At 69.1% G+C, this 54,458-nt stretch carries 50 protein-coding genes and 5 pseudogenes; 28 read left to right on the plus strand and 27 right to left on the minus strand.

What is annotated here, in order from left to right; translation table 11 throughout:
• A pseudogene (locus tag CW359_RS38615) lies at nucleotides 1-221 on the minus strand (ATP-binding protein); the annotation flags it as partial.
• A gap of 92 nt (nucleotides 222-313) precedes the next feature.
• Nucleotides 314-1,861: a hypothetical protein gene (locus CW359_RS38620; RefSeq protein ID WP_105974897.1), complete on the minus strand. Its 1,548-nt coding sequence runs from the start codon at nucleotides 1,859-1,861 to the stop codon at nucleotides 314-316.
• Between the two features lie 170 nt (nucleotides 1,862-2,031).
• Between CW359_RS38620 and CW359_RS38625 the strand changes: the two genes are divergently transcribed.
• The 5 genes and pseudogenes from CW359_RS38625 to ku all read left to right on the plus strand — a co-directional run bounded on the left by CW359_RS38625 (nucleotide 2,032) and on the right by ku (nucleotide 5,579).
• The gene (locus CW359_RS38625) at nucleotides 2,032-2,256 is read left to right on the plus strand and encodes a dTMP kinase (RefSeq protein WP_105974898.1); all 225 of its coding nucleotides are present in this window, start codon (nucleotides 2,032-2,034) and stop codon (nucleotides 2,254-2,256) included.
• 271 nt (nucleotides 2,257-2,527) lie between these two features.
• Nucleotides 2,528-2,806: a hypothetical protein gene (locus CW359_RS38630; protein ID WP_105974899.1), complete on the plus strand. Its 279-nt coding sequence runs from the start codon at nucleotides 2,528-2,530 to the stop codon at nucleotides 2,804-2,806.
• Nucleotides 2,807-2,986: 180 nt separating this feature from the next.
• Entirely contained in the window at nucleotides 2,987-3,238 is a 252-nt protein-coding gene (locus tag CW359_RS38635) for a DUF6207 family protein (protein ID WP_232838796.1), read from the plus strand.
• Nucleotides 3,239-3,800: 562 nt separating this feature from the next.
• On the plus strand, nucleotides 3,801-4,601 hold the full coding sequence (locus CW359_RS38645; RefSeq protein WP_157968718.1) for a nucleoside 2-deoxyribosyltransferase domain-containing protein: 801 nt from the start codon (nucleotides 3,801-3,803) through the stop codon (nucleotides 4,599-4,601).
• A gap of 98 nt (nucleotides 4,602-4,699) precedes the next feature.
• Nucleotides 4,700-5,579, plus strand: a pseudogene (ku, locus tag CW359_RS38650) (non-homologous end joining protein Ku).
• A 274-nt stretch (nucleotides 5,580-5,853) separates the two neighbouring features.
• Here the strand turns inward: ku and CW359_RS38660 are convergent.
• Nucleotides 5,854-6,276, minus strand: coding sequence for a DUF6233 domain-containing protein (locus tag CW359_RS38660; RefSeq protein ID WP_232838793.1), 423 nt, complete (start codon nucleotides 6,274-6,276; stop codon nucleotides 5,854-5,856).
• 86 nt (nucleotides 6,277-6,362) lie between these two features.
• Between CW359_RS38660 and CW359_RS38665 the strand changes: the two genes are divergently transcribed.
• From CW359_RS38665 to CW359_RS38685, 4 genes are all read left to right on the plus strand, one after another.
• Nucleotides 6,363-7,370 carry a DNA polymerase Y family protein gene (locus CW359_RS38665; protein WP_105974947.1) on the plus strand — a complete coding sequence of 336 codons (1,008 nt, stop codon included), beginning with the start codon at nucleotides 6,363-6,365 and terminating at the stop codon, nucleotides 7,368-7,370.
• A gap of 420 nt (nucleotides 7,371-7,790) precedes the next feature.
• Nucleotides 7,791-8,015, plus strand: a complete 225-nt coding sequence (locus CW359_RS38675) for a hypothetical protein (RefSeq protein ID WP_105974904.1) — start codon at nucleotides 7,791-7,793, stop codon at nucleotides 8,013-8,015.
• Nucleotides 8,012-8,917: a SigE family RNA polymerase sigma factor gene (locus CW359_RS38680; RefSeq protein ID WP_105974905.1), complete on the plus strand. Its 906-nt coding sequence runs from the start codon at nucleotides 8,012-8,014 to the stop codon at nucleotides 8,915-8,917. Before CW359_RS38675 ends, CW359_RS38680 begins: the two co-directional genes overlap by 4 nt.
• The gene (locus tag CW359_RS38685; RefSeq protein WP_105974906.1) at nucleotides 8,914-9,927 is read left to right on the plus strand and encodes a DUF6207 family protein; all 1,014 of its coding nucleotides are present in this window, start codon (nucleotides 8,914-8,916) and stop codon (nucleotides 9,925-9,927) included. Before CW359_RS38680 ends, CW359_RS38685 begins: the two co-directional genes overlap by 4 nt.
• A gap of 92 nt (nucleotides 9,928-10,019) precedes the next feature.
• On the opposite strand, the gene CW359_RS38690 is transcribed toward CW359_RS38685, so the two are convergent.
• The gene (locus CW359_RS38690; RefSeq protein ID WP_157968719.1) at nucleotides 10,020-10,280 is read right to left on the minus strand and encodes a hypothetical protein; all 261 of its coding nucleotides are present in this window, start codon (nucleotides 10,278-10,280) and stop codon (nucleotides 10,020-10,022) included.
• Between CW359_RS38690 and CW359_RS38695 the strand changes: the two genes are divergently transcribed.
• Nucleotides 10,267-10,623 carry a hypothetical protein gene (locus CW359_RS38695; RefSeq protein ID WP_157968720.1) on the plus strand — a complete coding sequence of 119 codons (357 nt, stop codon included), beginning with the start codon at nucleotides 10,267-10,269 and terminating at the stop codon, nucleotides 10,621-10,623. The two genes, CW359_RS38690 and CW359_RS38695, sit on opposite strands and share 14 nt — an antisense overlap.
• A gap of 9 nt (nucleotides 10,624-10,632) precedes the next feature.
• Here the strand turns inward: CW359_RS38695 and CW359_RS38700 are convergent.
• Nucleotides 10,633-11,379 (minus strand): annotated as a pseudogene (locus CW359_RS38700) (NF041680 family putative transposase); the annotation flags it as partial.
• 37 nt (nucleotides 11,380-11,416) lie between these two features.
• Between CW359_RS38700 and CW359_RS38705 the strand changes: the two are divergent.
• Nucleotides 11,417-11,623 (plus strand): annotated as a pseudogene (locus tag CW359_RS38705) (GNAT family N-acetyltransferase); the annotation flags it as partial.
• A 367-nt stretch (nucleotides 11,624-11,990) separates the two neighbouring features.
• Here CW359_RS38705 and CW359_RS38710 read toward each other — a convergent pair.
• Nucleotides 11,991-12,422, minus strand: coding sequence for a PIN domain-containing protein (locus tag CW359_RS38710; RefSeq protein WP_105974910.1), 432 nt, complete (start codon nucleotides 12,420-12,422; stop codon nucleotides 11,991-11,993).
• Entirely contained in the window at nucleotides 12,419-12,628 is a 210-nt protein-coding gene (locus CW359_RS38715; protein ID WP_105974911.1) for a hypothetical protein, read from the minus strand. Before CW359_RS38715 ends, CW359_RS38710 begins: the two co-directional genes overlap by 4 nt.
• A 225-nt stretch (nucleotides 12,629-12,853) precedes the next feature.
• On the opposite strand from CW359_RS38715, the pseudogene CW359_RS47710 reads away from it, so the two are divergent.
• A pseudogene (locus CW359_RS47710) lies at nucleotides 12,854-13,007 on the plus strand (beta-ketoacyl synthase N-terminal-like domain-containing protein); the annotation flags it as partial.
• Nucleotides 12,984-13,340: a Tn3 family transposase gene (locus CW359_RS47715; RefSeq protein ID WP_157968721.1), complete on the plus strand. Its 357-nt coding sequence runs from the start codon at nucleotides 12,984-12,986 to the stop codon at nucleotides 13,338-13,340. The pseudogene CW359_RS47710 and the gene CW359_RS47715, both read left to right, overlap by 24 nt.
• Here the strand turns inward: CW359_RS47715 and CW359_RS38725 are convergent.
• Genes CW359_RS38725 through CW359_RS38740 form a run of 4 tightly spaced genes read right to left on the minus strand, consistent with a single transcriptional unit; the run spans nucleotide 13,276 to nucleotide 17,536 of the window.
• The gene (locus tag CW359_RS38725; protein ID WP_105974912.1) at nucleotides 13,276-13,842 is read right to left on the minus strand and encodes a GNAT family N-acetyltransferase; all 567 of its coding nucleotides are present in this window, start codon (nucleotides 13,840-13,842) and stop codon (nucleotides 13,276-13,278) included. The genes CW359_RS47715 and CW359_RS38725 overlap by 65 nt on opposite strands.
• Complete coding sequence (locus CW359_RS38730) at nucleotides 13,839-14,855, minus strand: aspartyl/asparaginyl beta-hydroxylase domain-containing protein (protein WP_105974913.1); 1,017 nt, start codon at nucleotides 14,853-14,855, stop codon at nucleotides 13,839-13,841. Before CW359_RS38730 ends, CW359_RS38725 begins: the two co-directional genes overlap by 4 nt.
• Before the next feature lie 9 nt (nucleotides 14,856-14,864).
• Entirely contained in the window at nucleotides 14,865-16,172 is a 1,308-nt protein-coding gene (locus CW359_RS38735; RefSeq protein ID WP_105974914.1) for an MFS transporter, read from the minus strand.
• Complete coding sequence (locus CW359_RS38740) at nucleotides 16,145-17,536, minus strand: cytochrome P450 (protein ID WP_105974915.1); 1,392 nt, start codon at nucleotides 17,534-17,536, stop codon at nucleotides 16,145-16,147. Before CW359_RS38740 ends, CW359_RS38735 begins: the two co-directional genes overlap by 28 nt.
• 311 nt (nucleotides 17,537-17,847) lie before the next feature.
• On the opposite strand from CW359_RS38740, the gene CW359_RS38745 reads away from it, so the two are divergent.
• The gene (locus CW359_RS38745) at nucleotides 17,848-18,945 is read left to right on the plus strand and encodes a LuxR C-terminal-related transcriptional regulator (protein ID WP_157968722.1); all 1,098 of its coding nucleotides are present in this window, start codon (nucleotides 17,848-17,850) and stop codon (nucleotides 18,943-18,945) included.
• A 296-nt stretch (nucleotides 18,946-19,241) separates the two neighbouring features.
• Here the strand turns inward: CW359_RS38745 and CW359_RS38750 are convergent, their stop codons facing one another.
• From CW359_RS38750 to CW359_RS47230, 9 genes are all read right to left on the minus strand, one after another.
• Nucleotides 19,242-19,868, minus strand: coding sequence for a hypothetical protein (locus CW359_RS38750; protein WP_105974917.1), 627 nt, complete (start codon nucleotides 19,866-19,868; stop codon nucleotides 19,242-19,244).
• A 7-nt stretch (nucleotides 19,869-19,875) separates the two neighbouring features.
• Nucleotides 19,876-20,856: a TniB family NTP-binding protein gene (locus CW359_RS38755; RefSeq protein ID WP_105974949.1), complete on the minus strand. Its 981-nt coding sequence runs from the start codon at nucleotides 20,854-20,856 to the stop codon at nucleotides 19,876-19,878.
• A 95-nt stretch (nucleotides 20,857-20,951) separates the two neighbouring features.
• Nucleotides 20,952-23,084 (minus strand): Mu transposase C-terminal domain-containing protein, encoded by a 2,133-nt coding sequence (locus CW359_RS38760; RefSeq protein ID WP_105974918.1) that lies wholly within the window; start codon nucleotides 23,082-23,084, stop codon nucleotides 20,952-20,954.
• Nucleotides 23,081-23,920, minus strand: coding sequence for a TnsA-like heteromeric transposase endonuclease subunit (locus tag CW359_RS38765; RefSeq protein ID WP_105974919.1), 840 nt, complete (start codon nucleotides 23,918-23,920; stop codon nucleotides 23,081-23,083). The genes CW359_RS38760 and CW359_RS38765 overlap by 4 nt, the downstream gene beginning before the upstream one ends.
• Nucleotides 23,921-24,115: 195 nt before the next feature.
• On the minus strand, nucleotides 24,116-25,531 hold the full coding sequence (locus tag CW359_RS38770) for a TniQ family protein (protein WP_105974950.1): 1,416 nt from the start codon (nucleotides 25,529-25,531) through the stop codon (nucleotides 24,116-24,118).
• Between the two features lie 203 nt (nucleotides 25,532-25,734).
• On the minus strand, nucleotides 25,735-27,066 hold the full coding sequence (locus tag CW359_RS38775; protein ID WP_105974920.1) for a hypothetical protein: 1,332 nt from the start codon (nucleotides 27,064-27,066) through the stop codon (nucleotides 25,735-25,737).
• Nucleotides 27,063-27,674, minus strand: a complete 612-nt coding sequence (locus CW359_RS38780) for an RNA polymerase sigma factor (protein ID WP_157968723.1) — start codon at nucleotides 27,672-27,674, stop codon at nucleotides 27,063-27,065. The genes CW359_RS38775 and CW359_RS38780 overlap by 4 nt, the downstream gene beginning before the upstream one ends.
• Nucleotides 27,671-28,003, minus strand: a complete 333-nt coding sequence (locus CW359_RS38785; RefSeq protein ID WP_105974922.1) for a hypothetical protein — start codon at nucleotides 28,001-28,003, stop codon at nucleotides 27,671-27,673. Before CW359_RS38785 ends, CW359_RS38780 begins: the two co-directional genes overlap by 4 nt.
• Nucleotides 28,004-28,270: 267 nt before the next feature.
• Nucleotides 28,271-30,550 (minus strand): transposase, encoded by a 2,280-nt coding sequence (locus CW359_RS47230; protein WP_105974923.1) that lies wholly within the window; start codon nucleotides 30,548-30,550, stop codon nucleotides 28,271-28,273.
• Nucleotides 30,551-30,956: 406 nt separating this feature from the next.
• Here CW359_RS47230 and CW359_RS38795 point away from each other — a divergent pair, with 406 nt between their 5' ends.
• Nucleotides 30,957-32,102, plus strand: a complete 1,146-nt coding sequence (locus tag CW359_RS38795; protein ID WP_105974924.1) for a hypothetical protein — start codon at nucleotides 30,957-30,959, stop codon at nucleotides 32,100-32,102.
• Between the two features lie 18 nt (nucleotides 32,103-32,120).
• Complete coding sequence (locus tag CW359_RS38800; RefSeq protein WP_232838794.1) at nucleotides 32,121-32,993, plus strand: hypothetical protein; 873 nt, start codon at nucleotides 32,121-32,123, stop codon at nucleotides 32,991-32,993.
• A 203-nt stretch (nucleotides 32,994-33,196) separates the two neighbouring features.
• On the opposite strand, the gene CW359_RS38805 is transcribed toward CW359_RS38800, so the two are convergent.
• Complete coding sequence (locus CW359_RS38805; protein ID WP_105974926.1) at nucleotides 33,197-35,842, minus strand: DEAD/DEAH box helicase; 2,646 nt, start codon at nucleotides 35,840-35,842, stop codon at nucleotides 33,197-33,199.
• Complete coding sequence (locus CW359_RS38810; protein WP_232838795.1) at nucleotides 35,842-36,702, minus strand: hypothetical protein; 861 nt, start codon at nucleotides 36,700-36,702, stop codon at nucleotides 35,842-35,844. Before CW359_RS38810 ends, CW359_RS38805 begins: the two co-directional genes overlap by 1 nt.
• 166 nt (nucleotides 36,703-36,868) lie before the next feature.
• Between CW359_RS38810 and CW359_RS38815 the strand changes: the two genes are divergently transcribed.
• From CW359_RS38815 to CW359_RS38825, 3 genes are all read left to right on the plus strand, one after another.
• Nucleotides 36,869-37,348 carry a hypothetical protein gene (locus CW359_RS38815; protein ID WP_105974928.1) on the plus strand — a complete coding sequence of 160 codons (480 nt, stop codon included), beginning with the start codon at nucleotides 36,869-36,871 and terminating at the stop codon, nucleotides 37,346-37,348.
• A 448-nt stretch (nucleotides 37,349-37,796) separates the two neighbouring features.
• On the plus strand, nucleotides 37,797-38,774 hold the full coding sequence (locus CW359_RS38820) for a hypothetical protein (protein ID WP_157968724.1): 978 nt from the start codon (nucleotides 37,797-37,799) through the stop codon (nucleotides 38,772-38,774).
• A 20-nt stretch (nucleotides 38,775-38,794) separates the two neighbouring features.
• Complete coding sequence (locus tag CW359_RS38825) at nucleotides 38,795-38,971, plus strand: hypothetical protein (protein ID WP_157968725.1); 177 nt, start codon at nucleotides 38,795-38,797, stop codon at nucleotides 38,969-38,971.
• Nucleotides 38,972-39,052: 81 nt separating this feature from the next.
• Here CW359_RS38825 and CW359_RS38830 read toward each other — a convergent pair whose 3' ends face one another.
• The gene (locus CW359_RS38830; RefSeq protein WP_105974931.1) at nucleotides 39,053-39,964 is read right to left on the minus strand and encodes a hypothetical protein; all 912 of its coding nucleotides are present in this window, start codon (nucleotides 39,962-39,964) and stop codon (nucleotides 39,053-39,055) included.
• A 498-nt stretch (nucleotides 39,965-40,462) separates the two neighbouring features.
• A complete protein-coding gene (locus CW359_RS38835) occupies nucleotides 40,463-40,717 on the minus strand; it encodes a hypothetical protein (protein WP_105974932.1) in 255 nt (84 codons plus the stop codon).
• A gap of 310 nt (nucleotides 40,718-41,027) precedes the next feature.
• On the opposite strand from CW359_RS38835, the gene CW359_RS46105 reads away from it, so the two are divergent.
• A complete protein-coding gene (locus CW359_RS46105) occupies nucleotides 41,028-42,359 on the plus strand; it encodes a hypothetical protein (protein WP_198655547.1) in 1,332 nt (443 codons plus the stop codon).
• 711 nt (nucleotides 42,360-43,070) lie between these two features.
• Here CW359_RS46105 and CW359_RS38860 read toward each other — a convergent pair.
• Together CW359_RS38860 and CW359_RS38865 are read right to left on the minus strand one after the other, a co-directional pair.
• Complete coding sequence (locus CW359_RS38860) at nucleotides 43,071-43,271, minus strand: hypothetical protein (protein ID WP_105974937.1); 201 nt, start codon at nucleotides 43,269-43,271, stop codon at nucleotides 43,071-43,073.
• 424 nt (nucleotides 43,272-43,695) lie between these two features.
• Nucleotides 43,696-44,013, minus strand: a complete 318-nt coding sequence (locus tag CW359_RS38865) for a hypothetical protein (RefSeq protein WP_157968727.1) — start codon at nucleotides 44,011-44,013, stop codon at nucleotides 43,696-43,698.
• Nucleotides 44,014-45,051: 1,038 nt separating this feature from the next.
• Between CW359_RS38865 and CW359_RS38870 the strand changes: the two genes are divergently transcribed.
• The 7 genes from CW359_RS38870 to CW359_RS38900 all read left to right on the plus strand — a co-directional run bounded on the left by CW359_RS38870 (nucleotide 45,052) and on the right by CW359_RS38900 (nucleotide 51,221).
• Entirely contained in the window at nucleotides 45,052-45,402 is a 351-nt protein-coding gene (locus CW359_RS38870) for a hypothetical protein (RefSeq protein ID WP_105974939.1), read from the plus strand.
• Between the two features lie 7 nt (nucleotides 45,403-45,409).
• The gene (locus CW359_RS38875; RefSeq protein ID WP_105974940.1) at nucleotides 45,410-46,114 is read left to right on the plus strand and encodes a helix-turn-helix domain-containing protein; all 705 of its coding nucleotides are present in this window, start codon (nucleotides 45,410-45,412) and stop codon (nucleotides 46,112-46,114) included.
• A gap of 1,261 nt (nucleotides 46,115-47,375) precedes the next feature.
• The gene (locus tag CW359_RS38880) at nucleotides 47,376-47,558 is read left to right on the plus strand and encodes a hypothetical protein (protein WP_105974941.1); all 183 of its coding nucleotides are present in this window, start codon (nucleotides 47,376-47,378) and stop codon (nucleotides 47,556-47,558) included.
• 312 nt (nucleotides 47,559-47,870) lie between these two features.
• Nucleotides 47,871-49,226: a replication-relaxation family protein gene (locus tag CW359_RS38885; protein WP_105974942.1), complete on the plus strand. Its 1,356-nt coding sequence runs from the start codon at nucleotides 47,871-47,873 to the stop codon at nucleotides 49,224-49,226.
• A gap of 413 nt (nucleotides 49,227-49,639) precedes the next feature.
• Nucleotides 49,640-49,891, plus strand: coding sequence for a hypothetical protein (locus tag CW359_RS38890; RefSeq protein WP_198655548.1), 252 nt, complete (start codon nucleotides 49,640-49,642; stop codon nucleotides 49,889-49,891).
• 137 nt (nucleotides 49,892-50,028) lie between these two features.
• A complete protein-coding gene (locus CW359_RS38895; protein WP_157968728.1) occupies nucleotides 50,029-50,862 on the plus strand; it encodes a ParA family protein in 834 nt (277 codons plus the stop codon).
• A complete protein-coding gene (locus CW359_RS38900; protein ID WP_105974945.1) occupies nucleotides 50,859-51,221 on the plus strand; it encodes a hypothetical protein in 363 nt (120 codons plus the stop codon). The genes CW359_RS38895 and CW359_RS38900 overlap by 4 nt, the downstream gene beginning before the upstream one ends.
• 542 nt (nucleotides 51,222-51,763) lie before the next feature.
• Here the strand turns inward: CW359_RS38900 and CW359_RS38905 are convergent.
• Nucleotides 51,764-53,053, minus strand: a complete 1,290-nt coding sequence (locus CW359_RS38905; RefSeq protein ID WP_105974946.1) for a hypothetical protein — start codon at nucleotides 53,051-53,053, stop codon at nucleotides 51,764-51,766.
• Nucleotides 53,054-53,253: 200 nt separating this feature from the next.
• Here CW359_RS38905 and CW359_RS45590 point away from each other — a divergent pair, with 200 nt between their 5' ends.
• A complete protein-coding gene (locus tag CW359_RS45590) occupies nucleotides 53,254-53,493 on the plus strand; it encodes a hypothetical protein (protein ID WP_157968729.1) in 240 nt (79 codons plus the stop codon).
• Nucleotides 53,494-54,458: the final 965 nt, after the last annotated feature.

Below are 54,458 nucleotides of genomic sequence, written 5' to 3' on the forward strand. Positions count from 1 at the left end.
CGGGCGATCGTCTTGGTCAGCAGTCGCTCGTCGGCTGCCTCGACGAGCTCGTTCACCAGTTTCGTGGCGAGGGTGTAGCGGACGCGGTAGCCCTTCATCGCGGCCTCCGTGCCCAGTGCAATCAGCAGGTGGGACTTCCCGGTGCCCGAGTCGCCGATCAGGCAGAGGGGCTGTCCCTTCCTGACCCACTCGCAGGTCGCGAGGGTGTTGATCGGAACTGGTCCAGAGAACTCCGCCACCGCTGACTGCGTCGTACCCCGACGTGCCGCCCGCGTGCAGTCACTTGAGAACCACCGTTTCATCCGTGGCGTACTCAGGCCAGATCGGCTTGCGGACCGTCTGATCCAGCCGTCTCGACCGGTTGCCTCAGCACGATCGGAGGCATCGGCCTGGAACCGGGAATGTTGATGCGGACGCGGGTGGTAAGCGCGGTGAAGGTCCGCGGCGGGACATCGGCCGGAGGAGAGGGTGCAGATTCAGCGGACGCTTGCGCTTGGCTGATCCGCGGAGTGAACCACCATTCCTGTGGTGCGCTGCCGCTTTGCCAGACGTCGCAAGCCAACCTCAGGTACGTTGCCTCTTCTCGCATGGCCAGTTGGTCTAGGAGCTCTACGGTCGACTGCACCTGCTGGGCAGACTTGCTCCTTACGCCGTTCAGGATCAATACCGTGTCTGCCCACCCGTCGGCGAGCGATCCGAGGACGAGGGGCAGCATCGAGCTTTCCCGCATCGCTCCGGCCAGCAGCAGTAGCTGAGAGGCCCAGGTGTGATGATCTGCTTTCCGTAGGGACGTCACGCACTGCCGCAGCGGCCGCATCGGTCGTTTAGCCGCGATTTCGGTGATCACTGTGTGAATGTCGCCTGGCAGCATCAGGGGGAGGGCGGCGACTAGAGCAGCGGGATCCTGCAGGGCGGCCACGCTATGAGGATCGCGAGAGTTGTCCGCGGTGTTGCCGCTGAGTAGAAGGTTGTCTGGGGCCGGGACCTGGTAGAGGTCGTCGGTGATGCGTCGCAGTACCTGGTCGTCCTGGTCGTTGACTGCCACAGCCTGGGCGAGGGCCTGGTCGATGTCGTCACCGACGGGATCAGCCACCACGGCGGCCTGCGGGGGTTCGTCGACCGTGTCGTCAGGTTCGCCCTCTGTGATTTCCTCGGCTGTGCCAGTTCGTAGACGTTCGAGTTCGTCGTTGAGCTGGTCGACTTGCTCCTGAACCCGTGCGGCGAGTTCCTCGGCCTGACACTGTTTCTCCTTGGCCCGCTCGAGTTCCTGTTGAGCGCGCTGTTCCTGCTCCTGTGCACGGGCGAGCTGCCGTTGTGTCTGCAGGAGGGCTTCGGGGTCTGCCTGCGCGGCCCGGAGCTGGTCTCGTTCGCCGGCCAGGTCGACGATCCGCCGTTCCAGAGTGTTGACCATGGAGAGGAGGACCATCACGAGCCTCGCCGAATTCCCTGCGGCTTCTCGCAATTCGTTCTGTTGTTCCAGGGAGCGGGTGAGACGGCCGTAGACCTCAACCTGTTCCGCTCGGGTCTGGGCGAGTTCCAGAGCAGAAGCGGGCAGGGGCGGCGGAGTGGCAGGGGAGGGACGGAGTGCGGCCTTCAGCAGGGACCGGGCTTCAGCCAGCTGCCCCTGACGCAGCTTCTCCGGGACCGTCGCAGTAATCAGCGCGGCCACGAACTCATCCTTGGGCACATCCCCGGCCAGGTTTTGACCGATCAAGGTCCTGGAATGGTGGATCTCGGCGGCCAGCGTTCTCAAAGTTTTGCCGCTGTTGTCGACCCAGTTCCGCAGGAACTCGGCGAGCGCCCGCGCTTCGGTGCTCTCGGCCCGGATCGGCCCCCAGGGCCTGCCTCCCTGACGTGCCATGCATCCCCCACTGCTGGACCCGGGGCCTGGCTGTCCGCTCCTGTCCAGGGACAACACTGCCGTTGTCCGGACTTTACCTGCGTGAAGGTCCGGACAAGCCCGAACTGCCCACCCATGACAGCACAGTTACCTCACGGCCCTGAGCCCTGACTCTTCCAAGGAGGCTTTCCGTGCTGCTGCCCTGGCTCCCCTCACCACGCACTCTGGGTGCGCTCCAGCGTGTACTGCTAGTCACGCTCCTCACCCCCGCCGTACTCATCGCTCTCACCGCGGCGGTCCCGGCCTTGATCTTTCTGCCGTTCTTCCCCGGAGGAACCGACCGTGCCATCAAACTTCTCACCGCGCACAGCCGGTATCTGAGCACTCTGCTCACGAACAGCAAATCCGACCCGTAGAGGTGTGAGGCGCGGTTGGCCCAGAAGGTCACCCGCAACGGGGACGCTTTCTTCGACCGGTTCGACGACGAGACAACCGCTTCGAAGCTGTGCTCAAGCGGTTCGCCGCCTAGCCCCGCCGAACGGCACGAAACCCCGGGCGCCGACATGACCTCCCGGGGTCCTCCATTCGAACCTGACCAGGCAAGCCTTCCGTCGGAGGCGCGGGCAAGCCCTCGGCGTTTCTGGGCGAGCCGCGTTGATGTCAGTGGCGGCTGGAAGGCTGGAGCGTATGAACGGCGACGATGAGCAGTTGCTGCGCGGCCGGGTCTACGGCGCCGACCACGACGACCCCGACCCGGGACCCCGCCCGGGCCAGACGTACGTCGAACTGGTCGGCGGCCCGTTGGACGGACTGCTGCTGGACATCACGGGCTGGACGCAGGACGAAATCGACACCGGCGTCTCCCTCCAGACCGAGGTCGGCAGCTTCGGCCCCGGCGGGCGGGCGCTGTACGACCCGCGCCCCGGTGACCCGGCCCGCTGGGACTGGGGCGGCGACAGCCCCTGACCGCCGGGCACCTGACGGGTGCGGTGTTGTTCAGGGACCGAGGACGCAGCCCAGGCCCCGGTACGAGTAAAGGCCCGCCCGGCTCGGCTGACGTGCTGCTCCAAGCCCCAGGGCCACTCGGTCGTGTGAAGACACCGCACTGGCGGAACTCCCCGGGGGAGTCCGGGCGTAGTGACGTACATGGACCCGATCAACGAGACGCACGTCAGCCGGCCGGGCCTGGTCGTCGTCGACGTCGCGACCGCCGATGACGCCACCGCGCTCGCCTTCCAGCAGCTGCTTGCCGAACGCTGGGCAACGTCGATCACGGAGCGGACGACGCGGGACGCCGGCCAGCCCGGCGTCCGACTGCGCTGTTACCTGGATCTGCGGCAGCCCATCGGCCAGGCCCCGTCAGGTGAAAGGAGCGTCACCCCCGGTAGTTCCTGCTGAGAATCCGACGCCAATTCACGGCGCCGTCGCCGCAACTCCTGGGAGGCTGGGCAGATGAGCAAACGAGGAGCGCGTCCCGTGAGGGCGCGCTGCCGGGCAAGGGCGCGGCGCGTATTACGGCGTGCCGGCGCGGTCAGGAAGTGTGCGGTGCCGTGGCGCGGGTGCCCTGATCACGGGGCGATGCTGCGCAGACAGGAGGGACACGAGGAGTGCCGCGTGGCCCATTGCGACCGGTCCTGGCCGCTGGGCTGGATGACACAGTCCTGCCCGGAGCCCGCTACGCACGCCCTGCATTCTCCGGGGTGGGACAGGGTCGTGATGATCTGCGGGACGCACGCGTGGGTGGCCCGGGGGACACTGGTGGACAAGCCGACCATCTATCCCGTGCAGTAAGCGTGGCCTTGGCCATCGCCGAGGGGTTCCGAAACGAGCACCCACCCTGAGCACGATAGGACTGACCAGGGCTGCGCACAGGCGGAGTGCGGTGTACTCCCGAGAACCGGCCGACAGCCTGGAGCCCAGCCGTTGAGTCGTCGGCGGGCCCCTCCGTAGGCTGACCTTCGTGACGGATGAGCTGCAGCGTTTGGCCGATGACCTCACCATTGACTACCTCCACGGCCGCTGGAGGCCCGAGGCGACCGAGGAGCACCGGGCCCGCATTCTGTCCGCACAGGCAAGCGTCGACGGTGGCCTGGACGGACTGGCCGCGGGCGGCGTACTGTCCGCCGACTCGATCGGGCAGATGCTGCTTCCGCACCCTGAACTCCATTCCTGGCGGCTGGCGCCGGTGCTGCGCGCCTACCCGGACGGCAGCCCCGAGGCGCAGGCTTTGGTACGCGACCTGCTGGACGTGATCGCCGTCGACGGGTTCCCGCTCTTGCCGCCCCGATCCCTGCGCTACATCGAGGCCCCCGCCCCCTACAGCGGGGACGCCCCGTCGGTCTTCCTGGGCGGCGGGATCACCGGATGCCCCGACTGGCAGCGCAGAGCCGTCCTGCACCTGGACGCGATCGGCTCACCGGCCGTCGTCATCAACCCCAGACGCGCCGTGTTCCCGGTCGGCGAGGCCGAAGCCACCAGGGAACAGACCGCGTGGGAGTACGAGCACCTGCGTCTCGCCGACGTGATCCTCTTCTGGTTCTGCGCGGAGGCCGTCCAGCCCATCGCCCTGTATGAGCTGGGGGCGCATGCTGCCCGCGGCACTCGCCTGGCGGTCGGCACGCACCCGCACTACCCGCGCCTCCTGGACGTCGTCGAGCAGCTTCGGCTCGCCCGCCCGGACGTGACCGTCCACAACTCGCTCCGCGACACCGTCCGTGCTGCCGCGGCGCTGCTGCCGGCCACCCCTACCTCCCGCTCCTGACCTCCGGGGCCGGGCGCAGGCTCTGGCCCTCCCCGTGCCGGTCCGCGTTGCCGCTCGTACGCTGATGGTGTTCTCGGGGCTCGTCACGGAGGTGTGCTGTGCCCCGAACCGTATGGTCGTGCCATCTCTTTCGGGCTGGTCACGGTACCGGTCAACGTTCAGTCGGCCACCGAGGACCACAGCGTCCGGTTTCATCAGGTCCACCTCGACGACATGGCGCGGGTCCGCGTGCGCAAGTTCTGCGAGACCGAGGACCGCGAGGTCACGCAGGGCGAGATCGGCAAGGGCTACGAGATCTCCAAGGACCGGATCATCACGGTCACCGACGAAGAGCTGCGGGCGATGCCACTGCCGACGGCGAAGGCGATCGAGATCCAGGCGTTCGTCCCGGTGTCCTCGATCGACCCCTTGATGATCGCTGAGGGCTACTACCTCCAGGCGAGCGGCCAGGTCGCGGCCAAGCCGTACGTCCTGCTGCGGAAGGCGCTGGGGCGCAGTTCCCAGGTCGCGGTGGCGAAATATGCCTGGTCCGGCCGGGAACGCCTCGGCCTGTTGCGTGTGCGGGACGACGCGATCGTGCTGCACGCGATGCGCTGGCCTGACGAGATCCGCGATCCCTCCGGGCTGGCTCCAGGGGAAGTCGAGCTGGCTGAGGACGAAGTCGTCGGCGCCCGGGCCCTCATCGACTCCATGTCCCGCGACGGGATCGAGGACGCGGAGTTCGCCGTGGACCGGTACACCGAGGCCCTGGAGAAGGTGATCGAGGCCAAGCAGGAACACCGGGCGCCGCCCGTGGCCCCTGCGGGTGGGGAGCAGGAGGGACGGGTGCTCGATCTGATGGCGGCGCTGGAGGAGTCCGTGGCCAAGGCCAAGGCCTCGCGCGGTGAGAGCGGCGGCGCCGACGTTCACGAGCTGCCGAAGAAGAAGAGCGCGGCCGGGAAGACGGCGAAGAAGACGGTGAGAAAACGGGGCGCGTAGGCCATGGGCGCCGACGATATGAGCTGCTGGATGCAGAGGTGCCCGAAGGCCGTTGCTAGGCGCGAATACTGACGTAGCGCACGCCCGGTCCCCACCGTTCCATCGCCGGTGCCATGCACCACTCGCACAGCGGGCACCCGCCTGAGCCGTACCGGTGGGTTCTGCGTCGGCACCCGGCGCAGAGGCCGACCCGGTCGCCGGGGCAGGTCAGCGCGGACGGGTCCGGTTCTCTGACGGGTGGCGGGGGAGTCGTGGCCATCGGCAGGGTCCTGTTCTAAGTGGTCATCGCCGGTCGCCCGGTCGGCGGCGGGACGGTGCGGGCGTTCGGGGTTCCGCAGGGGCGGTCCGTCCGGGCGGCTAAGTCGATGATGTGCAGCTGGGTGTCGGGGTGGCAGAACGGGCACGCCTGCACCTCTCCCGTGGTGAGGAGGCGGCGGGCTTCGTCGCGGCTGATCGTGCGTTGCCGTCTGCCCGTCATGCCGCACGCGCCGTCGTGGACGTTGAGCGGCTCGCCCGTGCCTCTGTGGAGTTCGACGATCCAGTCCGGGGGCAGCGGCCGGGTACGGCGGCCGTGCTCCTCCTCGGCCTGCCGCTGCCGGACATGGGCGATCTTGCGGTCGATGCGCTCGAGCCACAGGGCATGCCACACCCTCAGTGCGTCCAGTCGCACCAGGTCAGGCGGCAGATCATCGAACATATTTACGATTCTAAGCCGAGGGCCGGCGCCTGGCCTCGCTTGTTCGAATACTAGTTCGATAATGTGAGGTGGAGGAGGTGGGCGACATGGCGGCTGGAGCTCAAGTGCGGGGGGTGTCGAGTGTGATGCATGTGCGCTGCCCCGACCGGCTGCCCGAGGACACGTTCCGGCAGGTCCTGGACCTGCTGGCGGAACTCTCCCCGGTTGTCCAGGCGCTGCCCCCGTCCGCGGCCCTGATGGAGGCGAAGGGCGCGCTGCGCTACCACGGCGTCGACGCCCGCGGGCTGGGGGAGATCGTGCGGCTGCGGACCGTGGCGCTGCTGGGTGTCGACGTGCGGGTCGGGATCGGGCCGACGATCACGGTCGCGGCCACCGCCTCCGCTCAGATCAGCCCTCCCGGCGGCATCCTCGCCGTCGACCCCGGCGAAGTCACCGGCTGGCTGGGACCGCTGCCCGTCGACGCCCTCCACGGCATCGGCCCCCGCCAGGCAGCCGTCCTTCGGGGATACGGAGTGGACTGCGTCGGCGTACTCGCCGAACTCCCGCCGGCCACCGTGCAGCGCGTCCTCGGAGGACGCGCCGGACGCCTGGCCGCTGACCGCGCCCGCGGCATCGACCCCCGCCCCGTCGCCCCGCGCACCCTGCCCACCTCCACGAGCGTCAGCCGCACGTTTCCCCGGCACACCCTCGACGGAGCCGAGGTCCGCGCGGTCCTCCTCGGCCTGGTTGTCCAGCTCGGACTGCTGCTGCGCCGACGCGGACAGGTCGCTCGCGGCCTGGGCCTGACGCTGAAGTTCGCCGGCGGCCCGTCATGGGAGAAGACGCGCCGTCTGCCGGAGGCGTCCGGGCACGACGACGACCTGCGCACCATGGCCTACCGGCTCATCGATGCCGCCGGACTCCAACGAGGCCGCCTCACCGGACTCGTGCTCAGAGGCGAGGACTTGGTAGGCGCCGACCAGGTTGCCCAGCAGATCAGCCTCGACACGGTGCGCGAGGACCGGCTGGTTGCCGAAGAGGTCAGCGACCGTATCCGCGCCAAGTTCGGGCCGGACGCGATCGGCCCGGCCGCCACGCTCCTGCGCGTTTCCTGATCACCCAGAACCTGAACTGGCCGTCGCAACTCCCGCCCAGCGCGGGGGCCGGGCGGGAGCGGTGCGGTCCCCTCCGGTGGTTCTTCAGCACGAGGGGACTGCGCGGCCTTCCAGACGGGAAGGTCCGACGCCCGGGGGAGGCGTCCCTTCCATGGTGCGCCCTGCCCCGGGTGTCGCAAGGAGATGTACGTTTTCGCCGCCAAAAGCGTTCGTTGGGCCCCGTTTTGATCTCGCGGGGAAATGTCATGGCGTTTTGGCGCGGGGTACGGCTGAGACCCATGGCGGCATTGTTCCGTGACCGCAAGATCACATTGAGTGGTGGGGGGTCGGTCCAGCATGCTGGCGTCCAGCCTCCCGCGGCGCTTCAGCACCGCCGCCGGGAGGTCCCTTTCAGACACCCAAGTACAGGGGAATGGTGCGATGTCCAGGAAGCAGGTGTGGATCGTGGCCGTACTGGTGGCGGTCCTCGCGTGGAGCACGGTGATGACCGTGCTGGGTCAGCTCGCGGCGGTGGCCGCGCTGCTGCCCTCGCTCGGACTGCTCGTCCAGCAGATCGTCGCCGCGTTCACCGGAATGGAGACGCGGCGCACCGGCACCGCGGGTTCCGGCCCGGACGCGCCCGGGCCGCAGGAGCCGCTGCGATGAAGCCACCGTCCGTACCAGAACAGCCAGGGTCAGACGAGCCCAGCAGGCGAGGCCGCAAACCGGGGGACATCTCCGAGGAGGCGGGCGCCTGCCACCGGGCGTGGCTGAAGCCGGTCCGCAGCCGCCTGTCCGTCTCCCGCCTCACTCTCGACGACCTCGTCAGCCTCACCGGCTACTCCAAGACCCGCATCTCCACCCTCCTGCGCGGCATGGAGTACTACCCCGGCTGGGAGATCACCTACAGCGTGGTGCGCGCCCTGGACCTCCCCGTCTGGCCACTGCGCCGGCTGTGGACCGCGGCGGCCCGCGAGGCGCACAAGGACCAGGAGTGGATCGAGGAACGCATACACGAAGTCCAGTCGCTCAAGCCGGAACGGCCGCCCGTGGCCCACCAGGCATTCACCGACGCCATGCGCGAGCCCTACACCGCCTACGCCCGCGCCTTACTCCACAGCGACCCCCGCGCCCACTGGGTCGTCGCGGAAACCTTCGACATCCTCTGGCTCGGCTGGGACGAAGCCGTCGCCAGCTCCGACGTACGACGCCACGCCTGGCGCCTGCTGCGCTCCCGCGTCATGCTCCGCGCCCACCACCACGGCGGCCACCCCGACCTGCGCCCGGCGGCGTTCTCCACCGTCACCCAGAGCCGCATCGGCGACCTCACGGCCCGCTTCGCCGAAGTCAGTGAACTGGCCGCCTTCTTCGACGCCGTCGGCCAACTGCCCCCCGACCAGCTCGACATCATCGTCCTGCGCCACCTGTGCGGCATCGACGACGCCACCGTCCCCACGGTCACCGGCCTGTCCCCGGCCAGGGTCCACGCCTACGACCACCTCGCCCGAGGGGCCCTGGAGACCATCCACCTTCGCCACGACGCGCCTGGAGTGATCACCCCGAAATGAAAGCCATCGACGACCTCCTCGCCCGCTCACTGCTCCTGAAGAACCCTCAGATCCCACAGGACACCGTCGCCTACGACGACATCGCCTACCCCCTCCTCATGATCGATGGCCCCTTCCCCGGAGGAGACCTCGGACACGACCTGGCGGACGAGACCGCCGCCGCGTACCTGCGCTCGCTGTGCGAAGTGGCCGTCAGCCACTCGGCTTCCGGACAACTCGCCGAACAGCTCACCGACTTCATCACCGAACAGCTGCCCGCCCCCCGGGGCGCCTGGCTCCTGGGCTGCCTCCTGCAGCTCACCGACGCCGACGAGGGAGCCCGCTTCTGGTGGCAGTACGCCGCCGGAGCCGGAGACACCGCCGCCTCCTACTGCCTCTACCTCCACCACCGCGCCCTCGGGGACCGCCACGCCGCCGCGTTCTGGCACGACCAGAGCGACATCGCCGACACCGACGACGACCTCGTCTGCAGAAACGGCATCGACGACAGCGTCCCCACCTTCCTGCGCATCCTCCACCGCCTCACTCCCACCACCGGCCGCGCGCACACCGACACCACCCTCGCCGTCATGGACTACGTCGCCGCCGCCGTCACCGCCGGCTACGACCTCCACCCCGAATACGAGATCCCTCTCCCGGGGCCGTACTTCGCCGAGCACATCGAGATCCTCCTCGCCGCCACCTCACCGGATCCGCACCGCGGACGGCGGCCGACCCGCGCCCTTCCCAACCGCCCCACCGACACCAACACCGACGACCGGCCGGACGAAGAGCATGCGGAAGAACCGGAGCAGGTCCTCGTGGAGGTCGCAGCCGCCGACGACGAATCCGCATCCGCGTTCCGCGACGCCGTCGCCGCCTGCTGGGAGAGAGCCACCCTCCGCACGGCCCGCGCGCGGGAGAGCGACCGTTCCGGTGTGCGCCGTCTGTCCTACTACCTCGACCGGCGCCCCCTCACCGAGGCGCTCCGGACACCCCGTGCCCGCACCGCACAAGACCGGATCGGATGAGCACGTCCGTGGACACGACGTAGAGGCGTGCCGAGCACCCCGGGGCGCGATCCCACCGTTTCCGGCCTGTGGACAACCCGCGTCCGGGCCGCTCAACGGCCTCGGAGCGCGGCGCGGATGGCGGCGACGTGGGGCCGGATGAAGGCCCGCGCCCGCTGTTCGGCCTGAGCGCGCTCTTCGTCGGTCAGGACCCGCCGTACGCACAGTTCGGTGATCTCGACCTCGTACGAGCGGTAGTCGTTGGCGGGCCGGGGCAGCGGGACGGAGTACAGGTGCCAGCCGTGCGCGGTCGCCCGCCACAGCTGCCGGTCGCCTTCGGTGAGGGTGCCGTAGTGGTCGATGAACATCGCCACGACGTCCGCGGTGAAGTACGTCGACCGCCGGTCGCCCGCCGCGCACCTCGGGCAGCCGGCCGGCCTTGCCCGTGCACACCGCGAGGCACCGGTCGTAGCGCGGCGGCCAGAAGCGGGGATGGGCACGCTGCTGGGTGTAGGTGCGGCCGACGCGCAGGCGGTGGACCTCGACGTGGCCGCCAGCCTCCAGGCTGCGCACGGGCCGCCGTACGGCGGCCCGCTGGGTGTCGCTCGGCTGCTCGACTCTGTAGACGATCCGAGCGAGGCCGGTGACCGACGCGGCCAGCGGGTGCCGTCGACGTCGCGTAGCACTGGCGGATGCTCCATGGTCCGTTCCCTGTGAGCTGGTCGTTTAACGATCGACGTTGACTCTCCGTGGTTTCGTGCCGATTTTGTGATGGGCGGGGCGGCTGTATGCCTCGCCAGTCGCAAGGACGCGGCCCACGTCGTGACGGGGGGCCGGACGGCGGTTCTTCGAACCAAGTGGCCTTCCTGGTCCAGGTGTTGAAGGTTTCGGTGCACTGGCCGGAGAGCCGGTCTTCGTGCACAGGTTCCTGAACCCCCGTCGGACGTGGGCAGGGGTGAGTCTGTTCGGCTCGGCCGGCTTCTCCCAGGGCCTGCGGAGGTCGGTGGCCAGTGGCCGGGCGAGCCGGAGCTGGGCGTAGGCGGCGATCACCAGCCAGGTCCACCGGTCGGCCGCATCCGAACTGCGAAGCCGGGGCTTGGTCCAGCCGAGTGTCTGCTTGAGCAGGCGGAACGTGTGCTCCAGGTCGAAACGCCGGAGGAAGGACTGCCAGCAGCGGTCGACGTCCGCCGCGCTGGCTCCGGTGCCTGACCACCACAGCCAGACCGGCTTGTTCACCCCGCCAGACGGCAGTTTCTCCACGGCGAGGCGGATGACGGTGCCTTCGATGAGCGGCAGTGGTCCGTCGTGCTCGATCCAGGCTGCCCGCCGGGTGAGCCTTGGGTGCAGTCGGTCCCATGCCCGCGCGGTCGCTTTGCCGTAGAGGCGGGTGTCGGCGACCGTCACGGCCTGCTCGATGCCCCAGGTGGAGGGATCGCCGAAGACGAACTCGCCACCGTGCTTGGGTGGTCGGCCGCCCAGGGGGTTGGCCAGGGCGAACTCGTTGCGGGATGGTTACGCCGCCGAGGCGTGCGCGGCGGCACTCGACTGGTTCGACCGCGTCTTTCCCGGTGAGCCGGTGGTGCTCGCCACCCAGACCGCAAACGTCGCCTCGATGCGCCTTGTGGCAAAGCTGGGGTTCACAGAGGTAGAGCGGTTCCATGCCTGGGGCGCTGAGCAGTGGCTCGGCGTGCGGTCCTCGGTCACACCGTCCGATTGATGAAGGCACGGGTTCAGGCTTGTGCGGCAATCTCGCCAAACGAGGGCATTCCTAGGTAGATCGGCTGTCTGGCTCTTGCCGTTTGTACGTCCACCGACCAAGTTCAAGCCGCGTTCGACGCCGGACCTTAAATGACAAGCTGAGTGGCTGGCGCCCATCACAGTCGGCCATGGAGTGCTTGGTGATCTGCCGGATAGCCGTCCGGCGTCGTGTCGATATCGGACTCGTGCCGCTCGGTTACCGAAGAGCTTTGCCGAGACCTCACGCAACCGTTCGGGCGCGCTTTGAATCATGATTCATGATTCGCGAATCATAAAACAGATGTCAACTACCCTGTGAATTCCGTGCACCTTGGGAAGCGCTGGGATCACATCCACTGGTGAAGTCCGCCCCGACCCGGGCGGACCGCTCCGGGAGAGAGGCCGAGCACCCGGACGTCGGCCCCGTCCCAGGCCTTGGGCTGGGCGGTGGCGACGCGTGCCCCATCCAGGCGCTCGGCGCCGGGCATGGCCACATGGTGGGTGTGGCACCAGCCCAGAGACCGCTCGTGGCCCGAGGCAGCCAAGACGGCGGCGAGATCGAGCGGATGAAAAACCACCTGGTCGAGCATGCCGAGGTGGCCGGCGAGTCCGGTGCGTACCCGGTCCGCTTCCGCGAGTGCGGCCAGCGCGACATGGACGCGCCAGGCCCCGGTCTCGGCGGCCTGGTAAAGAAGGCGGGAGGCCAGGACGTTACCCGAGCCCAGAGCGAGCAGCGCGCTGTCGTCGAGGACTACATCGACAGGAGCGACAGGGTTCACGCGGCGCTGCCGAGCCGGCGCGTGAGCTCATCGTCCGCTGCGCGGTCCTGCTCGGGATCCGGGGCGTAGCCGGAGAGCGCGTGCAGGACTTCGAGGGTCTTCGCGACCTGCTCGTCCCGCTTGCTCTGCGTGAGGGTGTGGGTCGGTGAGGTTCGCTGCACACGTGCTCCCTGTTCGGGGAGAGCCGTGGTGTCTGTGAGGGACATGCGCTGTTCTCCAGGGGCCTCGGCGTGCCGGAATCCGGCCCGACATGACTGCTGCTGGCCACGTAAACGCTGACCCCCGGTCGCGAACGTGTGTTGCTCGGCCATCGTGACCCAGTCGGCCCGCGTGCGCATGCTGACCGCAATCGATGACGGCGTACGGCTCGCGGGCGCGCAACACTGACCGTGTCGGCGACGGGCCACGGTTGCATGGCTGCTCACCGTCAGGATCTGGAGGGGTTGTTTGACGCGGATCCGGATTGTTCGGGGGCGTCGTATGTGCGTGAGGGCGGGTTTTTGGGGTGCGGATCGGTTTGACGCGGGGTTCTTCGGGATTTCGCCGCGTGAGGCGTTGTCGATGGATCCTCCGCATACGACCCTCGACCTCGTGGAGGTCATACGCGAGCTCTGGGCGGAGGGCTGGCAGATCACCGGTGAGGACCTGGCCGCGATCAGCCCGTACCTGACCGACCACATCATGAGGTTCGGTTCGTACGCCACCACTGAGCTGACCGCGTGCCCGGACGCCTTGGACCCGCACCTGGACGTCGACTTCGACGCGGAGGAAGAGCCGGCCGCATCCCGACCGAGCGGGTGCACACCCCCGACGGCATCGCGGCGGCCCGCTGGTTCCAGGCCAGTGACGTCGGTCAGAGGGGAGGACCGGAGTGGAGGATCCGCTGGAAGAACCGGTGGTCTCGCCATGCACCGTTGATGTGCAGGTACTTCGGTGCGGTTCCGTATTGGTGGAAGCCGGCCTTCTTCAGGACCCGCTGCGATGCCAGGTTGTGTAGCTGCGTGCCCGCCTCCAGACGGTGCAGGGCGAAGTCCCAGCGAGCGCAGAAGCAGGCGGCTTCGACAGCTGCTGTAGCAAGACCGCGGCCGGCCCACTCGCTGTCGGTCCAGTAGCCGACGCTTGCACTGCGCAGGGGCCCCAGAACGATCTTGGAGAGAGAGATCCCGCCGACGATCCTGCCGGTCTTCACCTCGACGAGCACCCAGGGCATGAACGTGCCTGCCCGGCGCTGTGCGAGCTGCTCCTTGATGAGGGACCGCTGCCCGACTTCGGTGTAGTACTCCTCCGGCCGGTCCGGCTCCCACGGCTGCAGGTAGCTGCGGTTTCGCAGCAGCGCCTGAGACAGGGAGCCGGCGTCTTCGAGAGTGGTCGGTCTCATTTCCACGCCGAGTTCCAGCAGTGTGGGAGTCGGCGCAGTCATGGGGTGGAACAGGCGTGTGCCACTGGCTTTGCCGGCCGCAGGTATTCGTCGAGGCGCCGCCCGCAGCGCACGCGGAATCGTGCGACGGGTTGTGCGCGGTCGAGGTCGAGGACGATGGTCCGCTCCTCGGTCCAGCCCTGGAGCCGGAACTCGGCGTTCCCGATGTGCACGAGTCCGAAGCGGGGTTCACCCGCGATGCAGAGCGTGAGCCGTCCGTCCTGTACCTCGACGGAGCCCGGCAGGCTGTCGTCGGGGTCGGCTCCGGAGTCGTCCGACCAGTCGGGGAAGTTCGCGGGGATGTCGACCTGACAGCGCAGTGCCAGTTGTTCGAAGGGCTGCAGGGGGATGGGCTCCCTGGCCATGAGGACATCGCTCCAGGGCAGCTCGTCGAGGAAACCGACCGGAAAGAGCGCCATGAGCTCCGGAGTCGGGACGGTATCCACCACGAGGTGGATCCGTCGTTCTGCGCCCCGGTTCTTGGCTATGTGGAGCCGGTCGAAGTCTGCGTACCAGAGGCGGCCCGCCTCCCAATGGTACGTCTGGCCGTCCACGGTGAGCTCGGCGCCGGGCTGGGTCACGATGGGGATGTGCAGGCGCAGGAACCCCCAGGGGAAGTTGGTGTGCCCGTCGCTGTGCTCGTGGGTCTCCGCGCCGGCTCCGAGCGCCATGAGACGCGCGCTGTGCAGCGGGGCGGGAACGGCGGCCAAGACCTCGGCGTGGTAAGGGCACCGGTCGAGCACAGGGGTGTCGAGGTGGTCCTCGAGTCCGGCGCCGCCGGGGTCGGTGCGCCGGACGTTTCCTGTGGGGCCTCGAAGAGGAATGATCTTCCAGTCGAAGGTGTCCTCCTCGCCCAGTCCGTTCTGGTGGACCGGGCGGTTCGGGCGCCACGTGAGGTCGGCGAGGCCCTTCACCTCGACTGCGAGCCGTGCAGCGTCGAAACTGAGGCCGAGGGGGGCGGCGGGGGGCAGGTGATGCCATGTGGCGCCGGACGGACGTTCCAACGGAGAGGACACGGGGGAGCCCTACCCTTCGGTAGATCGAGCTGACTGGTGGGAGGCCGGAGTGTCGGCGGCCTCAGCTGCCTCTGGACCTGCCTTGGACGGGGCGATGCGCCAGGGTCGGTGCCGGCCGATGAGTGCAGCCGCCGTCAACGCGGCGATGCCGGCGCTCGTGAACACCCAGGGCATGGGCATCCAGTCGGCCAAAAGCCCTCCGACTGCCAGGCCGACTCCCTGGGTGGCGATCGAGCCGGCTCCCGTGAGCGTCATCGCACGGCCTCTCAGCCCTGCGGGCACACGTTCCACGTACAGCTGGTCAAGGGGAAGCGCGAAGGCTGTTCCGGCACCGCTGACGAGCAGCAGGCCCAGTGCCAGGGGCAGTGAGGGGGAGAAGGCGAAGAGGAGCAGGGGGGCGCCTGCGAGGAGGAGGAGCGCGGGTACCCACCGGCTTCGCTCCTGAGGTCCCAGGAATCGGGCGACGGCCGCTTCGCCGATGAGGGTGCCGACCGCGGGGAAGGCCAGGAGGAACCCGACGCTCTCGGGTCCGCCACCGAGCTCGGCGGCATACGGCGCTGCGAGCCCCTCCGGCAGGACGATGAGGGCGGTTGGTATCCACTGGAGAAGCAGGAGCCGTCGCAGGACCGGATCGTCGAGGATGGAGCGGTTGCCGCGGAATGTCTCGCGGATGATGCCCGATTCGCGGTGAGTGCCGCTGGCGGTTGCCGGCCTTGGCCGGACGAACATCAGCACCATCGTGAGGGAGAAGGCAAACGTCGCCGCGTCGACGAACAGCGTCGCCCTAGGCGTCAGGATGATCAGTAGGGCTCCACCCAGACCGAAGCCGATTATCTGCCCGACTTGGATGGTTCCCGAGAACATGGACCTGGCGAGCGGGTACCCGTTCATACCAATGATATCGGGGAGCATCACCTGCCTGGCGGCCCGGAACAAGGGGGACAGCGCCCCCGAGGCGGTCACCAGGATAAGAAGAACAGCGATGGGCATTCCGGGTACGGTCATGGCCAGGACACAGGCCATTCGGCTCGCGTCGCCGATCAGCATGAGCCGCCGAGCCGGAACCAGGTCCACGATGGCAGAAGCCAGGGCCGCCGTGAGGATCTGGGGCATGAAACCCAGCGCGAACGTAATGGCGGCCATCAAAGCGGAGTTGGTGCGGTCGAAAACAAGGACAGAAAGGGCTACCTTCGTCAGCACGTCGCCGAGAATCGACACGGTATGTGCTGCAAAAAGGCCACTGAATTCGCGATTGCGCAGAAGCTGGCCGTATGTGACGGTTCCGTCCATCATTCCGACCTGCCGGTCATAGGGCATCCCGCCACTTTTCGACCGGCCGTGGGGAGATCGGCCGTGATCCCGCTGTCCGACCTGATTGCGAGCCGCGCCCGCAATCCGCTGGGTGAAAGACCGCGTGAGGGATCGGGCACAACCTTCGCGGCCGAGGAAAGCGCGAGATGGAAAGCGCGCGTAAGGAGAGCGGTCGCGAGCGTCATCTCGATCAGGCTCCACGACATTCCCATACAGATCAGAGGGCCCGCGCCGAACGGCATGTATGCGAACTGCGGGGCGACGCTGCCGGAGCCATCGGGCAACCAGCGGTCCGGGTCGAATGCCAGCGGGTCGGGGAACCATCGCGCGTCCCGCTGCATCACGTACGCGGGGACCATCACCTTGGTACCGGACTCCAGCGTGTAGCCACCCAGCACCGTCTCGTGCATGGCGTGGCGGGCGAACATCCAATTGGGCGGCCAGAGGCGGAGAGCCTCTCGGACCACCCTGGCGGTAAGGCTCAGCCGCTCGTAGTGATCATGCGTGATGGGCCCGGATGTCGGAAGCACCGCTGCCGCCTCGGCCGCGACCATTCTCTGGATCTCCGGATGCCGCGTCAGCTCGTGGACGATCCATCCGAACCCGGCTGCCGAGGTGTTCTCCGACGCGAGCAGGGTGGCGGCCAGAGTCTCGCGGATGACCGCATCGGGCAGTACGCCGTGCCGGGCAGTGGGCTGCATCAGCACATCCACGAGGTCACCGGTCGCGCGCTGGCCCACGGTCCGTCGAAGGCCCATCGCCTCGCTGATTGCCTGCTCGAGCGCGCGGTTGGCTCGTACGACCCGGCGGTGACGCGGGAGTGGGAACCCGAGCGGCAGGGAAACGGAGCTGCTGACGACCGGGGTCAGCGCATCGAAGAGGTCTCGCCCCAGGCCGGCTACCAGATGCGCGTTCTCACCGAGGCAGAGTACGGCTCCGACCCTGGCCGTGAGCGCGCGCATGCGATCGACCACATCGATCTCGCCACTTCCCCAAGAGGAAATCCCGCCGTCCAGCTCTGCGGCGATCCCGGGGATCTTTGCCTGCATGGAGGAGGGGCGCATGTACCTCATGCGGGCAGCTCGTGATGAGGTCCACTGCTGCTTGGTCTCCGCATCATCCTTTTGTTTGCGGTGGAGGAAGTCGACCTCGGCACCGAAATCAGTGTTCGTGCGTGTGAGCACCTCCCCGGCCAGTGCCGGGTCGGCCACGACGACTATGTGGCGGTCAAACGACCAGATCGCGCCAAACTTGTCTGACATCTGCACCATGAACCCGAGGCGGTCCTGGTCGTAAACGGGACCGTTGCCGGTAAGGCGCCCGCCGAGCGGACCTGGCGGTCGGTTCATCGGCTCCTCCATGATGTGCATTGCAAGGTCCTCGGGCCGGGGCGAGATAGCGCCTCGCCCCGGCCCGAGGGATTACACGGATCGACCTCGGTGAGATCAGTACTTGTAGAAGCCGGCCACGGCCGTCATCTTCGTGCGGCGGGCGATCGCATACGAGACGGTCTTGAGCATGGCCATCGTTAGTACCTCTTTCATGAAGGTGGGTTCGCACGGCGGACATTGTCGGCATTTGCCGCGTCCCGGAGAGAATTCCTCCGGTAACTCCTTGTGCACTCTCAGACTCGCCCCGGCTGGTCTCCCCCGTCCAGAGAGATCACGCTGCACTAAGCTGCGTGCAGGATCTTCCCTGGGGGGAAACGGTGGAAAATCGCACGCTTGAGGACTTTGCCCGGCTGGGCAAAACGGAAATCGAAGTCTTTCGCTGGGCAGCGCAAAATGGACATCTCGATATTGGTGAAGCTGCCCACGACCTCGCCTTGGATGTCGAGGAAGTGCAGCAGGCCGCGGCCTCACTAGGGGCCCGGCACCTGCTCCGGCACCTGCCCGGAGACGCCGCAAATGAGCCGCTGGTGCCTGTCGCACCGGAGAGTGCGGCAGCGATCATGTTCACCACCGCCGAGGCCGAGCTGCGCGGCCGGCTGGCCCGCATCGACGAACTGAAGGGTGACTTCGACGTCCTGGGTTCGCTCTACGCCGAGACACAGCGCAGTCGGCGCAGGCATACGCCGATCCAAGAGGTGCACGGACTCGAATCCGCCACAGAGCTGCTCGAGAACGCGGTTTCAGCCTGCCAGGTGGAAGTGCTGACCTGCGAACGCGGCAGGGATCTGTCGCCAGGGCGCATGGAGCAGGCCAACGAGCGCGATCTGGCCCTCGCCCGGCGTGGCATCCAGATCCGCACCCTCTACCAGCACTCCGCCCGCCACGAGACAGTCACCCAGGACTACGTCAGCCATCTCGCCTCGTCGGGTGGCGAGGTTCGCACCTTGCCCGAGTTGTTCGGCAGACTGGTTGTTGTCGACCGGAAGGTCGCGTTCATTCCCCGTGCTGACGAGCATGAGGGCGTGGTCGTCGTCCAGGACCTCTCCACCGTCAGCTACCTGTGCGCAGTCTTCGAACACTCGTGGGTGCAGGCCACACCCCTCAACCCCGGGCACTTCGGAACGCCCGTCATCCGGACGGAGGCCGCGCAGGCGATCGTGCGACTGCTCACGGAGGGCATGAAGGACGAGATGATCGCCAGACGACTCGGCATGTCCTTGCGAACCTGCCGCAAGCACATCGCGGACGTCATGGAGAGTTTCCGGGCTGAGAGCCGATTCCAGCTCGGATACCTGATCCGGGCACGGCTGGGCGACCCAAAACGCGCCAAGAGCGGAACGATCGACGCCGTTGTTGCTGCGGCCCTGTCCTCGGACAACCCAGAGTAGTGATCACGGACCGCAACTGAACTGGCTGCACGCGGGCGACGTGTCGATCTGGGGGTGGGTAGTTGGTGTGGTGGGTGGGGTGTGAGCTGTGGGGTTGGGTGTTGGTTGAGAACGGGGCCTGGTGGCGGTGGGGGGTTCCGACCTGGGGTTGTGCGGGTTTTAGTGGGAATGGCCGGGGTGTTGTGGGTAGTTTCTGCGTCTAATGGTCTGGGGTGTTTTTTGGCTGGTGAGGCGGGTTTTGCCTGGTCATGGGCCTGGCGTTGTGTGTGGTGTGGGGGCTGTTTTGGGGGCCTGGTTCAGTGGTCGTGGGTGGGTGTTTTGGCGGTCCAGTACAGGGCGGTGTCGATGTGGCGTGCGGTCCAGCCGTCGGCGGGCGGGGGGCTGTGTCGGAGGAGGTCGTCGAGGAGTTGCAGGTAGCGGCCGTAGTGTCCCGGTGTGTGGGTGAGGGTGAGTCCGAGGGTGTTAAGGGCGTGTTGGACTCGGCGGTCGTAGACGGCCATCCGTGTGGGTGCTGCTGCTGTCAGGGCGGCTGAGGCGAGGGCGTCGCCGGTACGGAAGCCGGGCAGTTCCCACATGATGCCGCGTCCTGTGCGGGCGGCCTCACTGCGCGGTACCGCGGTGTCGCGGGCTGCGGTGACGGCCCGCTGGGTGACTGCGCGCACGTGTGCGTCGGGCAGGGACATGAGCGCCGATACCCACGGAGTCTGTGCGGAGAGCCGTTTCCAGACGACCAGGGCCGCGATGTCCGTCTTTCCGAGACTGCCGGCGTGCTCGGTTCGTTGGACGACGTCGTGGAACACCTCGTCGTAGTGCGGTGAGACGCTTGCCAGGTAGTCGGCACGGGCGGGGATCAGGACGTCCCACACCTGGCCGCAGACGGCAGCGAACTCATCGTCGGTCGGCGTGTCCCTGGTCTTCTTCACGTCCGCATCATGCCGGTGCGGACGGTCGGCGGGTGCGGGGGCGCTTGTGTTGTTCGGCGAGGTGGTCGAGCTGGATGGCTTCCAGCGTTCTCTTGGTGATGCGTTCGGTGCCGTCGTTGATGGCGGTGATGGCTGCTTGGCGGATGAGCCGGGTGAGGCTGCCGATGCGGCCGGCGGTTCGCTGGTGGAGGTAGGTCGCGTGGCGGGGGAGGGTGCCGGGGCGGTGGTGGTGGAGGTCGAGGGCGTTTTCGAGGTCGGTGATGACGTCGGTGAAGGGGTGCCGGTTGCCGTGGCGGGCGGGGAGGGGGCCGCAGTCGATGAGGGTGGCGCGGCCGGCGAGTTGGGCGCCGCGTACGCCGCTGAACAGGGGGGTGGCGGTGACGTCGAGGCCGGCATAGACGAAGGTGGCGCTGATGCGTTCGGTGAGGTCTTTGAGGAGGTCGGCTGCCTGGGCGCCGGTGGTGGTGCGGGGGTTGAGGCGGTGGATCTCGTCGATGAGGACGAGTTGGATGCCAGCGGTGTTGTAGGTGTGGCAGACGGCTTCGGTGATCTGGGCCTGGGTCATGCGGGTGGTGACGGGGATGCCGAGGTAGCGGGCGAATTCGGTGGTGAGGGTCTTGGCGGTGGCGCCGGGCGGGACGAGGACGTAGGCGACCGGCACCTGGGGGTGGTGGCCGGGCGGGGTGGGGGCGCGGTGGGTGTGGGCGAGGTGGCAGGTGCGTCCGACGTGGAGCAGGGCGGTGGTTTTGCCTGCGGCTGCGGGGCCGGTGACGATCAGTGAGGGCCGTGCGGTGGTGGTCTGGTGGCGGCCGAGGATCATCAGGGTGCGGGTCTGGGTGGCGAGTTGGCTGATGGCGGGGGTGCGGACGGTGACGAACGCGGAGTGGTAGGCGAGGCGTTCTTCCGGGCTGCGGGGTGCTTCGCCGGGCTGTGGCGGGGCGGGTGGCGCGGTGGTGGCGAAGTGGTGCCAGCCCTGCCAGGTGGTCACCGGCCATGACGCGGTCGTCGGGTCCGTCGTGGGCTGCCCCGCTCGGCCGGCGCCGGGTGTGGTGGTGCTGCCGGCTGTGGCGGGTGGGCGGGTGTTCACCATTTCAGGGCCTCCGCGCGGGCGTCGTAGAGCCCGAGTCCGGTGTAGGGGACGCCGGGCGGGCCCTCGGCGTCGTCTTCTTCCGCGTCCAGGTCCTGTTCCTCGTCGAGGTCGTCGAGGCTGTCGGTGTCCGTCCCGGGACCGGTCCGGCCGGCGCCGGAGTCTGGTTCGCCCGGGTGGTCGGGTGCGGGGCGCGGTGGGGGCAGGGGTGTCCGGGCGGGCTGGGTGCGGGCCAGGAGGCGTTGTTCGCCTGCGGTGGCGTTACCGGTGCGGGTGCGGCGCATGAGCTGGTCGAGGGCGTCGGCGAGGTCGGCCTCCAGGCTGTCGGGGTCGGTGTGGCGGGTGATGGTGGTGCGGATGTGCTGCCAGGTCTGTTCGTTGAACGGACGGTGGACGTGGGCGCGGTGGATCCAGGGGATCTCGGCGAACGTGCCGTCGGGCAGGCGCAGCCAGATCTGGCGGGCGTCGTGGGGGTTGGTGTGGACTTCCCATTTCCCGCCGCGGGCCGTGACGGGGGAGGGCTGCCCGCGGTAGGGGGCCAGGAGGTCGCAGTCGTAGGTGCGGTGGTGCAGGCGGATGCCGCGTTCGGTGATGGCCTGCCAGCGCACCGGCAGCAGTTCGAGGTAGTCGTCCCTGGTGAGGGGCACAGGGACGTACCCGGCGACCGAGACGAGGGCGGCCCACATCTGGTTCGGTGTCAGTGCGGCCTTGGGCAGCACGGGATGACGCAGCCCTTGGTGCGGGCGGTGGTGGTAGTGCACGAGCCATTCGTCGAGGAGGTCCTGCAACTGCGCGACGGTGAAGCACGCCTCGCGTTCGGCGTCGCGCCCGCGGCGGGTGACGTCGGATCCGGTGTAGCCGGGCAGGTGCTGGCAGAACAGCGAATTGATCGAGCCGAAGGTCCGCTCGACGATGCCCTTGGCGGTGGGCGCGTAGGGCGGGGCGGGCTGCACGCTGACGCCGAGGGTCTCACAGGCAGCCGTAAATGCCCTGGAAAGGAATATTTTGCCCCGGTCTACGACGATCGTTTCGGGGATCACGACCGGGCGGGCGGCCGCGCCCTGAAGCCGCTCGTCCAGCGTCAGCAGCCGCGCCCGGGGGAGCAGTGGGGTGTGGGTGAAGCGCAGGGCGTCGGGCCAGGTGGGCTTGGCCGGGTGGGGGACGGCCATCTCCGCCAGCAGCAGGGCCGCGTCCACGGCCTGGGTGCCTCCCGGACAGAGCACGGCCGCGAGGATCGCCCTGGTGGCGACGTCTACCGCGATGGTCATCTCGGGCCGGCCGAGGGTGCCGTCGTCGAACAGGGCCAGGACGTCGAGCCGGGTGGTGTCGATCTGCACCTGCTCTCCGGGCCGCAGGGCGACGGTGGGCGTGTGGCCGCGTCCGTCCTCGGTGATGGGCGGGGTGCGCACCGGCTGCGCGGGATGGTCGGCGGGGCCGGAGAGCTGATGGACGAGCCGGTAGAACGTGGCCTGCGCCGGCATCGCGACCGTGCCGCCGTGCCGGTCCTTGAGGATGTGCGCGACCATCGGCATCAGCCCTTTGATGGTGCCTTTGGAGCGGCCGCGCTGGCGGCGCAGCGCTTCCTTGACCGCGGCGACGACCCGCTCGTCGGCTCGGCCGGTGGGGCTGGGACCGCGGGTGGCGCGGTGGTCGATGAGCCCCCACAGGCCCTGTTTGCGGTAGGCCAGGCGCATGCGCTGCACCGTCGTGCGCGACACCCGGCCGAAGCCGAGCGCGGTCAACTCTGCCGCCTTGGCTCCTTCCCGTTCGGCCAGCGTGTGCTGCTTGGGGTCGTACTGCTCCCGCACCGGCCCACTGCTGCCCGGCCCGCCGGGCAACCCGCACTCGACTTCCCGGATGTGGCGCTGCCAGGCCAGCGCCTTCTCCCGTGCCGCGGCCGGGGCGGTTTCGAACAGCCCCCACCGCGGCGCCGCCTGAGGCTGCTGCACCTGTGCTCCCAGGAGGGCGAAGCCAGGATCGGCGAAGAGGTGCCCGGCGAGTACCGCTTCATCACTGCCGTCCTCGCCGGCCAGGCGGACACACTGCCCGGCCAGGGCGACGACCTGCCACCGCGATCCGCGGAAGCGGACGTGCGCCCCGACCGCCACCACCGGCCGGCCGCTGCTCACACCGCCTCCCCGCGCCCGGCGCCAGCCGCGCCGCGCCCCGCGCCTGACGCCGGGTAATCGGCCGCGGGGACGCAGCCCTGGCTCTCCTCGCCACTGCCCTGACGGGGGGAGCCCGGACTGACGATGACCCGTTCGTGCAGCGGCGTCTCCAGTGCTGTCGTCAGCTGTCCGTGCCACAGGGCGTGGAAGACGGCGGGAAGGACCTCGATCGGGTCGCCGGCCGTTTCGGCGCCTTCGATCAGCGGTCGCGGCCGCGCGAAGGCATCGAGGACCGCCGTCATCAGGCCGGGCCTGCCCTGGTTGCGGGGGTGGCGGTAGCCGGCCAGCCATTTCAGGTTCGCCGCCGGCACCTCGTCCAGCGGTGCCAGGCGCCGGTAGCTCCAGCCGATGTCCGCGCACGCTGCGGCCACCGCCTGCGCGGCCTTCAGAGCGCGTTCACCGCCGGCGTCGGGGTGGCCGGGGCAGTCGGCCAGCAGGGCGGGGCCGTCGGCGTAGCGGGCGAACAGTTGTGGCACCCAGGAACGCACCTGGCTCCGACGGTCGCGCCACAGCAGCCGCACCGGCCGACCGGCCATGCCGGTGACCTGCGGGTCGCGGTCCATGACCATCAGCTGCGTACGCATGGCGTTCGATCCGGCGGCCACGTGCCGCCCGGTGGTGGCCGACCACCACAGCCCCGGCCCCCACCGCCGTCCCGGCACCACCGGGAAAGCCGACACCGGATCGAGGTCTTCGAACGCGACCGCGAGGGCGGCGTCCGCCCACCGCTGCTGCACCGCCTGCCCGACCGGGTCGAGGAAGACCGCCTCGAACCCGGCCCCGATGTTCACGTCCACCCGGCCCGGCCTGCTGCCAGGCCCGGCCGCCGTCCCCTTGCCGCTCACTCGCCCAGCCAAATGGGCCCGGCTGCCGACCGGAGCTGTTTCGGCGTTCCGATCACATGGCGCCACGTGATGCGGTAAACACCGGGCCACCACGCCAGCGCCCCAGGAGACCGGTCACGGGCCGCCTGATTCCCGGCGAGGCGGCGCTTACCCGTCGCCCGCGTCCTGGTAGGCATTGAGCGCGTCCGCCAACGGGCCGGGAGGCAGCTTCGCCCACTGGGCTACATCCCGCGGCGGCACCCCGGCGTTCACGGCCGCCACGACAGTGTGCTGCAGGGCCTTGTCGAGCAGGCCGGCGCTGTAACTGAGGATGCGCAGCAGATGCTGGGCCACGTCCGCACTCGAACCGGTCTGCGCGCCGCGCAGTTGGATGAGCTGTTCTTCAGCGCTGTTGACGAGGCTGGTGATCTGGGCACGTTGCTCGGCGGACACGGTCGAGCGCCACATCGTCCCCGAGCCGGGCGCCTTCTTCTCCTTGCCCAGCACCCGCAGCTGCCCGGCCATGGTGGCGGGCTGGTGTTCCTGGCGCAGCCACCAGGGGTCGTTGTCGTATCCGGGCGGTCCTCCGGCGCCGCGGCGGATGCGGATGACGGCGCCCATCCAGGAGGTCAGCGGGCCGCCGTAGTCGGTCGCCGCCAGCGGCCCCAGCCACTCGCGCCCGACCCGCTCACCGAGCCGGCGGCAGAACGCCCCGTCGGCGGGCAGCGCCCGCGGCCGCCCGGCACCACTGTCCATCCACACCAACTGCGCCATGGCCGGGTCCAGCAGCGCGTCGGCGACGGCCACCACCTCGGGGAAGACGACCGCGTCCCGCCCCACGATCCGCCACCGCTCCAGATCACCACCGGCGTTGCCGCCCGCGACCTGGTGCAGCCGCCCCGGCCATACCGTTTCCCGCTCCCAGTGCAGAGCCTGCTCCCACCACCGGGCCACCACCGCATGCGCCAGCGCGAACACCCTCGCCGGCTCCGCACCAGCGCGTACCGCCCGCCGCGCCACACCCGTCCACCGCCGCTGCGCCGCGGCCACTTCCGGTACACCCCGCACGTGCAGATACTCCAAGGGCTGGTCGGCGTCCGCGTCCATCAGCCACCGCCCGTGCCGGACACACACCCGCTGCCAGCGCGGCGTGTACCGCACCACCCGCACGCCTGCACCGGTGCGCCGGGCCGTGCACGGGCGGCAGCCGAAGGCGACCGGCCCGGCGACCGCGCCGCCGGTCCGCCATGCCGCTGCCGGCACCCCGTCCTTTCCGGCTGGCAGCTTGGCGTCCTCCTGTCCCCAGGACGGCAACGCCCGCGCCAGGACGTCTTCGGTGACGCCGCACAGGTCTGCCAGGAGCTGCCGTCCGGGCGTGTTCAGCAGCACCTCGGCGTCGGCCCGCGCGCTCCCGCCGTCGTACGCGGGCGGGTAGTTGCGCCACTGCCAGCACGACCGCAACGCCTTCGCTTCCATCCCGTAACGGCCTGCGATGCGGCCCATCAGCGACGACGTCGTCTCCCTGCTGAAGGGAGCGATGCGGAATGCCCCGACGGGATGCGGATCGCCATCGGTTCCGGGCACGTCGACCACTTCGACCTCAGCCTTCTCACGACGATGCGACCTTGCACGACAGCGGCGTCGGACACCGCCGCCCGATTCCCACCGGGGGAGCGCGCCTCGACTGCCTGCCGGGGCAGCCCACGATGAGCCGATCGCGCCTCTGCTTGTGCGTTCTTCGGGCACAACGCTGCGCTCAGCAGCACGGTGCGCAGCCGTGGTGAGCGTCACCGAGGCGTGGCATGCGCGGTTTCTTCAATACTCAAAACGACAGGCGTGGAGTCACCCTCGTCCTCCACCTCGCAGTCGGTGATGGTCCAGACGGTCAGATGGGGCCCACTGTCCTGCTGCTCGACGGTGGGGGTTGTCAAAGCAACCTCATTTCTGGCGCTGAGCCACCACGTGACGCTCTGAGAGCCAGCAGGCGGTGGTGTTTCGGCGGTGGTCCCACGACCAGGCCATTGAGTGATCGCGAAGTCATGATCATCCAGAGAGTGCTGATCTTCTCGGAAGGGGGCCACCACGATGGCGCAGCACGAGGTCTGCCTGAGAGGCATCAGGCCAGTACGCGTCGTCGGCACAGAGCATCGCCACAGCCACGTGACTCCGCGCGGCTCGACGACGGAATCCTCCGGTAGGGAAGCCTGCGCAAAACTCCACCCTGCGAGGAGGGCAGCCAGCGCAGCGTGCCGGGTTTCTGCTGAAGTCTCTTCGAGGGTTTCCTGCGAGGCGCATTCCGCTGTTGCCTCCATCAGAACGGCATGCGGCCATTGACCACCGCGAAGATCGTCGATCCTGCTGTCATCGTCGATCACGATCGTGGTCATCCGAGGCCACTGTGGAGCCCCGCCGATAGGTACGAGCGTGGCCTTCTCGCCGGTGTGTACCTCATTTGCCCGGTGCACCTTCTGCAAGAGCAGCATGGCCTCTTGCTGCAGCCGTTCTGCTTCACGCAGGAGCTCAGCGCTCGCCCGGTACTGCGCGGCGATCCTTCGCTCCGCCTCTACCTGCGCGTCTTCCATCGTCTGGAGCTCCTGGCGCGCCCTGGCAAGGAGTTCATCAGCTGCGCGGCGGGCCTGCGCGGTGATCTCCTGTGCTTCTGCCTGGGCAGCGGACGTCATCAAGCCCGCCTCGGTCCAGTTGTGCAGAACCGAGGCCCACTTCTCGACGTCGTGGCTCACAGGACACGACATGGCAGCCGTGCACGGGTCCGAATCCGCCGTCGTGACCTCGACCGTCACTGGGCTCGTTGCGGCGGCCGTCGGGCATACCTCGATCTCGTCAAGAGCCTGCTCGGCGCCGGGGACACTGTGATCGGCTGCCACGCGCAGCCACCGCTTCGCAGCGACGTAGTTGCCACGCCGGAGATTCTCGTGGCCCAGCGCGTACGCCTCATGGCCCAGAATCGCGCCATCGACCTGTGACCGCAGCTGAGCACGCTCCTGCTCGCTGCGCCCCTTCAGACGCTTCATGATTGCGGCGAACCTGTCCGCCTTCTCGGTCGGGTTCGGGGAGAGGGCCTCGTGCCGCTCACCGTCCTGGTGCTGGATGGGGTTCACCGGTGCGCCTCCTTCGCCGTTTTGACGATCTGGTAGCCCTCCATGCGGGGTGACTGTCGCAGTTTTTCCAACGCCGTCTTCAGGATCTTCTTCATGTTGTCGATGCCGACTTCCAAGACTTCGGCGCAGTCCTTCACCGGAAGGTCGGCCACGTACCGCAGTCCCAGAGCCTGCCGCTCACGCTCGGTCAGCTCACGCAGGGCGATACCGAGATCGATACGCCGGACGATGTCGGCGAGCTCGTCGTGATGCGCTACACCGGCCGCGGCTTCGCCGAGGTCGTCGGCCTCAAGGGTCTCGACCCGCCCAAGGCGGCGAAGGTGGTCATTGAGGCGACAGCGCGCGATGCGGTACAGCGTTGCCACCGGCTTGGGGTGCGCGGGATGCTCCGGCCACCATGCAAAGAATTCCTCGAAGGCCTGGCTGAGGATCTCCCCACCGTCGTCCGGACCGGACTTACGGGCCAGGAACCTGAAGACCCCGTCCTCGTGCGTTTCATAGAAGGCGGCGAGCATCGCCTCATCGACTCCTGGGGCGCTGGAGAACCCCCCGCCGACAGCGACCTGATCGAGACTCAGGATCATGTCTGATTGATTCTGCACGGTCACCGGCGCCGCCTTGCCAGGGCAATGCGACCATGAGTACGACTGACGGCCGCCGCGTCCGTCAACCCGCTCCCGGCAGTGTCTTGCCGCTCACGGACGAACCCGGTGCCGGTCAGTGACCACGTCCCGGCGATACCACCGTGATACACCTGCACCTCCCTGCTGCCGTCGGCGACCTCGGCCACCATTTCCGCCAGCAGCTCCTGCTCCCGCACACGGCGCTTCTCACGGGCCGTCTGCACCCGCCTCCACTCCCGTGCCCCGACGGCGATCACCGCAGCCAGGAGCGCGAACACCCCCTCGGGCACCAGCATCTCCTGCACCTTCCCCACCGCCCTGTTCCTTGGCCTCGCTTGCCCTGCACCCCGTTCATCGCGCGAACACCCCTCGACGGGTACCGGTGAATCCAAGATCTTTTCCGTGCGGCATCTCACGCCATCAGCAGCGCAGGAAGACACCGTGGCGGCGCGTGCTTGCCGGTGGCTGTCGTGCGCCGGTGAGGGTCGGTACACCGACGCCTTCGGCGGGTGCGTGGGCGGCGCTGGGCTTCTTGTGCCGGAGCGGCGGTACCGCCTCGGTGTGCGTTCGGGGGCGGTGCTTCATCCGCTGCCGTCCGGTGGGCGGGCGGCAGCGGCCAGGCGTGTCTGCCAGTACCGGTCGGTTTCGGGCAGGACGGTGTGGCAGATGCGTACCAGCGTGCCGTCCTCACGCCAGCGAAGGAAGCGGCGCCGGCAGGCCAGGAAGGGTCCCAGGGCCTGGGGAAGGTCCGGCCACGCCTGCCGGGTGCAGGCGATGTGGACGATGGCTTCCAGGATCTGACGCTCGCTGCGGGGGCGACCGCCCGTATGCCGGGGGGCGGGCAGCACCGGCGCCAGCGTCTGCCAGGCATCGTCACTGATGCGCGGCTGCCACTGCGGTTCCTCGCCGGCGTGTTCCATCAGCGCCTCGACGAGCCTGCGCTGTCCCGCCGCCAGCCCCCGCGCATGCTGGCAGCGCAGCCACGCCAGGGCCTGTTCGGCGTCCGCGGCGTCCGGCCACCACTGCACGCCGGGTGGCAGCCCGCGCAGATGGTGGCGGGCAGTCCACCACATGCGCTGCCAGCCGACCGGCCAGGGCGGGTTCCACCGCGCGTCGAGGACGGCCAGGCGCCGTCCCAGGCGGGTGGGCCGGCCCGCGCGGCGCTGGCGCAGCCGGACACTGGTCAGCCAGGCGCCCAGCGCGAACCCGTCGACGGCGGTGGGCTGGGACACCGCGAGGTGTCCGTGCCGGGCGGCGTAGGCGCCCGCGACGGCCAGGGCATCGCCGAGGGGACGGCGCCGGCCCGGCCAGGCGTGGAAACGTTCGACCTCGCCCGTGGTGAGGCCGAGTTCGGCCAGCAGGCGCCGCTGGTCCTCGTGCAGCTGCTGGTAGTGGGCGATCTGGTGGCGCAGCCATCCCTCCAGCCAGTCGGGCAGCCCGTCCAGGTTGTCCCCGCCGTGCACCGGCCCGTGCTCGCGCACCACGTCCCGGGCGCGGTACCACGCGCGCTGCCAGTCGACGGGCCACGGCGGATTCCACCACGCGTCCAGTCGTGCAAGCCGCGCCGCCTGTCCCGCGCTCAGCAACGCGGCGACGCTGCGCCGGTAGGCCAGCCACCGCCCCAGATCGAACCCGTCCCTGATGCCGGTGTCGGTGTGCGCGAGGGCCAGATGACCGGACCGCTCCACCTGCCGGCGGGCATGCTCAAGGCCTTCGTCGAACAACTGCGCACGCCATCGCTCCAGCCCCTTACCGTGCCCGGCCCGCTGCGGCACCGCGCGCGCCGCCGCCGGCCCTGCGCCGCTCGGCGATGCCCCGCCCGCCGGCCGCAGGACCGCTGCGGCCTCCACCGGCTGGTGCGGACCGTGCACCCACCACATTCCCCGTCCCCGCAGCGGCGGCGCCCCGCGCCGCTCGCGGACCATCGCCGACACCCACAGGGCCAACGCCCCTCCCGGGCCGGCCTCGTCCACCTCCGCCAGCCAGGGCCGCCCCAGACGCGCGCCCAGCACGGCCGTGAACTGTTCAGCGCCCGCCCGGTCGCGCAACAGACCCCCCGTGTCCTGCCCGGCCCGTTCCTGCAGCCGCGGATCGAGCAGGGCCTTCGCCACCGCGACGACCTCCGGGAAGACCACCGCATCGCGCACCAGCAGCCGCCACTGCTCAAGGCCCCGATCCGCGGTATCCCCACCCCGCCGGACGGCAAGGGCCACCAACTGCTCCCGACGCGGCCCCCATACCGCTTCCCGGACCCAGAATTCCTCCCGCTCCCACCAGCCGCACACCACCGCCCGCGCCAGCGCGAACACCTCCCGCGGTACCGCGCCGGCCGCCTGCGCGGCCCGCGCCACGCGACGCCACCGGCGCTGCGCCCGCTCCAGCTCCCCGCTCAGACCGGTGACCTCGACAAACCCCAGCGAATGACCGGCACCCGCCTCCAGCAGCCACCGGTCATGCCGCGCACACAGCCGGCACCACGGCGGCTGGTACACCCACGCCGGCCCCTCACCGCTGCGCCGGGCCGCACACAGGCCGCATCCGAACACCACCGGCCCCCACGTCAGGGCCCCCATCCTCCACTGCACCCGTCCTCGCCCGTCCCTGCCGGGCAGCGTCTCAGGGCCCGCCGCCCACGACGGCAGCGCCCGCGCCAGATGCCCTGCCGGTACACGGCACCACCCCGCCAACTGCTGCTGCGCCACCCCATCGAGCAGCACCTCGCTGTCCGCACGCCCGCGGTCTTTGCGCTGCACCCGGTTCGCCTGCACCCACCCGTCCAGCAGATCAGCGGCCTCCAGCCCGTAGGCGGCCGCCACCCGGCGCATGAATGACCACGTCGTCTCACCCGCCACGGGCACCACACGCAGGACTCCTCCCACCCCGGCTGCCTCCCGTCCGCGCCCCCGGCCAAGGACGCCGGCCGCACCCCGCCCCCTCTCCAGCCGCGAGAGCCGACGCCAGCCGACCGTCTGCGCTCCCAGGTCTCTCACACCAAGCCGCGGCCTGCGGCCAGTTCCGGCATAGCCACGACGCCACTGCGCACCCTCGGCTACAGGACCTGCCACACCCCAGGCCCGGGGACACCCGTCCGAGAACCCACCGTGGAGCCCCCTGGTGTTCCTGGGCGTAAAACTTGCTTTATCTGCAAGCTTGCTAACCAAGGAAACTCACTGAGTAGAGTTAACTTGCCTCAAATAGCAGCTTGCCTAGTTAAGGAAAGTTAGCAATCTGAGCAAGTTGTCACGTTGGGTAGTGGCTGGAGTGAATATGGATCCAAAGAGTGACGGGGGGGAGTCGCCGGCGCGGCTCTTCGATGCGGGTTTGGAGCAGCTGCGCGGTCTCTTCGGCGAGGGCTGGGCGGTCGAGGCGGCTCCCGGCTTCCAGCAGGATCCTTCTGACTGGTACGCGGACCGCATGATCGAGATCCGCTCCACCGACATGGGCCACACCACTAGGTACGTGGTGGACCTGAAGTCCTCGCTCACGCCCCGTACCGTCGATACCGAACTTCTGAGTAAGCTGCGCCTGGTCCGTCAGGTGAACTCGTTCACCTCGCTGCTGGTCATGGCTCCCTGGATCTCTCCCAAGACCCAGGCTCTTCTGCGTACCCACGGCATCAGCTACCTGGACCTGACCCGCAACGTGTGGATCCGGGCGGACCGGCCGGCCATCTTCATCTACACCGAGGGCCAGACCCGCTCCCCACGCAGCGCCTCGCAGTCCTCGCCAGCAGTGACCTTGTCGGGCTCGAAGGCAGAACGCCTGGTGCGCATCCTGGCCGACGTGAGGCCGCCCTACCGGGCCGGCGACCTTGCAGAGGCGACCGGACTCAGCCTGGCCTACATCTCCCGGCTTCTGGGCGCCCTCGAGGACCAGCTTCTGATCCAGCGTCAGGGCCGCACCATCCACGCGGTCAACTGGGAGGACCTGCTGCGTGCCCGGGCAGAGCACTCCAACTTGCTCAACCTGAACCCCTACAGCGGCTTCATGGCTCCCAACGGCATCGACTACCTGCTCGACCAATTGAAAGACGCCTTTATCTCCCGCCACCTCCTCGCCATCACCGGCTCCTACGCCGCGCGCGAGGTGGCCCCGCTATCCATCGGCGGGCAGCTCATGATCTACATCCGCCCCGACCACTTCTCCGACGAACTCGTGGACCATCTCGGGCTCCTTGAGGTGAAGCAGCAGGCCGACGTGCTCTTCCTCGACGCCCACGACCCGGTGGTCTTCTGGCAATCTCGCATCGTCGGCGGTCTGCGGCACGTGGCGCTCAGCCAGCTCGCCCTCGACTGTCTCAGCGGTCCCGGACGCCTGCCGGCCGAAGGCGAAGCCGTCCTGGAGAGCATGGCCGCCCACGAGCAGTGGAGGAACTTGGACATTCACACGATCAAGGACTGGAAGTCCGCCTAAGCTCAGCTGTCCTATGCGGTGAGCAAGGGTGGGGAGACAATGGCCGTAGTTCCTGAAGGTGTGGATGCTCAGCAGCTCCACGTGGTTGCGCGCCGCGTCCTCCTGGACGGCCTGACCGCCCTCAGCGACCAGCTCGACGCCCTGACAGTCGTCGGCGCGCAGGCCGTCTACCTGCGCACACCCCAGGCGGCCCTGCGGACCTCTCCTTTCACCTCGGACGGCGACATCAGCATCGACCCCGACCGCCTGCAGGACGCTCCGCTCCTCGACCAAGCGCTCCAGGAGGCAGGCTTCGAGCTGTTGCGTGACAACCAGCCCGGTTTGTGGGCGCGGACTCAGCGGATCGGCGACCGAGAGGTTCCGATCGAGTTCGACCTGCTCATGGCCAAGGGACTGGCGCCCAAGATCGGCAGTCGCAGTGTCAAGATCCCCCCGCACGGTGTGATGTCAGCTCGGTGGGTCCCGGGCCTGGAGGTCGCCGCCGTCGACCGCTCACCCATGAACATCACTGGCATCGAGCCGTCTGACACCCGAACGATCACCGTCAACGTCGCCGGCCCCGCCGCTCTCCTGGTGGCCAAGGCCTTCAAAATCAACGACCGTCTGAAGCAAGCAGACACTCGCCCCGCACGCCTCACCGACAAGGACGCCGGCGACGTCCTGCGCATCATCCGGGCCATCCCCGTAGCTCAGGTCGCAGCCTCCTTCACGAGCTTGTGCGAGGATCCCAGAGTCGGCGAGACCACCCGAGAAGGCTTGCAGCTCCTCAAAGACCTCTTCGGCGGACCCGCCACACCTGGCGTCGACATGGCAGTGCAGGCCCTGAGCGGTGACCTGCCCGAAGCCACGATCCGAGCCCTCGCACCGGCCTACATCTCCCGCCTGATGTGACGCACAGGTTCGCTTGGCGCGCTGGAGCGAGACGCAGCGCCACGGCCCGATGCCGGTGTGCGCACCTGCTGACTACGACGGACACGCAGCCCAGCTGTCCGTCAGCTCGGCCGCCGCACAGGCTCGGCACCAGCCGAGGCGCGGGTAGCGGCGCGCGACGCTGTCTGGTTCGGGGCCGGTGCCGGTTGTGGTGGTGACGTCCTTCACGCCCAGTCGACTCCGAGTTCGGTGAGTGCGGTGCGCTGGTCGTGGGTGAGTTTGTCGCGGCGGGTCTTGGTGTTGGAGATCCATACACCCAGCTTGTGCTGGTGTTCCTGGCCGTCGATGACGACGGCTTCGACGTGCCCCCTCGGCACTGCCTTGTGGGCGCCCTCGCGCTGGACCCACTGGGCGAGGGCCGCCAGACCGCGCTGGAAGGCTGATGCCTTCCCGGATGCCTTCGCGCCGTCTGTGGTGGTTGGTGCGGGTTGTTCGGCGGGTTTCACTCCCAGGCTTGAGAGTCTGCGCTGCTGTTCCTCGGTGAGTTGGAACCAGTCGTGGGTCTGTCGTTGGAGCCATCGTCCGAGGTCGTCGCCTTCGAAGAGCACTCCGGGTTCGATGGCGGGGAGGATGCCGTTGGGTTCGTCGGTGGCGAGGTCGGCGAGGACGCGGTGGTGGCGTTGCCAGTCGAGGGGCCAGGGGCAGTTCCAGTCGGTGTCGATGGCGGTCAGTTGCGCGGCCCGCATGGTGGCGCGTTCGGGGTTTTTGCCGAGGCCTTCCCTACGGCGGAGGTTGGCCATGTGTTCCCCGACCGGGGTCAGTTCGCTGTCGGTGGTGCCCCAGAGGGCGTCGCGTCGGGGGGCGAGGTGGCCGTGGGCGCGGTGGTAGGAGCGCAGGACGGCGAGTTTGGTTTCCCAGGCTTCCTCGCCGGGTTCCCACACGATCCCGGCCTCGTCGAGGAGTTCGTGGCGGTGGTCGTCGAGTTCACCGGCGCGGTAGGTGCGCCGCTGCTGGTGGACCCAGCGCCCCAGCGGAAACGCCTTCGTGACGCCCACGGTGGTCTCGGTGTCGTAGGGGACGGCGTACAGGCCCGTGATCCCGTTCTCCTTCCGCCACCGGAGCAGGGCTTGGTAGCCCTCGAGCCACACCAGGGATTCGGGCCGGTAGACCCGCGTGCGCAGGAACGCGGCGATCGTCGCCGCGTCGCGGGGGCTGGAGAAGTTCAGCAGTACGGACTCCACCGCCCCCTGCGCCCCGTCCCGCTCCTCGGCACCTTCGCCTTCGCTGCCGGCCCCGACGATCCGCCCGTCGTTGTCGCGGACGAGGTGGTGCGGCTTGGTCCGCGGCTGCCTGGTCAGGGCGTGGGAGGCGAGCTGTTCGACGAGGCGTTCCGAGTGTGAGCGCAGGCCCTGGAGAACGGCTGTGAGCGGGCGGAACGAGGCGGAGGCGACCATGTCGTCGGGGTCCTCGCCGGGCTGGAGGAAGACGGGCACGATGATCCGCGCGACCTTGGCCGTGCCGTCGGGGTTCGGCCGAAGGGCCCGGCCGATGTTCTGGACGATCTCGACCTGGGAGCCGCGGGTGTCGGCGAAGCAGATCGCCTCGACACCGCGCTCGCCGGTGATGTCGACGCCCTCGCCCAGGACCCGCACGCTGGCGAGGAAGGCCCGGTGTACGCGTTTGTTGTCGGCGTCGAGGCCGTCTGCGAACTGGCGCAGGACTTCGCGGCGTTCGGCGACGAGGTGGTCGCCGCACAGCCACGCCGACCACACCCTCTCCGGGGGCACATGGCGGCCGGCCTCCAGCTCGTAGAACTCCGCATCGATCGACGACGCCGGCAGGGCCTCCGCGCCGGCCAGTGCCTCGTCGGAGACCTCGGCCGCGTAGAGCCGGGCTGCCGTCTGCGGAATCTTCTGCGCGAACGCTGCGGCTTCCTCGACCCGCTGGTGGAATGTCATGACGGTGCGGAGGTTGCGCGCGGCGGCGTGCTCCAGGAGGGCGGTCTGCAGCAGGGCCAGGCGCCGGCCGCGCAGCGCCTCCTCCGAGAGTCCGGGGCCGGGGGAGGGGTCGCGGATCTCCAGCACGTCGATCTCGAACCCGGCGAGGATGCCCCGCTCGATCGCCTCCGACAGACCGAGCTCGAACAGCCACTCGCCGTAGGGGCCGTCGGGGTCGCTGGCCATCGTCGCGATCTCCAGCTCCCGCCCGTCCGCACCCTTCTGCGGGCGGGGCGAGGCGAGGATGCGCGGGGTCGCGGTCAGATAGAGCCGGAAGTCCGCGGGGATCCGGGAGTTGTCGTGGATCGCCGCCCACGGCCGCCCGAGATCACCGGTGGTTGAGTGGGCTTCGTCGACGACGGCGAGGTCGAACGGGGCCATTGTCTGCCCGTACAGCCGCTCCCCGCCCGCCAGCGCGGTCTCCAGCGGCCCGCGCACCTTCGCCCGGCCCGTGATGTCCTCGGGATCATCGCGGTCCACGAGCGAGGCGTACGTGGCGAACACGACCACCGGCCCCCTGCCCGCCCACAGGGCGAGCTGGATCGGGTTGGTGGTGGTCCGTACACCGAGCTGCTCCAGGACCTCGTCCTTCTCCAGCGAGCACACCGCGACCATCGGCCCGTGGTGGCCGACCCTCCGCCACGCCTGGGCCGTCTGCACGAGCAGGTCGAGGGTGGGGACCATGACGAGGATCCGCCCGCCGCGGAAGCACTCCCGCGCCGCCCACGCGGCGGTGATCGTCTTCCCGGACCCGGTCGCGGAGACGACGGTCCCGCGCAGCCCCTGCGCCGGTACCGGTGACCTCGTGGGGAATCCCGCCCACGCGCGGATGCGCGCGTTCGCTTCCACCTGGTGTTCTCGCAGGCTGATCATCACTCAGCTCCCGTCTGACCGACGGGCTCTGGGCGGTCCTGCGGCGTCGGTTTCCCGGCCGGCGGCTGCTGGAGGGGCGGGGTCTGCTGTTTGCGGCGCCGGCGGTGTTCGCGCTGGGCCTGGGCGCGGGCGCATTCGCGGGTGCAGTACTTGATGCCGCTGGTGCGGTTCTGCCCGTACGTGGCGCGGCCGCGCTGGCGTACGAAACTGCGGCGGCAGGTCTCATTCGCGCACTCGCGGATCGTGGCGTCCTCGGCGAGGTGGTTGTAGAGCTGGAGGAACGCCACGGCCAGGACGGTGGGGTAACGGTCGCTCAGACTGCCGATGCCGATACTGAACGGCCTGAGCGCGGCGTTCAGTTCGCTCACGAGGTTGCCGATCCTGATCTCCAGGACTAGTTCGCGCAGGTGGTCCAGGTCCCGCGGCCACGCTTCCTCACGGTCGGAGTTGCTCGCCTGCCACTGCGCCAGCTCTTCCTCGGACACTTCCGGCTCGACGAGCGCGTCGAGCCCGCCCCTGCGCCGCAGGGCCAGCCAGGTGGTGACGGCCGCCTGCGCCTCCCTGATGAATAGCGTGGCCAGTTCGCCGTGCAGGGCGAACGGCGCGCGGGGGTGGTCGCGCTCGCTGAGCTCCTTGAGATGCTCGTAGACGTCGACGTCCCAGCTCCCGGTGCCGATGCTCCCGCCGAGGTGTCCGTAGGCGCCCATCAGGGCGGCCACGGCGTCGAGGTCCTCGGGGTCGACCTCCATGAACTCGCGCAGGTAGAAGTCCTCCGGCACGGGGACGGTGTGCGCGCGGGAAGGGAGCTGCGGGGTCCAGACGATCCACTCGCCGTCGGCCCGCACCTTGCGAAGAGGCATCAACTCCGGTGTCGGCACGGGCGTCCCGGGCCAAAGCGTAGGACGAAAGCGTGGGTCAACGTATGCCTCCATGAGGGGCATCATAGCGTCCAGGAGGGTAGGACGAACTGTGAATCCTTCGTATCACGTGCAGGGATCGCGGAACGTACCCGAGGGGGAACCAGCGTTGACGCAGTGGCAGGACCGTCAGGCGATAGGCGACATGCACGAACGTCGGGTGGCAGCCGCGCTGCGCGCCCGCGGCTGGACCGTCCAGCCCTGCGGACAGGGCACCTACCCGCCCGCCGTACGGGAAGCCCTGCGCCGGACCCGCTCCGCCCTGCGGCACTTCCCCGACCTGATCGCCGCCCGCGGCGCCGACCTGATCACCATCGACGCGAAAGACCGCATGCCCAGCACCGACTCCGACCGCTACGCCGTCAGCAGGGACACCGTGACCGCCGGTCTCTTCTTCACCGCGGCCCACGCCCCGACCCCGCTGTACTACGTCTTCGGCGATTTGAAGGTCCTCACGCCGGCGGAGGTGGTCCACTACACCGCCCACGCCCTGCGTCACCGCAGTGGTGCCTTCCACCTCGTCCGCACAGAGCAGGCGCACTGTTTCGACGATGTCTTCGGACCGGTCGGTACAGCAGCTGCGGCATGACAGCCACCGCATCCCGCCCTGCCAGCCGTAGAGTGCGGGTCCCGTAGCGGGGCCCGGCAAGCCGGCCGGGCTTCCATCGACGTAGAACCGCCTGCCGCCGATGCGCCCCAGAGGGCAGTCGAGGACCACACCGGCCCCCGGAGCCCGGGGAGGCATCATCACGATCACACGGCGGGTGATCGCGTCTCCGCAGCCGGGCATCGGGTGCGAGCGGGGCCACTCCCCGGACATCAATGATCTTGCAGAGAATTATTTCTATTCAGAATGGCATTTCTGTTAATCATGTACTCGGCGTTCTGTTCCACGAAATTCCTACCGGATATGTCTTTCTGGCCCCACATTCTGCTTTCGATCGTGAATAGGGCGCGCTCCGCTGGAGCTGGTGGCGGCGGACCGGTTCATCTCGTTCGTTACGTGGGGTGTGGCGGCGGGGATGATTGTGTGGTCGATGCTGAACAGCACCCCGTACGTGGCCGATCACCTGGCCCCGGAGTGGCGGCGCACGGCGTTCGTGCTGCCCCTGGTGGTCGACCTGGCGTTCGTCGGCGCGCTGCGCGCGGACGAGATCGCCTCCCGGCACAAGGTGTCCGGTGGGTGGTGGGCCGGGACGCTGCGCTTCTTCACCGGCGCCGCCTCGGTGTTCCTGAACATCGGGCACAGCGCGGAGCGCGGCGACTTCACGGGCGTGTTCCAGCACCTGGTCACCCCGGGCATCCTCGTGCTGCTCGCCGAAGCCGGGCCGGTCTACCGGCGCCGTCTCGGGCAGTGCCTGGACGACGTCGAGCTGGAGGAGGCTGCCAAGGCCGATGCCGCCCGCGCGGTCCGGGACCAGGAGGCGGAGCGCCGGCGCCGCCGGGAGCAGGACGACGCCGACCGCGTGCGGCGCCAGCGGCGGGAGGACCAGGAGTTCACCCTCGACCTGGAGGAGAAGCGCGAGGCTGCCCGCGCCGCCCGCGAGTTGCAGGCCCGGCGCCTGGACCTGGAGGAGAAGCGCCTCACCACGCCCGTTCCTTCAGCCCACAACGGTGCTGACGGCATGACGGCACACCGTTACGACGGCACGACGGCACAGAGCCCCATGGGCCCGCAGACGGAGCGCCCGGCCGCCCGCCCCGCGCACGTGACTGACGGACACGCCCCGGCGGCGGTCCCGGCCGCACCGGTACGCGTACCAGTCGCGCCTGTTGTGCGCCCGCGCCTCACCCGGGGGTTGCGGCCCCGCAGCCCCGCATGGGAGCCGACAGCGGCTCCGCTGTCGCGCGCATGGCCGACTCCGGTACGGCAACCGCCGACAGCCCCGTCCCGGCCCGCAGTGACGTCGTGGTGTCCGTGGCCGCTACCCAGACCGCCCCGGCCCGGGTGGTCACGGCCCGCGTCGAGGCGGACGGGCACCAGGAGCAGCCCGAGCCGGCCGTCGGCCCGGTGAAGGACTGGGAGCTCCCGGGCTTGCCGGTCGAGTGCGCGCCGGGCCGGGCGCCCGAGCTGCTGACGGACGTCCAGGCGCGTGCCCGGATCGTGTACGGGCTGACCCGTACGGACTGGACGCAGCGGCGGATCGGGGAGTTCGCGGGCCGGTCGGCCACGACGGTGAACAAGGTCAAGGCGAACGCGTCGGCGGCGTAGGGCGCCGCGGTTTCGTACGTACGCCGTGCGGGGCCCGGCCGGAGTCATTCCGGCCGGGCCCCGCACGCGTGTGCCGGCAGTTCACAGATCGTTGATGCGGCGCTGCCAGACGGCCTGGGGGTCGTCATCGTTGTTGAACGGCCTGGCGGGCCGGTTGAAGGCCACCGGCGCCCCGGTGGTGGCTTCGTGGGGGTCGAGCTGGCCGAGGGCGTCGGGGTTGAGGTCGTAGACGTGCCGGGTGCGCAGCGGGTCGTCGAAGAGTCCCTGGTGCAGGGGCCGCTTGGAGACCTTGATGAGGCCGTGGGCGGCGAGCTCGGTGAGACCTTTGCGGCGGGTTTCGTCGCTGAGGTCGTAGACCTCGCGGCCGATCCGGGGCGAGAGCCAGACCTGCTTGTTCTCGCCGCGCCGCTCGTGCAGCAGCACCAGGTACATGGCGACCGCGGCCCCGGACAGCTCCATGATCCAGCCGTTGGTCCACAGGCCGGCCGGGAGCTGGACGTACAGATGTTCGTCACGCTGTGCCCGAGGCAGGGTTTTGATCGCCGGTCCGGGCGCTTGGTAGGGACGGCCGGTGCCCGCGTCGCTCAGGAGGTGAACGGCCGAGGGAGCGCCCTGACGGCGGCGCAGCTCGATGAACGCCTCGCGGTCGAGCCAGCGCAGCGCCTCCTGTACCCGCCGTACGCCCGCGGGGTTGTCGCCGTACCCGAGCAGCAGGGTCCAGGTGATCGCGGGGTACTGGAACACGGGCCGGTCCTCGTTGCGCGCCAGCCACAGCATCGAGAGGTACAGCTGCAGCCGGGTCGCGCCGCCCCGCCCGCCGCTGCCACGCAGCAGCCGCGCCATCGGCGGCGAGTCCCCCTCCGCGCCGGCGCGCGCGATGAACCGGTACCGGACGGCGGCGCTGCGCGCATGACTGATCAGCAGGGCCTGCTGGGCAGCGGACCGCTGAGCGGAGCGTGCGGCCTTCACCTCGTCATCGGACTCGACGGCCATCGCGTAGACTCCTAGCCAGATAGTCAATTTAGTAGTGCCATAGCTAAGTGTACCTCTAGAGCCGCTGTAAACGTAGGAGCTAGTTGGGTGCAAGTGGTTATTCAAGTCTAAAACCAGCGGTGAGTGCCTGGTCTAAAACACCCAGTCTTGACGCGCAGCCTCGCACAGGCCTAGAGTGAGGGCACGTTGAAGCACTCACCCGACACGGGGTGGCCAGGTCTGTCGGCCCAGAGGAGCGGGGGCTGATACGGAGCGAATGCGTGCGGGAGACCAGAAGCGGGCCTCACGGCAAAAGGACTGACCTCCTTCGTAGGTTTCCGCGGTCTCGCAGGTCCCCGGTACGGGCCTGGCCGCCAGGTTCGCGCAGGTAAGGGGTGACCCCAGGCGGGGTCACCCCTTACGTCTTTCCCTGGGCGCGCGCCCAGCTGGACCTCGCATACGGGGAGGGGGCCCGGCCGGAGACGTCTCCGGCCGGGCCCCCTCCCCGTACGTCGCTGTTTAGATGAGTCCGAGCTTCTCCTCGACGTAGAGGACGAAGGCGGAGAAGGTCACGAAGGTGCCGCCGCCGTAGGCGGCCTTCTCGAGCCCGGTCGCTCCGTAGTGCGCGGAGATCGTGTAGGCGACGAGGCCTCCGACCGCGCCCGTCAGGACGCCGACGATGATCGCGAGCACTCGGGCCCGGATGCGGAGACGTTCGATCTCCCTCTCCAGCGCTTCGCGCGAGGCGGCGGGCGGGGGAGTAGCGGTGGTCATGAACCACGTCCTTGTTCGGTCCAGAAGCGTGCCGCCGGGAGGCCGGCTGCTTCACCGCTGACTGGCGGTATGACGATCGAAGCGGCCTGGATCTGTACTTCCCAGGGTTCCCCTGTACCGGGACGATTCGGTACGCGTTCCCTTCTGTTCCCGCAGGTGGAGCGCTATGCGGGAACGAAAGCGAACAAGATCTTTTCAAGTGGGGCGAGGGGGTGTTCGGGCACATGAAGTGATCATGTGTCAGTTCCTGGGATGATTCGGGACCCATGCACGGCCGATCGGCCCGGGTCCAACGGAGGCTCCCCGCACGATGCTTGATCAGTTACGTGATGATCTTGACCAGGCCGGTGACTGGGTGGAGTACCGGGGGCGGTTGAAGGCCTTCCGCGAGCTGTACGGGCCGTCGTTCCGGAAGCTGCAGTCCTACGCGCGGGACGAACTGGGCGTCAGGGACGCGCCCGCGCAGACCACGTTCGTGAACCTCACAAGCGCCACCGCCACGGCGCCGGACTGGAAGCACGTCTCCCTTCTCGTGAGGATCTGCGTCCAGTACGCGGACGAGACCAAGGAGGACCAGGCCGGGCTCGCCGGTCACCTGGGCGAGATCCTTGACGTCTGGAAGAGCACCTTCCTCCGCCTGGGCGGCGTGCTTCCCGAGCCCCTTCCTGCCAAGGCACCGTTGCCTGCGCCGCCCTCGGACGCCGCCGGGGCGCCCGTGGCCGGGCCTGTGCCGTCTCCGGTCGTCGCCGAGCTGCCCGCTGTCGCTTTCTCCGGTGCGGCTCCGGTTCCTTCCCGCTGGGCGGCGGGCAGGGACTGGATGCGGCGGAAGCCGGGGAAGGCCGTCGTCTCGGTCGCCGCCGCGCTCGTCCTGGTCGTCGGCGCGGGCGGCTACATGCTGGCCGACACCACGGACACCACGGACGCCACGGACGTCCGCGGCAAGGACAAGACGCTGGAAGCCGCGGACGGTACGTCCGCTGTCCCTTCTCCGGGCCGTACCGGGACCCCCTCACACTCGCCCTCGCCCACCGTGACGGAGCCGGGCGCGAAGCCGTCGGGCAGCGGCGCATCCCCTTCTTCCGGCATTGGCGGGACCGGAGCAGGCGGGACCAGCTCCAGCGGGGGCGGTACTCAGACCGGCAGCGCTGCCGGCGGTACGGGTACCGGGACGACGGGAGGCACGACAGGCGGCGGCACCTCGGGTGTTCCCGGGGGGAACACCACGGGGAACACGAGCGGCGGCTCGTCGACGACGACCAGTAGCGGCAACGGGAATGGCGGCAGCCAGCCGACGCCTACCCCCACCCCGACGAAGCCCACGACCTACTCGGCACGCATCGCCTGGACCAACAGCCCGGGCGGCGGCGACCCCTGCGACTGCACCATCGTCTACGGCGACCCGAAAGAGGGCGGCTCGAACACGGCCGCGCCGAACGCCCTCTACCGCCCGACCTCCATCACCGTGATCTGCAAGATCACCGATGGGCGGAAGGTCCTCGACGTCGGCGACGACTACCCGGGACCCAAGGACCCCATCCGCTACAACATCTGGTTCAAGATGGACACCGGACTCTGGGTGCCCGCGGTGTACGCCGAGCCCCTCAACGCCGGAGGCCTCGGCGCCCTGCCGACTTGCGCCTAGCGCTGCGGGGGATCGGGTGCTTCGCCGAACCTCCGGGGAACGAGCCGATCAGGATCCGGCAGGGGCCTCACTGCCGCGACCGCGCAGTACCTCACGATCTCGACCGTGGCGTCCTCGATGACGATGGTGTCCTCGACCTCGATCCCGATCGAGACCTCGAACTAGACCTTGCCGACGACCTCCTCGACCGCGCGTTGGATACGCGGCGCCCACACCACCTCCGGATCCGGCTCGTGGGTGAGCAGCGGGTGCCGAGCGGGTGGCCTCGCCAGTAGCTGGCCTCGCGGTAGAGGTCGGCCGCTTCCTTCGCCAGGGGACGAATCCCTCCGACCTCGACGTCCTCGGAGAGCTCGACCTCCGGGGCTCATCCTGCGCCGCTGTATGGATCTTCCCGGCAACGGAGCTCATGCGGTGACCCCATCCGCCTCGCTGACGCCGACGACCTGGTCGCCGAGCTCCTCGCCCGCGCTCTGGACCGCCGTACGACCTCCTGAACACGGCAGCGGCCCGACCATGGCTCTGACCTGCTGTGGTCGGGGCCATGGTCGGGCCGGATGCGGTGCGACCAGAATGGTAAAAGCGCTGGTCAGAGCGATTGTCAGACCTGCCCCCTACTGTGGCCGTAGACAGGGAGGAGAGGGCGTTGACTTCGCAGAACTTGCTGAACGGGCGCGGTACGGCCGGGCGCTCCGGAGAGTGCCCGGCCGGTGGTCAGCGCCGGATGTGGATGGTGACCTGGATGGTGCCGATGGCGCTGCCCGCGAGGCCGGCGGCGACGGCGGCCTCGGTGTGGCCGGTGAGGGCCAGGCCGAGGACGGTGGCGAGGGTCGCCAGGGTGGTCAGGACCGGCAGCCAGGCGTAGAGGCGGGCTGAAGACTCCGTACCCGAGCGGGTACGGTCAAGAGGCGTCACGGTTTCTGGACTCCTTCGACGGAAACGGGAACCCGACGTCAGGCGATGGGGAGGCCCTCTCGTCGCGAAGCAGCTTTTCCAGGGCATGGCTTCGCAGACAGGGGTCTCCCCTCGTCGTCCGAAGGGGACTGCTACGCCTAAGACTCTATGGGGCGCCACTGACAACCCCGGGGGTGTAGCCGCTCCAAGCGCACGGAGAGAGGTCTGATCAGCAGCTTTCCCGTGTGCCAGGGGTGCAAAAAGGGCGATTTACGGTCAGGCGGGCCGTACGCCACCGAGTCATGCACAGCTTGGACTTGCCCTTTCTCCGCACGCTGCTCCTCGTACACGCGGTGGACGAGGACGTGCATCTCGATGAGCGCCTCCTCGTACGCCCCCGCAGCTAGGCGAAGGCGTGGAACTCGAAGGTCGGCTTCCCTAACTGCTACATGAAGACCTGACCGACCTTGTGCACGACGTCCATCACCTTGTGGGCCACGTGCGTGACGATGACGACCACACCGTGTCTGACCATCGCGATGACCTTCATGGGCTCACTGGAGGCGAAGACGAGCTTGAGGTGCCCTGTCGGCTCCTCGACGACCTTGAGCGGCGCGTTGAAGCAGGCCGACGTGACCATGTGGGCCTCGTCGATGATGTAGATCTTGCCCCGGGGGCGCAGCGCGTCCGGCCCCGCCAAGGGCTTTCTGCAGAGGATCCTGCCGTCGGCGCCCGCGGTCGTCACCCGTTCGTGCGGCAACATCTGTTGCGCCAAGGCGTTGCGCCAAGGCGTTGCGCCAAGGCGTTGCGCCATGGGGTTGCGCCAAGGCGTTGCGCCATGGGGTTGCGGCAGGTGTTGCGCGAGCCTCCGTGATCTTCCGGTATTTGCGCAGGTCACCATGCACGTAGGGGAGTGGTCGGGGTGCTGGCATCTTCCTCAGAGCACCCCGCGCCCGCCTCATCTGGAAGAAGAAGGGTGGTGGGAAGCGGGCGGGGCGCGGGGAGCGCTGCCGGGGGATGGGGCGCCCGCCGGTCTCTCTTGTGCGTCGGCGGGGGCTGCGCGCGGCTGCCGGTGTGTGGTCGGCGGCAGTCGGGCGTGTGGGGCCGCGGAGGTGCGCGGATGCAGGTGAAGCCGATGCCCGGCCTGAAGGCGTGGGCGATCGGCTTCACGTGGGCAGGTGCGCCAACACCTGCCTCTATTTCCCTGTGCGCGCCGGTTGGAGCCAGGAGCAATCAGGGCGGACCGCGGACCTGTTGGGCAGATCGCGCTCCGTGGTTAAGAGCATGACTCACGCCATTCAAGATCATTTAGTCCGAGCGGCGCGAAATTGAATCAACCCAGCTCAGGGGCCTGGCCACTCAACGTCACGACAGGGTGAAGCGCCCACCACAGATCATGCTCGGCGCACCCTCCCGCGACCGATGATCATGACTTTGACCTGCGATTTCATCCCCGTTGAGCGCTGGAACACGGTTGTCAGGGGGCCGTGCTAGGGCCTCGCACAGGGCTTTCACCTGCGCTTTCGTGAACCCAGCTCGTCCCCGTCCCCCTCTTCAGTCCGGTTGATCAACGACAAGGTGTTCTTCGAGGAGAAAATCGGCGCATTGGAGCGCTCGTGAGCCAATGTTTTGACGGACTGTCATAGGTGTCGTACGGGCTGAGACCCTGGGCGCAGCAAGTCCTTTCGTGCGGGTGGGAGCGCCAACTTCCACGCTGTGCGCGCGAAGGGATCAACGGTTGGAGCCGAGCAGTACCGTCCGGCGATCTTCTGGTCGCCGGACGGTGATTAGGGAGATCTCAGTGGGCACCAAGCCCTCCACCGCGGCGAGCAAGACGGCCGTCAAGCCGAAGGCGTCCGGCGCCGACGCCATATCCGTGAACGTGCTGGCCACCGAGACGGTGCCCTCCGTGCGCGAGACCACCTCCACGAGCAGCCGCTTCGGTCTGCCCCACGCGCTCGTGATCATCGCGTGTATCGCCACCGCGGCGATCCTCGCCCCGCCCGACATGGGCGTCCGTGACATCCTGCTGCTCCTGGGAGGTGCCGGGGCCATCGGCGCCGGGGTCGTCGTGACGGTGATGACCGGCGGCCGCAGCGCGGGCGGCCGAATCCGCCGTTTCATGCACGCCTACTTCACCGCGGGGGAGTGAGGCCGGCATGGGACGCCCCGAGAAGCCGGTGGACCGTACAGTTCCGGCGCGCGCGAAGCTCGCGGTCTTCCTGCGCCGCCGCAAGGCCGACGCGGACCTGACCTACGAGCAGATGGCCGAGAAGACGAACGGCCTGCCGTCGAAGGCGACCTTCGAGCGCGCCGCCTCAGGCGTCACCGTCCCGAGCTGGGACACCGTCGCCGCCTTCGTCACGGTGACTACGACGGCCCAGGTGTGGCTCATGAGCACCAGCGATCCCATGGTCCGCGCGAAGAAGCTGTGGGTCTGCGCGCGCCGGGCCACCCGGGCGCCGTACTACGTCCACAAGGCGCCCGACCCCCGTCTCATCTCCATTCCGGCGGACCTCAGCCGGGCGCTGCGCCACCAGCACATCTGGGCCGGCTGTCCCAGTCCTGGCGAGATGGAGCGGATGTCCGGGCCCGGCGAGCTGCCCGCCACCACGACTCGCCGCATCATCGCGGGCGACATCCTGCCCGTCGACCCCAAGCAAGCCATCGCCTTCCTGAAGGCCTGCGACGTACTCACACACGCCGACCTCAAAGCCTGGCTCGCCGCAGCGATCCGAGCGTTCAAGCACGACAGCACACAGAGCAGGGCAGGTATCAACGAGTGGGTCCTCGCCCCCTACTTGCTCCCCCAGCCCGATGAAACCAGAAGGGAAGAAGACAAGGATCTTCCCTACGCCGCGTAAATTCGGGCAGCATCGGAGCACCCTCGGGCGGATTTTCGGCCGGGGTGTTTCGTTTTTACGCCCGGATTCCCGAGAGGCTGTCAACGGTTTTTGGGGCGACCGATGGGATTCGGGGCTGCTCGTACCTGACCCGCGCGCGGCTGCCCGCGTCGCGTCCGGGGGAGGGTCGGCCCGGTTCCTGGTGGTCGGCCGGGCTGGTGTGCCGCTGCTGCCGGATTTGGTCTGGGGACGTTCTCTTGGAGGCTGCCAACGCGTGCCGCACGTGTTGCGGGCTGCGCGTGCCCCGCGTCCTCGCTGTCACCGCAGGGCGGCACCGTGTTCGTCACCGCCGGAGGCGAGGGCCGGGGCGGTGCCGGTGTCCAGGGCGCGGCGGCCGGAGACCGGGCGCGCGGTGCGTGCGGCGGCTCGGGTGTCTCGCGCGAGACAGATTCGGCTTGGTCGGGCCGGGTGCCCAGCGGGCGGCGGTCGGTGCTCACCGGCTGGATTGTCCGCCGGTTTCACCGGTTCATGTTCACCGGCCGCCGCGCGGTGAATCCCGGCGCCCAACGCATGCGTACACGCGTACGCGCGTAGGGCCCGCGCCGGTTCGCTCGCGTCCCGGATGAACGCTGCGCTGTTCGTCCGCCAGGCAACCGGCCCGCTCACTGGGCGAGAGGAGCGGGGGACCCGCCGTCACGCCTCCCCCATAACCATGTGGGGGAGGGCCTACCGGCCCGGCGGCATTGGGCCCGTGCGGGGTGGGGTTGCCGACGCGGCACGGGCCCGGCCGCGGCCAGGAGCCGTGACCTGCGCTGTCTGCCCGGCGTGTGGGACCGGTGCTCTTAACGCTGGTGATCCGTTGGAGTACGGCGGGGCTGCGGGCGTGCTTTACCAGGCTGTCGGAGCGGGCCGTCAGGTCCGCGCCGCGCTGTGGGGCGGTCAGCTTCTCGCGGTAGCCGTCGCGCTCCCGAGACTGACCAAATAGACCAAATATTCTATTTATTTACTGCTGTGCCGTTTTAGGGAGGTCGATTGCCATCTTGTGAGGTCTGGTCTTGTCATGCAGCCTCGCGGGAGAGCCGTCTGGGTGACCTAAACACGTGCCTGTAAATGGCCTGGTCAGAGCGGGGGTTGCGGGGCTAACGCCGGTGCCCGGCACTCTGAGCCGCCCTGTCCGGAGCGCCTCCCCGAGACGCAAGGGCCAGGGAGCCAACACCCTGCGCCGCCTAACCACCGCACGCCCCGTCCCGGGGTGTGCTTGATCCCGAGGGAGAATCCCGTCATGTCCACGCTCGTCCTGCTGGTCGTCCTGCTGCTGGTTCTGGTCGGCCTGATGGTCGTCGGCGCGCTCGGCTACGCCGTCTACCGGCGCCCGGTGCTCACCCAGCCGCTCACCGTCGCGCTGACCGGAGCGGCGGTGCTGGTCGCCGTGGTCGCCACCGTCGCCAGCGCCGCCGGCCGGTGAACCCGGGTGAGCCGTGCAGCTGCTCGCGCTCCTGGCCGTCGTCGTCGCACCGCGTCCGGTGCGGCTGCGGCGCAGTATTTGCACGGCCCCGGTGCCGGGACGGACAAGGGGTCCGGGTCCGCCGCGCCAGTCCCCTGTGGTTGCCCCTGTTGTCCCCCTGTGGTGCCCGAGATGCGTCTGGGCCATGTTCATGCAGCTCACCACAGAGCTACGGGGTTCGGCCATGCCTCGACAACCCTCTGTCATGCATGATCGGGCAGGACAGAAGGGGTGTCCCGATGGGAGGGGGCGCCGGGAGGGGAGGGCGGGCGGGTGGGTGGTTCGAAGGTGCGCCGGTACGGGTCGACGGGCCGCACGCGCACGATGTGTCTGGCCGCGCTCGGGGTGGTCAAGGTCGCGACGCCGGACCAGATCCGCCGGCTGATGTGCCCGGGCACGAAGGACGCGGCGACCGTGCGCGGCGGGCTGAAGGACCTAGAGGCCGAGAAGCTCGCCGTCTCGCCGGGCAGCGCGGTGCGGGTGAACGAGGCCGGCGTACGGGTGACCGAGAAGCTGTGGACGCTGACCCGGGCCGGGCTGGATGCGGCGGCCGTGATACTGGACCGCCCGGCCCGGGAGATGGGCGGCACCGCGAGGGCGGCGGCGGCCTCCGGCGCGAAGCACGCCCGCGCGGTGACCGACGTCCTGGACGCGTTCCTGCAGACCCCGCCCGAGCCGACGCAGCCCGTCGCCCGCAAGCACCAGTTCGCCCCCGCCGCGCCGCCGGCCGCCCCGGCGCCGGAGGGGCTGGTGGAGCGGCCGGAGGGGCTGGGGCCGCTCGCCTCCTGGTCGACGGAGGCGGTGCTGCCCACGGGCGGCACCTTCCTGGCCCCGGCCCGCGGTTCGCTGCGCGCCGACATGGTGTTCGCCTCGCCCGGGCACGACCTGGCGCCGCTGATGTTCGTGGAGGTCGACAACGGCACCGAGGGCCCGCCCATCGTCGCGGACAAGATCGAGCGCTACGTGAGGTTCTTCGCCCGCCGGGTCACCCTCGCCGGGCGCGAGGTGCCGCTGTGGCGGACCGTGTGGCCGGCCCCGGCGCGCAAGGGCTACCCGCCGGTGGCGCTGGTGTTCACCAAGGACGTCGGCACCGTCGCGATGCGGACCCGCATGCATGAGGTCGGGCAGCTCGCCCGCGGCCACTGGCGCGGCGAGTGGAACGGTGACGGCTACGCGCCCGAGGGCCAGAAGCCGGACGGGTACCGCGACTACGACCGCACGGTGCCGCTGCTCGCCACCACGCTGCGCCAGCTCGCCGCGCACGGCCCGCACGGTCCGGTGTGGTGGCGCTATGGGCATTCGACGTGGCAGTCCCTCGAGGACGCCCTCGACAACCCCGACGACTTCCGCGCCTACTCGGTGCGCGACGACGCCCGCCGCGCCGCTCAGGAAGCCGAACGCGAGCGTGCCCAGCGCGAGCAGGCAGAGCACCGCCGCAGGCTGGAGGCGGGGAAGTGGGTCTGCCCGACCTGCGAGCGCTACGTCTACCCCGAGGACGGCCTGACGCCCGGCGGCGAGTGCCGCCCCTGCCTGAACTACCGCCGGCGCACCGCAGCCGGAGCCGTTCCGGGGCAGGCCGACCAGCCCCAGACCGGCGGCCGCGTCTTTGGCCGGCGCCCCCGCGCTTGAGGCGCGGACTGCGCACAACGACTCACTCTGACGGCCAAAGTGTCGGCAATCACGAGCATTGAGCCCCGCTGTACCGGGGTGAATTTGGCTCAGCCGGCCGCGCGACCGCCAGGCCGTGGACGGCCGGTCCACAGGTGCAGCCAGCGAGAAGAGGCGAAGAGGGGCGTCAGAGATCCCGGGCGAACGGCACACCGGGTCCGAAAGCGGAACCGTGCGCACCGTGAGGGCTGCCTTACGCGCTTGCACCCGTGCACGCCTGCTCCCGAGAGCGGTCCGGAAGGTGTTCCTGCCCGGGATGCTTATGGTGACCCTCAAGGCCACGGTTCGGTGGCAACAGGGGGGCCCGCCCGCCGAGTTCTTGGCGGTTCGCGGCAGGCGGGCCCAGGGTCTGGACTTGGGAGGTCCCAGTGCCCTTGACGGTCATTGTTGTGCTTGCGCTGGGCGGTTTTGCAACCTACGCCGCTTACAAGGACGAGAAGAAGGGAGCCGCGATCCTGGTCGGGGTCGCCGTTGTCGGCCTCCTCTACCTGCTGCTTGGCCCGGTGCCGACGGCTGAGCAGCAGATGCCGCAGCCTTCGCCGGTGTCCACGACAGCTCCGGGAACTGCTTCTTCCTCCCCGGGCGTCTTGTCCGCTCCGAGCGCGTCCTCGACTGAGGGCCAGTAGCTCAGGTGTATGAGCGGCCGGACCACTGCGTTCCGAATGAACCACCCCTTGTCCGGTGGCTGTTCCGCAGGCCCGGGTCCCTTGTCCGCCCGCATCAGGCAGGTTGTGCCGTCATGCCGTCACTACGGTGTGCCGTAGTGACGGTAGACCGTAGTTGCGGCGGTACGGTCTGCCGTTATGGCGATGACGAGAGACGCGCTGCTGAACCAGAAGGGCGGGGCGCGAAGACGACGACCACGCTGCATCTGGGCGGCACGCTCGCGGCTGCGGGCCGCAAGACGCTGCTGGTGGACCTGGACGGGCAGGGCAACCTGACCACCGGGCTGAAGCTGGACCGGCTCGATCCCAAGGCGGAGCTGACGCTCGCGTCCGCGATGCTGGACGGCTGCGACCGGGAGCAGGCGCGTTCTCTGGTGCGCCAGCACTCGGAGAACCTGTTCGTGATCCCGTCCGCGCTGGACCTGTTCACCCTGCCGCGCAAGCTCTACAGCGTCCGCGGCGGTGCCGAGCACCGGCTGTCGTGGGTGCTGGAGCTCCTGGAGGACGACTTCGACCACTGCCTGGTGGACTGCCGCCCGGCGCTCGAGGTCGACACCGACAACGCGCTGACGTGGGCCACGGACGTGCTGATCCCGGTCGACGTGGACGAGTTCTCCATCGAGGCGCTGGAGCTGCTCCTGGGGCAGGTCCACACCCTCGTCACGGACGCCCGGGTCGCCCCGCCGCGGTACCGGGGTCTCGTCATCAACAAGATCGACCGCCCGTTCTCCGGCTTCCACCAGAAGGTCTACGACGCCATACACCAGCTCCCGCTGCCCGTGGTCGGCGAGATCCCGATGCGCACCGCCGTGGCGGAGGCCAAGAACAAGGGCCTGACGATCGCGCAGTACGAACCGAAGTCCGACGTCGCGCGCATGTTCCGCGACCTGGCCGTGAAGGCCGGCTACCTCCCGGAGACCCCCAGCTCATGAGCAGCAAGAAGAACGACTTCGAGGTCAAAACCGAAGGCGTGAAGACCATGCTGGCCCTGTCCGACCGGTTTCCCAAAGAAACCACAGACCAGAAGGCCAGTGACGGCACGACGGCACAACGGTGGAACGGCGCGACGGCAGTACCTGAGCAGACCACGCCCAAGCCCAGCAAGTACACGCTGCTCCTGGACCAGGACGACGCCCTCACCCTCGACCAGCTCGCCCTCACTCTGCGCCGCCGCGCGGGCCGTCCGGTCGACAAGTCGGAGATCCTACGCGAGCTCATCCGCCTCGCGGATGCCGACGAGCGTGTCGCCGAACACCTCGCCCGCGCCCTGGACCGCCGTACCGCGCCCTGACGCTGCTCGCCGTCACCGTCACGGGGGTCCGGGCGGTCGTCGACCACGGCCCCTACCATGAGTCCGACCATCGCAGGTCACAGCCGTGCGCGGCCCGATCGGCCACCCGAGGGCCCACCTGGGCTGCGCACGGCGCGGGCCGGACGCGCTGCGCACCCGGCTCCGCCAATGGCTTCCTGCGGAGCATCCCGCCCGCCGGCACCCGCTGTCATCACTCACACGGGCGACCCTGGCCCCGTCCGGCGGCAACATCTGTTGCGCCAAGGGTTGCGCCAGGGTGTTGCGCTGGATGTTGCGCCAAGGTGTTGCGCGAGCCTCCGTGATCTTCCGGCGTTTGCGCAGGTCACCATGCCCGTATGGGCGTGGTCGGGGTGCTGACATCCCCCTCAGAGCACCCCGCGCCCGCCTCACCTGGAAGAAGAAGGGCGGGCGGGACGCGGGGAGCGCTGGGGAGGAGCGGGCGCCCACGGGCCCTCGCGCGTCGGCGGGGCCGCGCGCGGCTGGGCGGGGCGCCGGGCGTAGTTGTGGCCTCGGAGGCCAGCTCAGAGCCTGTAGAGGGTGAGCAGAGCCCTGTACTCGGTCGGAATGCTCTTGGCACGGCAGTAGTCGGCGATGAGCTGGAGAAGAGTCTCGGTCTCCTCATACAGGCCGGCTTTCGGGAGTTCATCGAGGACGGCGCTCATCCGTGCAATACGCGTGGTGGTGTCTTCTTCGTACGGACTGAGGGCCAGCTGGGGGATCAGGCGGCGCAGGACGGCAGCGGTTTCCCAGGTCCTTTCGTTGTCGCGCAGGGCGCGCAGCACGGGGGCAAGTGGGGTGCGCTTTTCGGCGATGTGGCGCCACAGACGGCTGGTCTCTGCGGCGAGTCCGGTGTCGCGCATGTGATCGGTCAGTTCGAGTAGTTGCTCCTCGCCGTAGGTGGCGGCGATCGCGGTCAGGAGAGTGTCGGCGAGCTGTTTCCGGTCGTCACCAATTGGCGTCCGGATCTCATCGGAGGTGAGGAAGTTGACGAGTTCTGACGGCTCGCGGTGCTGGGTCATCTCCTTGAAGAGGAGACGCGCCGGGTTGGTTTCGGCAGTGTTCTCGGGGTCCGGGAGCAGCGTTCTCGCGTGCTCCCAGACACGCTGGAGAGGCATGTACCGGTGTGCTGTTTCGAGGACCTGGTCGGCTTCACGGCGGCCTAGCGCCCGGAGTTCCGCCGAGAGTTCTTGGAACTGGTCGCTGAGAGCGCCGGCGACGATGACGGTGTTGGCCAGCTTCGAACGGCCCGCGCTGTGGAACTCGTCCATGACTTCGATGCAGTATTTCGCGGACTGGGGTGGCGTCCACAATGCGGCCGCAAGCGGCGGCATCAGCCGGTCCTGGCCCTCGTTGTCCATCTGCTCCAGAAGGGCTACGAAGCTGTGGGGCTCGGTAAGGGCGGCCATGGCTTTGGGCAGTGGACGGCTGTAATCGGCTGGATCGGTGTGCCACGGGGCACCGATCTCTCCCTCGTCGGCTGCTGGGGCGAGTTCGGCGGCCTGCCAGAGCTGGTGGAAACGGCTGACCTCAGCATCGACGTCGGGTCGACGGTGGGACCAGGAGGCCAGCGTGCGGACCATCGCCTGCACGTTCTCCCAGCGCGGCACCTGGGCAGGACGGCGCAGGATCGCGCTGACCGTCTCATGGCTCGGCGCACCCCGGGCACCGGAGTCCGCCTCGATCTCGGCACTGACTTGCCGCGACGAGGGCGCTCCCGCATCCATATAGAGACGATGCAGGCCGCTGATCAGTTCACGCAGCGGGCCGGGCGCCAACTGCTCCTCGGAGGGCATGGTGATCCTGGTGGGCATGAGGCTCCCCCTGTTTCCGCTTCGACAAGGCTCCAGGATCTGTCAGATCTTGAAGTCGCAGGCCGTATATGGACGCACTGGCTTGTCAACCTCCGGCGTTTCCGCAGTACATCGCGTCAAGGGCCTGTGCCGTGCCGCCAGCGTGGAAGCAGACGCAGCACTCGCACCGGGTGCTCACCCACCATGCTGGAGACAAGATCATGACCACACGAAAGCGTCCCTCCGCTGCTCGCCTCACCGGCGAACCCGACGAGGGGAATCCCGTGTCCTCGCTCCGCCTCCTGGTCTTGTTCCTCTTGGTGCTCGTCGCCGCGATGCTCTTGGGCGGCCTCACCTACGTGACGTACCGCCACCCGGCACTCGCCACGCCGCTGGGAGTCGCCACGGGAGCCGCAGCCGTTCTGGTGGCCTGTGTCGGCGTGATCCTCGCCCGGCAATGACTTCCCACGATGGGTGCTCTTGGGTCGGACAGGCGGCCCATGGCACCCGACTGTGAGGCTGGCGAACTGCCAGGGTCGGTGCTGCACGATGACCGGGGCAGGACTGCCGCAGCGCGACGGTTGTTAATCGGGGGAAGAGGGAGTGGGAGCGGGTGGCGTAAATCTGCGATTCACCGAAGCACCTTCGGGCGTGAATTCGTCTGGGGGTGTTTCGTGTTTACGGGTGGATTCTGTTTGGGTTGTCTATGGCGTTTCTAGCGACCGATGGAATTCACCAATGATGTCTGACGGTCCGTCAGTTCGGGCCCGTGCGCGGTGTGGGGGTTCTGGTGGGTGGTGCGCCGGCCTCTGTTGGGGAGGTCCGGTCGGGTCCTGGTGGGGCGTGCCGGGGTGGTGCGGAACATGGTCCAGGGCTCGCCTGTTTCGGGTGTACGCGCTGCTCACAGCGCTGCGCCCCCTCGGTCCGGCCCCGCGCCCGCGAGGGCGGGAGGCGGGCGTACAGGGTTGCGCCCGGTTCGGCTCCGGGGGGTGGACAGGCCGTGTTCACCCCTCAGGGGGTGTCCCCAGGATCCGCCAACGCTACATGCAGCTACGCACTGATGCAGAGTGGTGCAGCCTCCATTCCAGAGTCCATCCAGGGCCCAGAAGTGAAGCACAGTCAGTAGTCAGACCAGTGACGGCACTACGGTCTGCCGTCATGACGGCAAGATCCATTCGCGCCGCTCCGGACCACCAGCCGGACCCCCTCCCCTTGCTGCCAGCCTCACCTCCGCAGCGGAGCGGAGGGGGTGGCCCGAAGCCCCAGTCCCTACACCAATCCCGCAGGTGATGCACCAGACTGAGGCACTCTCAGCCGGGGCCGCGCAGCGGGCCGGCCTGCCCGCGCAGCGGGCTCCGGGCGCGGCACGCGCCCGGCTCGGATCCTCGGAGCGAAGCGGAGAGGATCACGTCCGGCGCAGCCGGAC

It is taken from the genome of Streptomyces geranii, from assembly GCF_002954775.1.
In the GTDB taxonomy this organism is placed as follows: domain Bacteria; phylum Actinomycetota; class Actinomycetes; order Streptomycetales; family Streptomycetaceae; genus Streptomyces; species Streptomyces geranii.

Bases quoted from the DNA above. Each gene is read 5' to 3' on its own strand.
- CW359_RS38620 (WP_105974897.1), bottom strand. From the start codon at position 1,861: ATGGCACGTCAGGGAGGCAGGCCCTGGGGGCCGATCCGGGCCGAGAGC.
- CW359_RS38630 (WP_105974899.1), top strand. From the start codon at position 2,528: ATGAACGGCGACGATGAGCAGTTGCTGCGCGGCCGGGTCTACGGCGCC.
- CW359_RS38635 (WP_232838796.1), top strand. From the start codon at position 2,987: ATGGACCCGATCAACGAGACGCACGTCAGCCGGCCGGGCCTGGTCGTC.
- CW359_RS38660 (WP_232838793.1), bottom strand. From the start codon at position 6,276: ATGTTCGATGATCTGCCGCCTGACCTGGTGCGACTGGACGCACTGAGG.
- CW359_RS38665 (WP_105974947.1), top strand. From the start codon at position 6,363: ATGGCGGCTGGAGCTCAAGTGCGGGGGGTGTCGAGTGTGATGCATGTG.
- CW359_RS38675 (WP_105974904.1), top strand. From the start codon at position 7,791: ATGTCCAGGAAGCAGGTGTGGATCGTGGCCGTACTGGTGGCGGTCCTC.
- CW359_RS38680 (WP_105974905.1), top strand. From the start codon at position 8,012: ATGAAGCCACCGTCCGTACCAGAACAGCCAGGGTCAGACGAGCCCAGC.
- CW359_RS38685 (WP_105974906.1), top strand. From the start codon at position 8,914: ATGAAAGCCATCGACGACCTCCTCGCCCGCTCACTGCTCCTGAAGAAC.
- CW359_RS38695 (WP_157968720.1), top strand. From the start codon at position 10,267: ATGAACATCGCCACGACGTCCGCGGTGAAGTACGTCGACCGCCGGTCG.
- CW359_RS38715 (WP_105974911.1), bottom strand. From the start codon at position 12,628: ATGTCCCTCACAGACACCACGGCTCTCCCCGAACAGGGAGCACGTGTG.
- CW359_RS47715 (WP_157968721.1), top strand. From the start codon at position 12,984: ATGGATCCTCCGCATACGACCCTCGACCTCGTGGAGGTCATACGCGAG.
- CW359_RS38725 (WP_105974912.1), bottom strand. From the start codon at position 13,842: ATGACTGCGCCGACTCCCACACTGCTGGAACTCGGCGTGGAAATGAGA.
- CW359_RS38735 (WP_105974914.1), bottom strand. From the start codon at position 16,172: ATGCCCTATGACCGGCAGGTCGGAATGATGGACGGAACCGTCACATAC.
- CW359_RS38740 (WP_105974915.1), bottom strand. From the start codon at position 17,536: ATGCACATCATGGAGGAGCCGATGAACCGACCGCCAGGTCCGCTCGGC.
- CW359_RS38795 (WP_105974924.1), top strand. From the start codon at position 30,957: ATGGATCCAAAGAGTGACGGGGGGGAGTCGCCGGCGCGGCTCTTCGAT.
- CW359_RS38805 (WP_105974926.1), bottom strand. From the start codon at position 35,842: ATGATCAGCCTGCGAGAACACCAGGTGGAAGCGAACGCGCGCATCCGC.
- CW359_RS38810 (WP_232838795.1), bottom strand. From the start codon at position 36,702: ATGCCTCTTCGCAAGGTGCGGGCCGACGGCGAGTGGATCGTCTGGACC.
- CW359_RS38820 (WP_157968724.1), top strand. From the start codon at position 37,797: ATGCTGAACAGCACCCCGTACGTGGCCGATCACCTGGCCCCGGAGTGG.
- CW359_RS38830 (WP_105974931.1), bottom strand. From the start codon at position 39,964: ATGGCCGTCGAGTCCGATGACGAGGTGAAGGCCGCACGCTCCGCTCAG.
- CW359_RS38835 (WP_105974932.1), bottom strand. From the start codon at position 40,717: ATGACCACCGCTACTCCCCCGCCCGCCGCCTCGCGCGAAGCGCTGGAG.
- CW359_RS46105 (WP_198655547.1), top strand. From the start codon at position 41,028: ATGCTTGATCAGTTACGTGATGATCTTGACCAGGCCGGTGACTGGGTG.
- CW359_RS38865 (WP_157968727.1), bottom strand. From the start codon at position 44,013: ATGTTGCCGCACGAACGGGTGACGACCGCGGGCGCCGACGGCAGGATC.
- CW359_RS38875 (WP_105974940.1), top strand. From the start codon at position 45,410: ATGGGACGCCCCGAGAAGCCGGTGGACCGTACAGTTCCGGCGCGCGCG.
- CW359_RS38880 (WP_105974941.1), top strand. From the start codon at position 47,376: ATGTCCACGCTCGTCCTGCTGGTCGTCCTGCTGCTGGTTCTGGTCGGC.
- CW359_RS38900 (WP_105974945.1), top strand. From the start codon at position 50,859: ATGAGCAGCAAGAAGAACGACTTCGAGGTCAAAACCGAAGGCGTGAAG.
- CW359_RS38905 (WP_105974946.1), bottom strand. From the start codon at position 53,053: ATGCCCACCAGGATCACCATGCCCTCCGAGGAGCAGTTGGCGCCCGGC.
- CW359_RS45590 (WP_157968729.1), top strand. From the start codon at position 53,254: ATGACCACACGAAAGCGTCCCTCCGCTGCTCGCCTCACCGGCGAACCC.